We start from the raw sequence: 57,671 nt of genomic DNA, 5'->3' as shown, positions 1-57,671 counted from the left end.
CCCCGACGCGTATCGCGCTCGTGCAGCTCGTCGACTACGTGGAGGCCACCTTCCGCCCGCTGACCGCCGAGAAGGGCCTCGACCTGTCCGTGCGGGTCTCGCCCGAGCTGCCCGCCACCCTGCACACCGACGAGCAGCGCCTGCTGCAGGTGCTGCGCAATCTGCTGTCGAACGCCGTGAAGTTCACCGACTCCGGCTCGGTCGAGCTGGTGATCCGGCCCGCCGGTCCGGACGTCCCGCGGGGCATCCGGGAGCAGCTGCTGGAGGCCGGTTCGCTCAGCGACCCGGAGGCGGCGCTCATCGCGTTCTCGGTGACCGACACCGGCATCGGCATCGCGGCGAGCAAGATGCGGGTGATCTTCGAGGCGTTCAAGCAGGCGGACGGCACGACCAGCCGCAAGTACGGCGGTACGGGCCTCGGCCTGTCGATCTCGCGGGAGATCGCGCAACTGCTCGGCGGCGAGATTTACGCGCAGAGCGAGCCGGGGCGCGGCTCCACGTTCACGCTGTATCTGCCGCTGCACCCCAGCGAGCTGCCGCCGCAGGGCTATCAGCAGCCGTCGGCCGTTCTGGAGGCCGGTGACCTGGTCGTCCCGGACCCGCTGGCGGACGGGCTGTCCGAGCTGTCCGAGGTGGAGATCGAGATGCCCGCGGAGGTGAAGTCGTACCAGGAGACGCAGAACGGCGCGGCGGCCCTGTTCCGGCGCCGCAGGCGCGGCGTCGCCGACACCGCCCGCCACACCGCGCGCGAGCGGTGGCAGGAGGCGGGGCAGGAGCCGGCCGGGCAGCCGCTGCGCGTCCGTTTCGGCGGCGAGAAGGTGCTCATCGTCGACGACGACATCCGCAACGTGTTCGCGCTCACCAGCGTCCTGGAGCAGCACGGGCTGTCGGTGCTGTACGCGGAGAACGGCCGTGAGGGCATCGAGGTGCTGGAGCAGCACGACGACGTCGCGGTCGTGCTGATGGACATCATGATGCCCGAGATGGACGGCTACGCGACGACGTCGGCGATCCGCAGGATGCCGCAGTTCGCCGGGCTGCCGATCATCGCGCTGACCGCGAAGGCCATGAAGGGGGACCGGGAGAAGGCGATCGAGTCGGGCGCCTCCGACTATGTGACCAAGCCGGTCGACCCCGATCACCTGCTGACGGTGATGCACCAGTGGATGCGGGGGGAGTGACGGGAACGGCGGGTGTGCACCGGCAGTTGCCGGTCCGGTACGGCAGGAACCGTGTGGAAGTGCGGGGTTCGGGGAACCTTCTGTTCCCCGGCCGCGTTTGCGCTACGTGCACAGTGACATCGCGGTGACAGGGTGTGTCGGCGGTCGGGGTGCGGCTACGATGACCGGCACAAGGACGGGCGGCGCAAGGGAGTCGTCCCCAGGGGCGGCGCCCGGTGCCTCCCCAAGTCCTGCGGTCAGGGGAGGCCCCATGCCGGGGCGAGGAGGGCGGGCCATGGTGCAGAAGGCCAAGATCCTCCTGGTCGATGACCGGCCGGAGAATCTGCTGGCGCTGGAGGCCATCCTCTCTGCGCTCGATCAGACACTGGTGCGGGCATCGTCAGGGGAGGAAGCGCTCAAGGCACTGCTCACGGACGACTTCGCGGTCATCCTGCTGGACGTCCAGATGCCGGGCATGGACGGCTTCGAGACCGCCGCGCACATCAAGCGGCGGGAGCGGACCAGGGACATCCCGATCATCTTCCTCACGGCGATCAACCACGGCCCGCACCACACCTTCCGCGGGTATGCGGCGGGCGCGGTCGACTACATCTCCAAGCCGTTCGATCCGTGGGTGCTGCGCGCCAAGGTCTCGGTGTTCGTCGAGCTGTACATGAAGAACTGCCAGCTGCGCGAGCAGGCGTCGCTGCTGCGGCTCCAGTTGGAGGGCGGCGGCAGGGGCGGCGCGGTCGGCGGCAAGGAGTCGGCCGGGCTCCTCGCGGAGCTCTCCGCCCGGCTCGCGGCCGTGGAGGAGCAGGCCGAGGCCCTGTCGAAGCAGCTGGACGACGAGAGCGCGGACGCGGCCGCGGTGGCCACGGCGGCCCATCTGGAGCGCAAGCTCACCGGACTGCGACGCGCCCTGGACGCACTCGAACCTGGCACGGGAAGCCCCCACTCGCTGCCGTCGCAGAACTGACGCCCGCCTCACGTGCAGTTGTGCGTGACCGGGCGTCAGTTCCACGCCTCCGCACGAGTGACACGAACGGGTGAAGCTGTCGGCTCACGTGTCGGCCGTCGTCTCCACAGGTAACCTCGCACCCATGGCCTCACGTCCCTCCGCAGCCAAGAAGCAGCCAGCGAAGAAGGCGGCCGCTCCCGCGAAGGCGGCGGCGAAGAAGGCCGCCGCGAAGAAAGCCCCCGCCAAGAAGGCCCCGGCGAAAAAGGCGGCACCGGCGCCCAAACCGGCGCCGAACCCCACCGGCGGCGTCTACCGCGTCGTGCGCGCCCTCTGGCTGGGCATCGCGCACGCGATCGGCGCCGTGTTCCGCGGCATAGGGAACGGTGCCAAGAACCTCGACCCCGCCCACCGCAAGGACGGCATCGCCCTGCTGCTGCTCGCATTCGCGCTGATCGTCGCGGCGGGCACCTGGGCCGATCTGCGCGGCCCGGTCGGCGATCTCGTCGAGATCCTGGTGACCGGCGCCTTCGGACGGCTCGATCTGCTGGTGCCGATACTGCTCGCGGTCATGGCCGTCCGCTTCATCCGGCACCCCGAGAACACCGACGCTAACGGCCGTATCGTGATCGGCCTGTCCGCGCTCGTGATCGGCGTGCTCGGCCAGGTCCACATCGCGTGCGGCTCGCCCGCCCGCAGCGACGGCATGCAGGCGATAAGGGACGCCGGCGGTCTCATCGGCTGGGGCGCGGCCACCCCGCTGACCTACGCGATGGGCGAGGTCCTCGCCGTACCGCTGCTCGTGCTGCTCACGATCTTCGGGCTGCTCGTCGTCACCGCCACCCCCGTCAACGCGATCCCGCAGCGGCTGCGCGCCCTCGGCACCCGCCTCGGCGTCCTGCAAGCGCACGAGGAGGCCGTACTCCCCGGGGTCCCCGGTTCGGACGAGTTCTCCGAGGACGACGAGCGCTACGAGCAGCAGTGGCGTGAGGCGCTGCCCGCGCGCACACACAGGCGCGGGGGCGGCCCGCGGCCGTACGACCACGACGCCGCCGAACAGGACGCACTCTCGCGGCGCCGCGGCCGTCCGAGGCGCTCCGCAGTGCCGCAGCCCGACATGGAGCGCCGGATGGACGCCGTGGACGTCGCGGCGGCCGCGGCCGCCGCCCTCGACGGTGCCGTCCTGCACGGCATCCAGCCGTCCCCGATCGTCGCCGACCTCACCCAGGGCGTGCGCGTCGGCGACCGCGATGACACCGACACCGCCCCGACCCCCGTACCGGCCGCCCGCCCCGAACCGGCGCCCCCCGCGGTCCGCCCCCGGCAGGAGCGGCTCCCGGCGGACTCCGCGGTGCCCGACCTCACCAAGTCGGCCCCCGAGGAGCACCGCGAGCTGCCGCCGCGCGCCGAACAGCTCCAGCTGTCCGGCGACATCACCTACGGGCTGCCCTCCCTCGACCTCCTCACCCGCGGCGGCCCCGGCAAGGCGCGCAGCGCCGCCAACGACGCCATCGTCGACTCCCTGCGCAACGTCTTCGCCGAGTTCAAGGTCGACGCCGCCGTCACCGGCTTCACCCGCGGCCCCACGGTCACCCGCTACGAGGTCCAGCTCGGTCCCGCCGTGAAGGTCGAACGGATCACCGCGCTCACCAAGAACATCGCGTACGCCGTCGCCAGCCCCGACGTGCGGATCATCAGCCCGATCCCCGGCAAGTCCGCCGTCGGCATCGAGATCCCCAACACCGACCGGGAGATGGTCAACCTCGGCGACGTACTGCGCCTCGCGGAGTCCGCCGAGGACGACGACCCGATGCTCGTCGCCTTCGGCAAGGACGTCGAAGGCGGCTACGTCATGCACTCCCTGGCGAAGATGCCGCACCTGCTGGTCGCCGGCGCGACCGGCTCCGGCAAGTCGTCCTGCATCAACTGCCTGATCACCTCGGTCATGATGCGGGCCACCCCGGAGGACGTCCGCCTGGTCCTCGTCGACCCCAAGCGCGTCGAACTGACCGCCTACGAGGGCATCCCGCACCTCATCACGCCGATCATCACCAACCCCAAGCGGGCCGCCGAGGCGCTCCAGTGGGTCGTGCGCGAGATGGACCTGCGCTACGACGACCTGGCCGCGTTCGGGTTCCGGCACATCGACGACTTCAACCGGGCCGTCCGCGACGGCAAGGTGAAGCTGCCCGAAGGCAGCGAGCGCGAGCTCCAGCCCTACCCCTACCTCCTGGTGATCGTCGACGAGCTCGCCGACCTGATGATGGTCGCACCACGCGACGTCGAGGACGCGATCGTGCGTATCACCCAGCTCGCGCGCGCGGCGGGCATCCACCTGGTGCTCGCCACCCAGCGGCCCTCGGTCGACGTGGTCACCGGTCTGATCAAAGCCAATGTGCCCTCCAGGCTGGCGTTCGCGACCTCCTCGCTCGCCGACAGCCGCGTCATCCTCGACCAGGCCGGCGCCGAGAAGCTGATCGGCAAGGGCGACGGGCTGTTCCTGCCGATGGGCGCCAACAAGCCCACCCGTATGCAGGGCGCCTTCGTCACCGAGGAGGAGATCGCGGCCGTCGTGCGGCACTGCAAGGAGCAGATGACGCCCGTCTTCCGCGACGACGTCGTCGTGGGCACCAAACAGAAGAGGGAGATCGACGAGGAGATCGGCGACGACCTCGACCTGCTGTGCCAGGCGGCCGAACTCGTCGTCTCCACACAGTTCGGTTCGACCTCGATGCTCCAGCGCAAGCTGCGCGTCGGCTTCGCCAAGGCGGGCCGGCTCATGGACCTCATGGAGTCCCGCGGGGTCGTCGGGCCGAGCGAGGGTTCGAAGGCCCGTGACGTCCTGGTGAAACCGGACGAACTCGACGGCGTACTCGCCGTCATCCGTGGGGAGTCGTAGCGGCACGGGAGTACGGCCGTTCGGCGCAGCCGTCGTGACCCAGCCGTTAGAGATCGCCGAGCAACCGTTTCCCTTCGCCGCACGTCAAGTTGAGCGGGAGGACAGGTATGGGTCCCACCATGGGGTTCGTGCCTGACCGGCCGTCGGTGACGAGTCCATTCCGATGGCGTACAAAGTTCCGCCGACCGGTTGCCCCGCCCTTTTGCACCCCGCCTAAACTGAACCTCTTACACAGGTGGCTACACGCTCGAAAGGCGCCCCCGTGTCCATCGGCAACTCTTCTGAAGGCGAGCGTCCGTTCGACGACGCTCGCGAGGAAGCGACCACTTCCATCGGCCATGCCCTGCGGCAGGCGCGGATAGCTGCCGGGCTGACCGTCGACGACGTCAGTACCGCCACCCGGGTCCGCATCGCCATCGTGCACGCCATCGAGGCGGACGACTTCGCCCCCTGCGGCGGCGACGTGTACGCACGCGGCCACATCAGGACCCTGGCCAAGGCCGTGCATCTCGACCCGGCCCCGCTGCTCGCGCAGTACGACGCCGACCACGGCGGCCGTCCCGCGCCCACCCCCGCCGCGCCCCTGTTCGAGGCGGAACGTATCCGCCCCGAGCGGCGCGGACCCAACTGGACCGCGGCCATGGTCGCCGCGATCGTCGCGGTGGTCGGCTTCGTCGGCTTCACCGCCTTCCGCGGCGACGACTCCGGCGGCTCCAAGACCCAGGTCGCCGAAGGCGCCACCCCCACCACCAGCAAACCCGCCTCGCCCACCCCCACGGACACCAAACCCGCCGACCAGAAGCCCGAACCCTCCGACAGTGCCATCGCCGCCGCGCCCCAGGACAAGGTCACCGTCCAGGTCAGCGCCGTCGACGGACGCAGTTGGATCTCCGCCAAGGACCACAACGGCCGCATGCTCTTCGACGGGCTCCTCAAGAAGGGCGAGTCCAAGACCTTCCAGGACAGCTCGAAGATCAACCTGATTCTCGGCGACGCCGGAGCGATCCAGCTCTATGTGAACGGCAAGAAGATCGAGGACGACTTCCAGCCCGGCGCCGTGGAACGCCTCACGTACACGAAGGGCGACCCGGAGGTCGGCTGACCGTCCCGCGCACACCCGCGCGCCCGCACTACCGCGACACCGCACGCTCGCACTTCTCCGCCAAAGGGCCCCGAACGGGCCCCAACGGGTAAGCACACACGGGGTTGGTCCAGAAAGGGCCAACCCCGTCGACGTGGGGTGTCAGTCAGACAAAGTAGTCTTGAGCCCATGCCTGAACGCCGTACCGTCGCACTCGTCACTCTCGGCTGCGCCCGTAACGAGGTGGACTCGGAGGAGCTCGCAGGCCGTTTGGAGGCGGACGGCTGGCAGCTCGTCGAGGACGCCGCGGACGCCGAGGTCGCCGTGGTGAACACCTGCGGCTTCGTCGAAGCCGCCAAGAAGGACTCCGTCGACGCCCTCCTGGAGGCCAACGACCTCAAGGAGCACGGCAGAACCCAGGCCGTCGTCGCAGTGGGCTGCATGGCCGAGCGGTACGGCAAGGAACTCGCCGACGCCCTCCCCGAGGCCGACGGCGTGCTCGGCTTCGACGACTACGCCGACATCTCCGACCGCCTGAGGACCATCCTGGGCGGCGGCATCCACGCCTCCCACACCCCCCGCGACCGGCGCAAGCTGCTCCCCGTCAGCCCCGCCGAGCGACAGGAGTCCGCCACCGAGGTGGCCCTGCCCGGTCACGGAGCTCCGACGGACCTTCCGGCGGGCGTGGCGCCCGGGTCCGGCCCCCGGCCGCCCCTGCGCCGCCGTCTGGACGGCTCCCCGGTCGCCTCGGTGAAACTGGCCTCCGGCTGCGACCGACGGTGCTCCTTCTGCGCCATCCCGTCCTTCCGCGGCTCCTTCATCTCACGCCGCCCCGCCGATGTGCTGAACGAGACACGGTGGCTGGCCGGACAGGGCGTGAAGGAGATCATGCTGGTCTCCGAGAACAACACCTCCTACGGCAAGGACCTGGGCGACATCCGCCTGCTGGAGTCCCTGCTGCCCGACCTCGCCGGGATCGACGGCATCGAGCGCGTCCGCGTCAGCTACCTCCAGCCGGCCGAGATGCGCCCCGGCCTGATCGACGTGCTCACCTCGACACCGAAGATCGCGCCCTACTTCGATCTGTCCTTCCAGCACTCCGCCCCCGGCGTGCTGCGGGCGATGCGCCGCTTCGGCGACACCGACCGCTTCCTGGAACTCCTGGACACCATCCGCGCCAAGGCCCCCGACGCCGGTGTGCGCTCCAACTTCATCGTCGGCTTCCCCGGCGAGTCGGAGGCGGACCTGTCCGAGCTGGAGCGCTTCCTGGCCCACGCCCGCCTCGACGCCATCGGCGTCTTCGGCTACTCCGACGAGGAGGGCACCGAGGCGGCGACGTACGAGGACAAGCTCGACCAGGACCTCGTCGCCGAGCGGGTGGCCCGCGTCTCCCGGCTCGCCGACCGGCTGGTGGCCCAGCGGGCCGACGAGCGGCTCGGCGAGACCGTGCACGTGCTCGTCGAGTCCGTCGACGACGAGGAGGGCGTCCTGGGCCGCGCCGCGCACCAGGCACCCGAGACGGACGGCCAGGTGCTGCTCATGAGCGGCGCGGGCCTGACGGCGGGACGTATCGTCGAGGCGAAGGTGGTCGGTACGGAGGGTGTCGACCTCGTGGCCGAGCCCCTGCCGGGCGGGCCTGCGGCCAGTGAGGAGGCGGCCAGATGACCGGAGTCCCGGCATCCGCCGCGGGCGGCTCCCCGGGCTCGCGGAGCGCCGCGGGCGCCCCCCAGGGTGCTGCTTCCGGCGCTGCCGGGGAGGCGGAGGGCGGCAGGGCGCCGCGCGGCGGGAAGATCGCCGCGGCCGCCGTCAACCAGGCGAGCGTGTGGAACGTCGCCAACCTGCTGACCATGCTGCGGCTGGTCCTGGTGCCGGGCTTCGTCGCCCTGATGCTGGCGGACGGCGGCCACGACCCCGCGTGGCGCTCGTTCGCCTGGGCGGCCTTCGCCATCGCCATGATCACCGACCTGTTCGACGGCCATCTGGCGCGCACCTACAACCTCGTCACCGACTTCGGGAAGATCGCCGACCCCATCGCCGACAAGGCGATCATGGGAGCGGCGCTGATCTGTCTGTCCGCCCTGGGTGATCTGCCGTGGTGGGTGACCATCGTGATTCTCGGCCGGGAGGTCGGGATCACCCTGCTGCGATTTCTCGTCATCCGCTACGGCGTCATTCCGGCGAGCCGCGGCGGCAAGCTCAAGACCCTCACCCAGGGCATCGCCGTCGGCATGTATGTACTGGCGCTGACGGGATGGCTGGCGACCATGAGGTTCTGGGTGATGGGTGTCGCGGTCGTCCTGACCGTTCTGTCCGGGCTCGACTATGTGAGACAGGCCATTGTGCTCAGGCGCCGGGGAATCGCCGAGCGCGCGGCGGCGTTGGAGGAGACCGAAGGGTGAGTTCCGCGGCCACCGACGTGGTGCGACTACTGACGGTGAGGGGTGAGACGCTCGCCGTCGCCGAGTCGCTCACCGGCGGTCTGGTGGCGGCGGAGATCACCTCGGTCCCGGGGGCCTCCAAGGTCTTCCGGGGGTCGGTGACGGCCTACGCCACGGAGCTGAAGCATCTGCTGCTGGGGGTCGACGCCGATCTGCTGGCGGTCCACGGCGCGGTGGACCCGCAGGTCGCGGCCGGGATGGCAGGCGGAGTGCGCAAGGCGCTCGGCGCCGACTGGGGCATCGCGACCACCGGTGTCGCCGGTCCGGACCCGCAGGACGGACAGCCCGTGGGCACGGTTTTCATCGCCGTGGAAGGGCCGTCCGGTACCCTCCGGGGTTCCGCCCGTGGCGGAAAAGTGGAGGCCCTGCGGTTGAACGGCGACCGCGCGGACATTCGTATGGAGAGTGTACGGAGCGTACTCGCGCTGCTCCTGACGGAGATCGTGAGCGAACACACCGGGAATGAACGGGCACAGGATACGGAACGGAACGGGGGGTTTTGATGTTTGCAGCCCTGAGTGAACACGACATCGCTCCCCGCACGGCCGCGGCGCGAGGCGGTACGGTGGGGCGAGAAGGATGCGGCTACGCGGTCCGAGGAGGGAGCCACCGATGATTCTGCTCCGTCGCCTGCTGGGTGACGTGCTGCGTCGGCAGCGCCAGCGCCAGGGCCGTACTCTGCGCGAAGTCTCCTCGTCCGCCCGAGTCTCGCTCGGCTATCTCTCCGAGGTGGAGCGGGGGCAGAAGGAGGCTTCCTCCGAACTGCTCTCCGCCATCTGCGACGCGCTGGACGTACGGATGTCCGAGCTCATGCGGGAAGTGAGCGACGAGCTCGCCCTCGCGGAGCTGGCCCAGTCTGCAGCGGCCACCCCCAGCGAACATGTACCGACGCCGGTTCGCCCCATGCTGGGCTCCGTCTCGGTGGCTGGTGTGCCACCGGAACGGGTGACCATCAAGGCGCCCGCCGAAGCGGTGGACGTGGTCGCCGCCTGATATCCCGGGTGCCGGCGATCGGGGTCGGAGAACCGACCTGACCATGAACGTGTACATGTGTACATACAAAGCCCCGGCCGGGGCCGCTCCGGAGAAATCGGTCCGGAGGGGTGCGGTCGGGGTTCTCGCGTTCCTGGGGTGAGGTTCCCCGCCCCTCCGATGCCGGGCATGCCCGGTGTGTCTCCGTTTGCCGGGGAGCGGGGGTGCGGTCATGGTGGAGGGGCTCCGCGCGGCATGGTGTCCGCGGCGCGTCACGCCGAGTACGGGGCGTGCGGGGCGTACGGCGCGCCTGTGTGCCGTCGGTGCGCCCTCGCGGTGGGGCTCGGCGGCGTCGTAGCGTCCGGCTGGAGGTGGTGGCGTGGCGGCCAGGGTCGGGCGGGCGGTGCGTGGCGGGGCAGTGCTGGCGCTCGGGGCGGTCTGGTGGTGCGCGGCGCTGCGGGTCGTGTGCGCCCCGCACGCCGGGATCGTGGAGGGCGCGATCGTGGCCGGCGGCTGGGGGCTGAGTCTGCTGCCGGTGAACTGTGTGCCGAAAGGGTCCGCCGAGGGTGCCGTGGGGACGGGCCGCTGGCGGGCCGCCTGGCGGACGGCTCGCCCTACCAAGGCATCGCCACACCCCCGTTCGGGCGAAGGATCTGCCCCGTCGTGAACGACGACGCGTCCGAAGCCAGATACAGCACCGTGTGCGCCACCTCCTCCGGCTCGCCGACCCGCCCCAGCGGGGACAGCCGGGACATCCACCCCTCGGTCTGTGCCGTCGCCGCCGGGTCGTCGCGGTCGGTCATCGGAGTGCGGATCCAGCCCGGGGCGACCGCGTTGACGCGGATGCCGTGGCCGCCCACTTCGGTCGCCAGCGTCCTCGTCAGCTGGACCACGGCCGCCTTCGCCGCGCTGTAGCACAGCAGTCCCGGGCCGCCGGTGTCGACGGCTCCCGACGCCATGGTGACGATGCTGCCCCCGGTCCCTCCGGCGATCATCCGGCGGGCCCCCTCCTGGCAGGCGCGCAGCACGCCCTTGAAGTTGACGTCGAACACCCGGTCGAGGTCCTCGTCGCGGGTCTCCAGGACGGGACTGCGGTGCATGATCCCGGCGACCGCGGCCATCACGTCCAGCCGTTCGCAGGACGCGACGGCCTGCCCGAGCTGTTCGCGGTCGGTGACGTCGAGCGGGTGGGGATGCGCGGTGCCGCCGCGGTCCTTGATCAGGGCGGCGGTCTTGTGCAGGCCCGGTGCGTCGCGGTCGGCGCAGTGCACGGCCGCCCCGGCATCGGCCAGCAGAAGGGCGCTGGCACGGCCGATGCCGCTGGCGGCGCCGGTGACGAAGGCGGTGCGTCCGGTGAGGTCGTACGCCGTGACGGGCATGAGGGGACGGTACGAGGATTTCTGATGGACCGTCAATTGTCGGTTCGTCAATTGTCCGTGCGGGGGCGGGGGGTGCCGTGCGCCGTGCGGGGAGCGGCGCGGGGCCGGTCCGGGGCGGGGCCGGTCTGGCAGACCGGGCACCAGTAGGTGGGGCGTTCGCCGGAGCGGTCGCCCTGCTCGGCGGCGTGGACCGGGGTGCCGCAGCGCAGACAAGGCAGGGCCGCACGGCCGTAGACGAACAGGTCCTGGCCCCGGCGGCCCGTGGTGCTGCGCGCCGGGCGGTCGCGGTTGGCCTCCAGGAGCCGCCTGGCGAGGCCCGGCAGCTTCGCCGCCCGCTCGGCGGGCAGCGCGCCGACCGGGAGCCAGGGAGTGGCGCCGAGCAGGAAGCAGAGCTCGCTCTTGTACACATTGCCGATCCCCGCCAGGTTGCGCTGGTCGAGCAGTGCCTCGCCGAGCGGGCGGGTGGGGTCGCCGAGGAGGTTGGCGAGGGCGCGGTCCGGGTCCCAGTCGGGGCCCAGCAGATCGGGGCCGAGGTGGCCGACGGCCTGGCTCTCGTCGGCGGTGCGCAGCAGTTCCAGCACCGGGAGGCGGTAGCCGACGGCCGTGCGGTCGGCGGTGCCGAGGATCGCGCGGATCTGGTGGGCCGGACCGCCGGTCCAGCGCCGGCCGGTCGCGTACACCTTCCAGACGCCGTCCATCCGCAGATGCGAGTGCAGGGTGAGCCCGCCCTCGACCCGCGTGAGCAGGTGCTTGCCGCGCGGCACGACGTCCAGGACGGTGCGGCCGGTGAGATCGGCCGTGGCGAACCGGGGCACCCTGAGGTCGCTGCGGGTCAGCACCTTGCCCGCGAGCGCGTCGTGCAGCCGTCTCGCGGTCTGCCAGACGGAGTCACCTTCGGGCATGGCTCAAGGGTGGCACGGTCCGGGTGCCGAGGTCCCAGGTGCTGGTGTGTCCCGGGTGCCGGTGCGTGCGCCGGTCCGCCCGGCCTGGGGCGTGTCTGACAATTCCCGCCGGGCGCGCGGCGTCTGACACGGCACCTCGCCGCGTTGTCGGATCACCCGACTACATCCAGTACGCGGGCGATCCTCCGCCTTGCGATGCACCGCACCAGACGCCGCGCGCTGATCCGACGCGAATTGTCAGACACGCCCTGACCCGGTCATGCCCGCAGCCGCAGTCCGCGCGGGGTGGCGATGAAGCCCGCCCGCTCCAGCAGGGCCCCGATGGGCGAGGTCAGCGCGGAGGCGCCGTTGACACGCTCGACGGTGACCGTGCCCAGCGTGCCCGCGCGGGCGGCCGCCGCCAGGGCCTCCGCGGCCGACTGGAGACGTGTGTCGTCGAAGGGCGCGGTGTCGGGGGCCACCGGCCAGGCCAACAGGGTCTTGCCGCCGCGCTCCATGTAGAGCGTCAGCTCCCCGTCGGCGAGCACGACGAGCGAGCCCGCCTTGCGGCCCGGCTTGTGCCCGGCGCCGGTGGGCGGGTCCGGCCAGGGGAGAGCGGCGCCGTACGCGTTCGCCGGGTCCGCCGCCGCGAGCACGACGGCGGGCGCGGGCCCGGTGCCTGGGGTGGTGGTGCGGTGGGGGAGACCACGGTCGTACGAGGAGAACGCCTGGCCGCCGCCTCGGGTTCCCGGGGGCTGGGCGAGATCCCGGGGCGAGATGTACCCGTCCGGAGTGCTGCGGCGGCCACGCGGCCCCTGGGGACGAGGGATCCTGCCGCCGGGCGTGTGGCCGCCGGGAGCGTCGGTGCGGGCCGGGTCGGCCGGGTCGGCCGGGTTTCTGAGGCCTTCGAGGTCTTCAAGGCCGGGGAAGCCGCCGAAGTCACCGGACTCGCCGAAGTCACCCGGTCCGCCAGGGACTTCGAAGGGGCCGAGGGGTTCGAAGCCGTCCGGGTCCCAGGTGCCCGGCGCCCCGGGTCCGGCGCCGCGGCCCGTGGCGGGATCGGTGCCGTACGGCAGGTCCGGCAGCGCCGCCCCGCGCTCGCGCGCGTTGGCCACCGCACGCAGGCGGTCCACCGCGCCGTCCATGGCGAACTGGGCGGCGCCGAGGCCCTCCACGACATAGCCGCGCCGCGCCTGGCCGCTCTCCTCGAACGCCGACAGCACCCGGTACGTCGCCGAGAAGCCGCCCTCGACGCCCTCGGCGGCGACCGCTCCCCGGGTCACCACGCCGTGCCGGTCCAGGAGCGTGCGGGCCAGGGCGTGGGCGCGCACGGTGGGGTCCGGCTCATGGGCGGGGAGCAGCGACCAGCGGCCCGCCACCGTGGGGGGCCCGCTGCGGGACGCCGTGCGGGCGGCGGCCGTCAGGGAGCCGTAACGGCCGCGCGGGACCGCGCGCTTGGCGCGGTGTGCCGTGGAGCCCGCGGTGCGGCCCGAGCCGAGCAGGGCACGCATCGGGGCCAGGGTGTCGTTGGTCAGACGGCCGGACCACGCCAGCTCCCAGACGGCGTCGGCGAGTTGGGGATCCGTGGCATCGGGGTGGGTGGTGGCGCGGACCCGGTCGGCGATCTGACGGAAGAACAGGCCGTAACCCCCGGCGACGGCGTCCAGCACGGACTGGTGCAGCGGGGTGAGCTCCAGGGGGTGCGGGAGCGGCAGGAGCAGCGGCGCCGCGTCCGCCAGATACAGCGACACCCAGCCGTCCTTGCCGGGCAGCGAGCCCGCCCCGGCCCACACCACCTCGCCCGCGGCGGTGAGTTCGTCGAGCATCGACGCCGTGTACCCGGTCACCCGGGACGGCAGGACGAGCTTCTCCAGCGCCGAGGCGGGCACCGAGGCGCCCTGCAACTGCTCGATGCAGCGCACCAGTCCGTCGACCCCGCGCAGCGCGTGCCCCTTGCCGATGTGCTGCCACTGCGGCAGGAACTGGGCGAGCGCGGCCGGGGGCACCGGCTCCAGCTCGTGCCGCAGGGCGGCCAGCGAACGGCGGCGCAACCGGCGCAGCACCGCCGCGTCGCACCACTCCTGCCCGATGCCCGCCGGATGGAACTCCCCGAGTACGACACGGCCGTTCGCGGCGAGCCGCTTCAGCGCGCCCTCCGTGACCGCGACGCCCAGCCCGAACCGTGCCGCCGCCGCGGCCGACGTGAACGGGCCGTGCGTGCGGGCATGGCGGGCGAGAAGGTCGCCCAGCGGATCCTTGACGGGCTCCGTGAACGCCTCCGGGACACCCACCGGCAGCGCCGTGCCCAGCGCGTCGCGCAGCCGGCCCGCGTCCTCGATCGCCGCCCAGTGGTCGGCCCCGGCGATTCGGACCCGGATCGCCCGGCGGGCGGCGGCCAGCTCCCGGGGCCACTCGGGCTGCGCGCCCCGCTCGGTCAGCTCGGCCTCCGTGAGCGGTCCGAGCAGCCGCAGCAGGTCGGCGACGCCCTCGGCGTCCTTGACCCGGCGGTCCTCGGTGAGCCACTGCAGCTCCCGCTCCAGCTCGGTGAGGACCTCGGCGTCCAGCAGCTCGCGCAGCTCGGCCTGGCCCAGCAGTTCGGCCAGCAGCCGCGAGTCCAGGGACAGCGCGGCGGCGCGGCGCTCGGCGAGCGGCGAGTCACCCTCGTACAGGAACTGCGCCACGTACCCGAACAGCAGCGAGCGTGCGAACGGGGACGGCTCCGGCGTGGTCACCTCGACGAGGCGCACCTTGCGGGACTCCAGGTCGCCCATCAGCTCGACCAGGCCGGGCACGTCGAACACATCCTGGAGGCACTCGCGGACGGCCTCCAGGACGATCGGGAACGAGCCGAACTCGCTGGCCACCTGGAGCAGTTGCGCCGCGCGCTGGCGCTGCTGCCACAGCGGGGTGCGCTTGCCCGGGTTGCGGCGCGGCAGCAGCAGGGCGCGCGCCGCGCACTCGCGGAACCGCGACGCGAACAGCGCCGAGCCGCCCACCTGGTCGGTGACGATCTGGTCGACCTCGCCCTTGTCGAACACGACGTCCGCCGCGCCGACGGGCGCCTGGTCGGGGTCGGCGCCCGAGGCGAAGGGCGCCGCCTGCGCCGGGTCCTGGTCGAGCAGGTCCAGGCCCATCAGATCGGCGTCCGGCAGGCGCAGCACGATGCCGTCGTCGGCGTGCATGACCTGAGCGTCCATGCCGTACCGCTCGGAGAGGCGGGCGCCCAGCGCCAGGGCCCACGGGGCGTGCACCTGGGCGCCGAACGGCGAGTGCACCACCACCCGCCAGTCGCCCAGCTCGTCGCGGAAGCGCTCCACGACGATCGTCCGGTCGTCGGGGACATGACCGCATGCCTCGCGCTGCTCCGCCAGATACGCCAGCACATTGTCCGCGGCCCAGGCGTCCAGTCCCGCCGCCAGCAGCCGCAGCCGGGCGTCCTCGTCGGACAGCGAGCCGACCTCGCGCAGGAACGCGCCCACCGCGCGCCCCAGTTCGAGCGGGCGGCCGAGCTGGTCGCCCTTCCAGAACGGCAGCCTGCCGGGCACCCCCGGCGCCGGGGACACCAGGACACGGTCGCGCGTGATGTCCTCGATGCGCCAGCTGCTGGTGCCCAGCGTGAACACATCGCCGACCCGGGACTCGTAGACCATCTCCTCGTCGAGCTCACCGACCCGGCCGCCGCCCTTCTTCGGGTCGGCGCCCGCGAGGAACACGCCGAACAGCCCGCGGTCGGGGATGGTGCCGCCGGAGGTGACCGCCAGGCGCTGCGCACCCGGGCGCCCCGTGACCGTGCCGGTGACGCGGTCCCACACCACGCGCGGGCGCAGCTCCGCGAACGCGTCGGACGGATAGCGGCCCGCGAGCATGTCCAGGACGGCGGTGAACGCCGACTCGGGCAGCGACGCGAAGGGCGCGGCCCGGCGCACTGCGGCGAGCAGGTCGTCGACCTGCCAGGTGTCCATCGACGTCATCGCCACCACCTGCTGGGCGAGCACGTCCAGCGGGTTCGCCGGGACCCGCAGCGACTCGATATCACCCGTGCGCATCCGCTCGGTGACCACGGCGGACTGGACGAGGTCGCCCCGGTACTTCGGGAAGACCACCCCCGTGGACACCGCACCCACCTGGTGCCCCGCGCGGCCGACCCGCTGGAGGCCCGAGGCCACCGACGGAGGCGACTCGACCTGGACCACCAGGTCCACCGCGCCCATGTCGATACCCAGTTCGAGGCTGGAGGTGGCCACCACGGCGGGCAGCCGGCCCGCCTTGAGGTCCTCCTCGACCAGCGCGCGCTGTTCCTTGGACACCGAGCCGTGATGGGCGCGCGCGATGACCGGCGCCGCACCCAGGGCAGCGCCGGAGCCGCCCATCAGCTCGGCGGGCGCGTGGTGCTCGTCCAGGGGCTCGCCGGTCGCGCGCTCGTACGCGATCTCGTTCAGCCGGTTACACAGGCGCTCGGCAAGGCGGCGGGAGTTGGCGAACACGATCGTCGAGCGGTGCGCCTGCACCAGATCGGCGATGCGCTCCTCCACATGCGGCCAGATCGACGGCCGCTCGGCGCCCTCACCGCCCTCGGCCACCGGGGAGCCGCCCAGCTCGCCGAGGTCCTCCACCGGGACGACGACGGAGAGATCGAACTCCTTGCCGGACTCGGGCTGGACGATCTCCACCTTGCGGCGCGGCGAGAGGAAACGGGCCACCTCGTCCACCGGGCGGACGGTCGCGGACAGGCCGATCCGGCGGGCCGGCCTCGGCAGCAGCTCGTCCAGCCGCTCCAGGGTGAGCGCCAGATGCGCGCCGCGCTTGGTGCCCGCCACCGCGTGCACCTCGTCCAGGATCACCGTCTCCACGCCGGTCAGCGCGTCCCGAGTGGCCGACGTCAGCATCAGGAACAGCGACTCCGGGGTGGTGATCAGGATGTCCGGTGGACGGGTCGCCAGGGCGCGGCGCTCGGCGGGCGGGGTGTCGCCGGAGCGGATGCCGACCTTCACCTCGGGCTCGGGCAGCCCGAGACGCAGCGACTCGTGGCGGATGCCGGTCAGAGGGCTGCGCAGATTGCGCTCGACGTCGACTGCGAGGGCCTTCAGCGGGGACACGTAGAGCACGCGGCAGCGCTTGTGCGGATCGGCGGGCGGAGGCGTCGAGGCCAACTGGTCGAGGGCGGCGAGGAACGCGGCCAGCGTCTTGCCCGACCCCGTCGGAGCCACCACCAGCACGTCGGAGCCCGCGCCGATGGCCCGCCACGCGCCCGCCTGGGCCGCGGTGGGCGCGGAGAACGCCCCCGTGAACCAGCCGCGGGTCGCGGGGGAGAAGCCGTCGAGGGCCCGATGTGCGGAGTCGACCATGCGTCCATCCTGCACCCGCCCACTGACAATCGGCCTGACCTGCGCAAACGCCCCGAAGTGGGGCATCGGGCGGCGGTCCTCGTGGACAATGGGCCCATGGCGGGCCCGGCGAAAGAACTGGCGCGGCACTGGCAGTACGCCGAGTTGCCGGGTGTCGACCTGCTCAGGGCCCGGTACGTCCGCAAGACGTTCGTGCGGCACACCCACGAGAACTTCGTGATCGCCGCCATCTCCGACGGGCTCGAGGTCTTCCACCACCGCGGCGCTGAGCAGTACGCGGGTGCGGGCACACTGGCGCTGATCAACCCGGACACCCCGCACACCGGACGCGCGGGCGTCCCGGAGGGCTGGCGGTACGGGGCGCTCTACCCCTCTCCCGAACTGGTCGCCGCGATCGCGGCCGAGACCACCACGATCCGCGGCACACCGGGCTTCACCGGCCCCGTGCTCGACGACCCGTACGCCGCCGCCCTGGTCCACCGGGTGCTCCGCGCCGCCGACGAGGGCAACGCGCTGGCCGCCGACACCCTGCTCAGGGTCGCCGTGACCCGGCTGCTCAGGCTGAACGGCGGCCCGCTGCCCCGGCGCGAGACACGTACGGCCGGAGCACGGACGGCGGCACGCGCGCGTGCCGTGCTGGAGGAACGGATGGCCGAGCCGCCGACCCTGGAGCAACTGGCCGCCCAGTTCGGCACCAGCCCCTTCGCCCTGCTGAGGGCCTTCCGGGACGCCTACGGCATGCCGCCCCACGCCTGGCTGACGGACGCGCGCGTGCGCAGAGCACGGCGGCTGCTGGACGCGGGCGACACGCCCGCCGAGGCCGCCGTGGCCGTGGGGTTCACCGACCAGCCGCACCTGAACCGTCACTTCGCCCGCATCGTGGGCGTGCCCCCGGGCGCCTACCGGCGGGAGCGCAAGAACGTACAAGACGAGCGCGCAGGCTGCGCCTAACGTCCGACGCGTGGCAGAACAGACCGCTCTCGCAGACACAGGGACCGAACACGCCGGCGCGGGCAGACCGGACTCCGCCGTCGTCCGGGACGCCCTCGGGGTCGGTGTCGCCGTAGGACTGTCCGGCTTCGCCTTCGGGGTGACGTCGGCGGGCAGCGGGCTCACCCTGCTCCAGACCTGCGCACTCAGCCTCCTGGTGTTCACCGGCGCCTCCCAGTTCGCGCTGGTGGGTGCCCTCGCCGCCGGCGGCAACCCGTTCACGGCGGCCGCGGGCGCCTTCTTCCTGGGCGTGCGCAACGCGTTCTACGGGCTGCGACTGTCACAGCTGCTCGCCCTCCCGCGCGCGATACGGCCGTTCGCCGCCCAGTGGGTCATCGACGAGACGACGGCCGTCGCGCTCGCCCAGCGCACCCGGCGCGGTGTCCGCATCGGCTTCGCCGTCACCGGACTCAGCCTGTATCTGCTGTGGAACCTGACCACGCTGCTCGGCGCGCTGGGCGCGAAGGCGATCGGCGACACCGGCGCGTGGGGGCTCGACGCGGCCGGGCCCGCCGTGTTCCTCGCACTGCTGGCACCCATGCTGAGGACCACCACCGAGCGCGCTGTCGCCGGTCTCGCGGTGCTCCTCGGCCTCGGCCTGCTGCCGCTGCTGCCCGCCGGTGTCCCCGTCCTGGCGGCCGCGCTGGCGGCTCCGGCCGTCCTGTGCCTGGAAGGGCTCCGCGGCCGCCACAGCGGCCCGGGAGGGGCGTCCCCGGTGGAGCCCCGCGGCAGCGAGGACGGCGACGGCACCACACATGAGGACGGCTGCACCATGGACGAGGAGCGGCGTTGAACACCTGGATCGCGATCGGCGTCACCGCCCTCGGCTGCTATGTCGTCAAACTCGCCGGTCTCCTGGTGCCCGCGGGCGCCCTGGAGCGGCCGCTCGTCAAACGGCTGGCGGCGCTGCTGCCCGTCGCCCTCCTCGCCGCGCTCACGGCCCAGCAGACGTTCGCCGACGGCCACGCGCTCGTGCTCGACGCGCGGGTGGCCGGGCTCGGGGCGGCCGCGGTGGCGCTGGTGCTGCGCGCCCCGTTCCTGATCGTCGTCGCGTCGGCCGTCCTGGTGACGGCCGCGGTGCGTGCCCTGGGCGGCTGAACCGGCGGCGCCGGCCGGCTCAGCCGACGGGGCGGCCGTACGCCCTGAGGGTGCGCAGCGCCTCGATCGTCACCAGGGGACGCGCCTCCAGGGCGGGGGCCGGGGCCCACTGGCGCCGGCGGACGGGCCAGCCGCCGTCCTCCTGCTGATCCCTCGCGAGGAAGTCCAGGGAGCGGGTCATCTCGGCGTCGGTGAACCACGCGCGCGCGAGGGAGTCCGGGGTCCTGGCGAAGTCGTGCGGAAAGTGGTGCTCGCCGGGCGCGTAACCCGGCTGCACCGGGTACTCGTCGAGGTGCTCCGGGTCCAGGGCCGCGAGCCGCCGCTCGCGCACCAGACGGCCGAGGCGGTCGGCGGCCGCCTGCGCGCGCGGGCGGTCGGGCACCGCGTCCAGGAAGGCCACGGCGGCCTCGACCTCGTAGGGGTGGGACTCCGCCGGCGACTCGACGGCCTGCCAGCAGAAGTCGGTCGCCCTGAACAGCCAGGCGTGCCACACCTCGTTGCGGTGCAGCAGTCCCACCACCGGCCCGGTCGCGAGCAGTTCGCCGGGCGGGTCCGACAGGATCGGGACGAACGGCGCCGCAGGGTAGCCGCGCTGGCTGGGGTGGACCGCGGGCAGCGCCCCGTCCGGCGTGGACACGGCCGTCAGATAGCCGCACACGCGCTCCACCCGCCTGCCGCCGCAGCGCCCGATGGCGTCCAGGACACGCAGGGCGTGAGCGGTGTGCAGCGGCTGACTGACCGGGCCGCGCAGATCGGGTTCCAGCGCGTGTCCGTAGCCGCCGTCCTCGTTGCGGTAGGCGTCCAGCGCGCGTTCCACCGGGTCGGGGCCGCCGTCCAGGAAGAAATGGGCGAACAGGCGCTGTTCCAGCACGCGCGCGGTGAGCCACACGAACTGCTCGGCGCGCGACAGCGGCGAGCCGGCCGCCGTCGGCTGCGCGGCCGACGGCGGCCGGGCGGCAGCGGCCGGGAGCGTCTCGGGGGTCGGAGGCACTGCTGAGGATCCGGTTTCGGGCATGCGACCGACCGTAGGACGGAAGGCGGCTTCGGCGAAGACCGCCGCTCCGCGCCCCACCCGCAGGAGCGGGATACTGACCGCATGCGGTTGACGGTCTTCTGGCAGCGGATGGCGGAGCACTTCGGTGCGGGCTACGCCGACACCTTCGCGCGCGACCACGTGATGTCGGAGCTCGGCGGGCGCACGGTGCACGAGGCGCTGTCCGCGGGCTGGGAGGCGCAGGACGTGTGGCGGGTGGTCTGCGCCGTCATGAACGTTCCGCGGGAGCGGCGCTGAGCGGGCACAAGATCCGGCGGCCGGGACCGGATGTCGGCGCAGTGGGCGAGACTTGATACGTGGCACCCACTGAAGAGACCGGGCAGACCCCTCGACACGCACCCCAGAACGACACGACACCGGCCGCCCGGCCCCCGGGGGGTGCGGCGGCGGTGAGCGCGCGCATGCCGCGCTGGCTGCCCCGCGCCATGGTGCTCGCGCTGGCCCTCATCGCCACGTTCCAGCTGGGCAGTTGGGCCTTCCACCGGTTGACCGGCCTGCTGATCAACGTCCTCATCGCGTTCTTCCTTGCCCTCGCCATAGAACCCGCGGTCAGCAGGATGGCCGCGCGCGGCATGCGCCGGGGGCTCGCCACCTTCCTGGTCTTCCTCGGTCTGGTGATCGTGAGCGCCGGTTTCGTCGTGCTCCTCGGTTCGATGCTGGCCGGTCAGATCGTCAAACTGGTGGAGGGCTTCCCGGACTATCTGGACTCGGTGATCCACTGGGTCAACACCACCTTCCACACCGACCTCAGACGTGTGGACGTCCAGGAGGGACTGCTGCGCTCCGACTGGCTGAAGAAGTACGCGCAGAACAGCGCCGCCGGAGTCCTCGACGTGTCCGCCCAGGTGCTGGGCGGGCTGTTCCAGCTGCTGACGATCACGCTGTTCTCGTTCTACTTCGCCGCCGACGGGCCCCGGCTCCGCCGTGCCCTGTGCTCCGTGCTGCCGCCCGCCAGGCAGGCCGAGGTGCTGCGGGCGTGGGAGATAGCCGTGGCCAAGACCGGCGGCTATCTCTACTCGCGCGGTCTGATGGCCCTCGTCTCCGGCATCGCCCACTACATCCTGCTCCAGGCGCTGGACGTGCCGTACGCGCCCGTGCTCGGCGTCTGGGTCGGCCTGGTCTCGCAGTTCATCCCCACCATCGGCACCTATCTCGCGGGCGCCCTGCCCATGCTGATCGCGTTCACGGTGAACCCGTGGTACGCGGTGTGGGTCCTGGTCTTCGTCGTGGTCTACCAGCAGTTCGAGAACTATGTGCTGCAGCCCAAGCTGACCTCCAAGACCGTCGACATCCATCCCGCCGTCGCCTTCGGGTCGGTCGTCGCGGGCACCGCGCTGCTCGGCGCCGTCGGTGCGCTGATCGCCATTCCGGCGGTCGCCACGCTCCAGGCGTTCCTGGGGGCGTATGTGAAGCGCTACGACGTCACGGACGACCCCCGTGTCCACGGCCACCGCGAACGTGACCGCGGCCCGGGCCTGATCACCCGCGTACGGCGGCTGTGGGGACAGCGCCAGGAGTGAGCCGGGTGCCGTCAGCCGGGTTCCCCCGCATGGTGGAGCGGGTCCGCGGGCCGCCGGACGGCTCAGCGGGCTCGGAAGTGCCGTGTGGTGCGCTTGACACAAAAATCGAACATCCATTCTTATGGAACCACCGGCGAGGCCTGCGGAAGGTGCTCCGGCGGGTGTTTCACCCTGGTTCGGGTAGTTAAATACCCGAGTTGTCCACAGGCTGGACCGGCGTCGGGGCGCATTGTCAGTGGCAGGCGTTAGCGTCTTTGACGTGAAGCGATCGACTCAAGCAAACCGGGTGGAACCCATGGCAGGAACCGACCGCGAGAAGGCGCTGGACGCCGCGCTCGCACAGATTGAACGGCAGTTCGGCAAGGGCGCGGTCATGCGCATGGGCGAGCGGTCGAGAGAGCCCATCGAGGTCATCCCGACCGGGTCGACCGCGCTCGACGTCGCCCTCGGCGTCGGCGGTCTGCCACGTGGCCGTGTCGTGGAGATCTACGGCCCCGAGTCCTCCGGCAAGACGACCCTGACCCTGCACGCCGTGGCCAACGCCCAGAAGGCCGGCGGCCAGGTCGCCTTCATCGACGCGGAGCACGCCCTCGACCCCGAGTACGCCCGCAAGCTCGGCGTCGACATCGACAACCTGATCCTCTCCCAGCCGGACAACGGCGAGCAGGCCCTGGAGATCGTGGACATGCTGGTCCGCTCCGGCGCCCTCGACCTCATCGTCATCGACTCCGTCGCCGCGCTCGTCCCGCGCGCGGAGATCGAGGGCGAGATGGGCGACAGCCACGTGGGTCTCCAGGCCCGTCTGATGAGCCAGGCCCTGCGGAAGATCACCAGCGCGCTCAACCAGTCCAAGACCACGGCGATCTTCATCAACCAGCTCCGCGAGAAGATCGGCGTGATGTTCGGCTCCCCGGAGACCACGACCGGCGGCCGGGCGCTGAAGTTCTACGCCTCGGTGCGCATCGACATCCGCCGCATCGAGACCCTCAAGGACGGCACCGACGCGGTCGGCAACCGCACCCGGTGCAAGGTCGTCAAGAACAAGGTCGCGCCGCCCTTCAAGCAGGCCGAGTTCGACATTCTCTACGGCCAGGGCATCAGCCGTGAGGGCGGTCTGATCGACATGGGCGTGGAGCACGGCTTCGTCCGCAAGGCCGGCGCCTGGTACACGTACGAGGGCGACCAACTCGGCCAGGGCAAGGAGAACGCGCGCAACTTCCTGAAGGACAACCCCGACCTGGCGAACGAGATCGAGAAGAAGATCAAGGAGAAGCTGGGCGTCGGTGTGCGGCCCGAGGAGCCCGCCGCCGAGCCGGGCGCGGACGCCGCGGTCTCCACCCCCCCGGAGGCCGCGAAGCCTGCCGCCGCCCCGGCTGCCAAGGCCACCAAGGCCAAGTCCCCGGCCGCCAAGTAACCCGTGACACGACGAACCGAGTGGCCGGAGGAGCACACCCGCCCCGGCACCCCGCGCGGGCGGGACGGCGCGTACGGCAGGGACCGGGCGGGGGAGGACGACGACCCGTACGGGAGTGACGGCTCGTACGGGAGCGAGGAACCGGACACGGGCTCGCCCCGGAGCGACAGCACGCCCGGCGGCGGCAGCCGTCGTGGCACCGGGGACGCGCCGGGCGGCCGCGGCCGCCGCAGGCGCGGCTTCGGCGAGCTGTCCGGTGATGACGGGGCGGCTTCCTTCCCGGCGAGGGCCGAGAAGCAGGAGCAGCCTCCCGCGGACCCGGTCGAGCGGGCACGGGCGATCTGCCTGCGCCTGCTCACCGGGACCCCGCGGACCCGCAAGGAACTTTCCGACGCCCTGCGCAAGCGGGAGATCCCCGACGAGGCGGCCGAGGAGGTGCTGTCGCGGTTCGAGGAGGCCGGGCTGATCGACGACGGCGCGTTCGCCGGTGCCTGGGTGGAGTCCCGGCACCATGGGCGCGGTCTGGCCCGCCGGGCGCTCGCCAGGGAACTGCGCACCAAGGGCGTCGACGCGGCGCTGATCGACGAGGCCATGGGCCGGCTGGACTCCGACCAGGAGGAGGCGACGGCGCGCGAACTCGTCGCCCGCAGACTGCGCGCCACCCGTGGCCTCGACCGCGACAAGCGGATACGGCGACTCGCGGGCATGCTGGCCCGCAAGGGCTACTCCGAGGGCCTGGCCCTACGGGTGGTCCGGCAGGCGCTGGAGGAGGAGGGCGAGGACACCGAGTTCCTCGACGGTGAGGGCGACATGCAGGTCTGAGACCCGCCAAGCCTGAGGCCGCGCACGGGGCTTGGCGGCTGGTCAGAGGTCCCGAGGGCGGTACGGCTGTCCGCGGGCCCGTGTCACGGGATCCGCGTATTCGGCGCGCGGGATGTGCCGCGGCGTGCGGGATGTGCTGGCCGTGCGGGTTGGGAACGAATCCGGCCCGCCCCGATGTGGACTACGTCTCGTCGCCGATGAGGAGTTGGACTTCGCCTTCCGTAAGGCCTTCGACGCGGCCGGTGCCACAGGCGTGAAGATCGTGAGCGTCGACGGCACCGACCCGGCGCTGGCCGCAGTGAAGGACGGCCGCTTCTCCGCCGCAGTCTCCCACTCGGCCAACGACACGGGGGAAACCGGCCGTCGAGGGCACCGCCCATCGCCTTGCTCCGAGGCAAGAAAGGAGTCGATCGACAAGATCGTCGGCACACCGGTCCGCCTGGTCACCAAGGGCAGCCTGGCAACGCACGGACACGGGCACCCGTCTACTGCGCCACGGACTGACCCCCGCCCGGCGGTGGGACGACGGGGGCGGGGTCGGCCGACGCGGGAACGACCGGCAGCCCCGCCGCCCTCCACGCCTGGAACCCGCCGACCAGGTCGGTGGTCCGGTGCAGTCCGAGCCGGTGCAGGGAGTCGGCGGCGAGACTCGACGCGTAACCCTCGTTGCAGATCACGACGACCCGCACATCGTGCCCGGTGGCCTCGGGGACACGATGACTGCCCTGAGGATCGAGCCGCCACTCCAACTCGTTGCGCTCGATGACGAGGGCGCCCGGGATCACCCCGTCGCGCTCCCGCAGGGCCGCGTACCGGATGTCGACCAGCAGCGCGTCACCGGTCCGCGCCGCGCGATGGGCGTCCTCCGGTCCGATCCGCCGGTAGCCCTCACGCACCCGCTCCAGCAACTCCTCAATGCCGAGCTGCCGTTCGTCCGCGCTGCTCACTGCCAGTCCTCCGGTCGCTCGACGTGCTCCAGGCGCAGTGTGCCGCCGGTCCGGCTGTAGCGGCGGATCTGCGGCAGAGGCGGATAGTAGGCGTGCACGGAGATCGTGTGCCCGTCAGCGGACTCGTTCAGCACCTCGTGGACGTGGTGACGGCCGAACGCCCGGCCCTGACCGGCTGTCAGCCGCCGCTCCCGGTCCACTCCTTCGGTGAGTTCCAGCGTCCGCCAGCCGTCCGTGGGCAGTCGTACGGCGAGCGAGTTCTCCCGCAGTGCGCCGCGGGCGGTGACGAAGACGCCGACCGACTCGGCGTGGTCGTGCCAGCCGGTGCCCGTGCCGGGCGGCCAGCCGATCAGCCAGGCCTCGCTGCCCCGGGGTCCGGCCAGCCGTACCCAGGTGCGGCCCTCCGGGTCGAGCGGCAGCGACGCGATCAGCGCGTCGTCGTCGGCCGTACGCCGCGCGAAGTCGAGGAGTTCGTCCTGTGAGGGGCCGGTCCGGGCAGCGGAACCGGCGTCCGGCGCCGACGACGAGCCGGAACCGTACACAGGAGATCCGGAACCGAACCCAGGAGAACCGGATCCGGATGCAGGAGAACCGGATCCGGACAGAGATGAGGAGGAGACAGACACGTGCACCGTCCTGAAGAGAGTTCGCGTGAGAGCGCGCGGCGGCACGGCGGCGGCGCGCAGGTGAGAGGGGAGGCGAATTCAGCAGGACGGTCGACACACGCAGCCCGCATAGCGGACCAGGTCCATATGGACCCTCCGCCACAGGCGCACATCGGTGTCGGTCACGGATCGGAGTAGACCATGGGGACAATCGATGGTCAACTCGCTGTCACCATATGGACCGCACAGTGACCGGCGGCCCGCACCAGGGCGCGCCGCGGTGTTCCGAGCCCGGGTTCGGCGACTGCTACGGGGCCGAACCGGCCGCCGCCTCCGCCGCCGCCTCCTCCTTCTCGCGCGCCGCCTCTCCCAGCACCGCCTCCGCGGCCGCGTGCAGATCGGCGGGCCGCACTCCGTTCAGGGCGGTCACCAGGTGACCGTCGGGCCGTACGAGCAGGACGGTGTGGGCGGCCGCGCCGGGATAGTCCTCGGCGACCAGCAGTTCGGCGGGGTGCGGCAGCGCGGCCACGGCGGCGGCCAGCCGGGGCATGACGCCCGCCGTCACCCAGTGCCTGCGCTCCCACACGGCCGAGCCGGGCGCCACCAGCAGCACCAGCAGCGCACCCCGCCCCAGCCGGTCCCTCAGCCGTACGAGGGAGCCGTCGTCCGCCGTGACCGGTACGTCGGTGACCGGCGCGCCCGGCGGGGTGTCGACCGGCACCTCCGCCTCCAGATGTCGCGGCGCGAGCGGTGAACCGGCGTAGCCGCCCGGTGCGCCGAGCACGCCCTGCCCCAAGTGGCCGTCGGTGAGCAGCGCGTCGGTGCTGCGCGCCGAACCCGGGACGTACGCCCGCAGGCCCCCGCCGCCGCGCAGCAGCGGAAGCACCTGGTCGGCGGCGCGCAGCCGGGTGGAGACCACGGCGCGCCGCTCGGTCTGGTAGCTGTCGAGCAGCGCCTCGTGCGGGCCGTGGTGCCAGGCCGAGGCCAGCTTCCAGGCGAGGTTGTCGGCGTCCCTCAGCCCTTCGTCGAGCCCCTGGGTGCCGAGCGCGCCGAGCAGATGCGCGGCGTCCCCGGCGAGGAACACCCGCCCCGCGCGCCACCGGCGGGCGAGCCGGTGGTGCACCGTGTGGACCCCGGTGTCCAGGAGTTCGTACGGAGGTGTGGGGCCGCCGGTCCAGCCGGACAGGGTCTCCCGGATACGCGCCACCAGTACATCGGGTGTGACCAGTTCCTTGCCGGGCGGCAGCAGCCAGTCCAGCCGCCACACGCCGTGCGGGAGCGGGCGGGCGGTGATCTCCCCGGCGGAGGGTCCGGACGACCGCCACGGCGGGTTCCGGTGGATCAACGCCTGACCGGGCCACGGAAGTTCCGTACGCAGCGCGGCGACGGCGTGCCGCTCGACGGCCGTACGGCCCGGGAAGCGGATGTCCACGAGCTTGCGCACGGTCGAGCGCGGGCCGTCGCAGCCGACCAGATGGCTGCCCCGCCACCAGGTGCCCTCCGGACCGCGGGTGTGGGCCGTGACGCCCGAGCGCTCCTGTTCGACGTCGTCGAGGCGGCTGTGAATGATGATCTCGGCGAGCGGCTCGGCGGCGAGGGCCGTGCGCAGGGCACCGGTCAGCACGTGCTGCGCGATATGGAGCGGGGCGGGGTCGTCGTCGCCGAACGTGATCTCGCGCGTCACCTGCTTGCGCCGCAGCGAGCGCCATCCGGCCCAGTGCATTCCCGCCTCGCCGAGCCGGGCCCCGGTCAGCCGGGACATGAGTGCGGCGGTGTCCTCACGCAGCACCACGGTGCGCGCGAGGCGTGGTTCGTCTCTGCCCGGCCCCTCGTCGAGGACGACGGACGGCACCTCGTGGCGCGCCAGCGCCAGAGCGAGCGTGAGCCCGACGGGCCCCGCCCCGACGATGATCACCGGGTCCACGGCGTGCCGCCCCCTGCCCGCGGCGGAGTCCTGTGGGACAGGTGTGAACAGGAGGTTTGAGCAGGGTGCACGATCACAGAACGTATGCAACCCATTGCCGGTGACCGCGTCAAGCGATGAAGGGCAGTGGCGATCTTGCCACTGCCCCTCGCGCCCTTCCGGGCTGTTCGGCGGACGTGTGCCGTTTCGGCCTTTCCTGCCTGTTGTGCCGATGAACGGGTCGTCAGACCGCTCAGGCCGAACTGCTCGGACCGCTCCGGGCGCTGTGGCCGCTCAGACCGCTCTGGCCACTCAGACCGCCCTGACCGCAGCGGCCGCCGCCGCGGCGCTGACCTCGCCGGCGTTGAGCTCGTCCGCCTCCTCGGCGCCTATCACCGTCCCCGTTCCTCGCTTGCTCCGGCGCAGCCTGCCCTCCAGCCAGTGGGCGAAGCTGGTGAGCGCGAAGTTCACCACGATGTAGAGGGCACCCACGACGATGAAGCTGGGGACGACGTTGGCGTAGTTGGCCGCCAGGGTGCTGCGGGCGTTGAGCAGTTCCGTGTACCCGATCATTACACCGCCCAGGGCGGTGTCCTTCACGATGACCACGAGCTGGCTGACGATAGCGGGCAGCATGACCGCCACAGCCTGCGGGAGCAGGATGCTGACCATCGTCTGGCCCTTGCGCAGTCCGATAGCGTACGCCGCCTCCGTCTGCCCCCGGGGGAGCGCCAGGATGCCGGCCCGGACGATCTCGGCGAGCACCGAGGCGTTGTACAGCACCAGACCGGTGACCACCGCGTACAGGGGCCGCTCCTCGCTGCCGACGACCGTGGAACGCGAGTAGAGCTCGTTGGCGAACAGCATCAGCAGCAGCACCGGGATCGCCCGGAAGAACTCGACGACCCAGCCGGCCGGGACGCGTACCCAGCGGTGCTCGGAGAGCCTCGCGATGCCGAACACGGCGCCGAGCGGCAGCGCGATCACCATGGCGAGCGCCGCGGCCTTGAGGGTCTTTCCGAGGCCGGGCAGCAGATAGGTCGTCCAGGCGTCGGCGGTCGTGAACGGCTTCCACAGGGCCCACTTGAGCTGGCCCTTGTCGTCCATCGTCCCCCACACCCACCACAGGCAGCCGCCGAGCAGAGCGAAGAAGACCACCGCGAACAGGATGTTGCGCCGCCGGGCGCGGGGGCCGGGGGTGTCGTAGAGGACGGAGCTCATCGCTTCACCGCCAGTCGTTTGCCGAGCCAGCCGAGGAACAGGCCGGTGGGCAGGGTCAGGACGACGAACCCGAGGGCGAAGATCGCGCCGATGGCCACCGTCTGGGCCTCGTTCTCGATCATCTCCTTCATCAGGGCGGCGGCCTCGGCCACGCCGATGGCCGCGGCCACCGTGGTGTTCTTGGTCAGGGCGATCAGCACGTTGGCCAGCGGCCCTATCACCGCGCGGAAGGCCTGCGGCAGGACGATGAGCCGCAGCACCTGGAAGAAGTTCAGCCCGATCGCACGGGCCGCCTCGGCCTGCCCGACCGGCACGGTGTTGATGCCGGCCCGCAGCGCCTCGCAGACGAACGCCGCCGTGTAGGCGACGAGTCCGAGCACCGCCAGCCGGAAACCTTGGATGTCGAAGTCGGACGCGCCCATGGTCACACCGAAGATGTCGGCGAGTCCCAGCGAGGTGAAGACGATGATGACCGTCAGGGGGATGTTCCGGACGATGTTGACGTAGGCCGTGCCGAACCCACGCATCAGCGGGACCGGGCTGACCCGCATCGCGGCCAGCACCGTGCCCCAGACCAGGGAACCCAGGGCGGACAGGGCGGTGAGTTTCACCGTCATCCAGAACGCCCCTAGGACGTCATAACCTTGAAGAAAGTCGAACACGATCTCCCGCGCTTCCGCGTGTGCCGGGGGGTGGCGCGCCGGCGTGCGACACGGGTCGCGGCCGGCCGGCCGCGGCGCGCCACCCCGGGGGGTGTCCTACTTGACGATGTTGCCGATCTGCGGGGCCAGCTCGTTCTTGTAGTTGGCCGGGCCGAAGTTGGTGTCCACGGCCTTCTGCCAGGAGCCGTCCGACACCATCTTCTTCAGCGCGCTGTTGATCTTGTCGAGGGTCGTGGTGTCACCCTTCTTCACGCCGATGCCGTAGTTCTCGTTGCTCAGCTTCAGCCCCGCGAGCTTGAACTGGCCCTTGTACTTGTCCTGTGCCGCGAAGCCCGCGAGGATCGAGTCGTCGGTGGTCACCGCGTCGACGGCACCGCTCTGGAGGCCGGCGATGCACTCCGAGTAGCCGGAGAGCTTCCGCAGGTTGGCCTTCGGGGCGATGCTGTCCTTCACGTTCTGTGCCGAGGTCGAGCCGGTCACGGAGCACAGCTTCTTGCCGTTGAGGTCGGTGCCCTTGGCGATCGTGGAGTCCTGCTTGACCAGCAGGTCCTGGTGGGCCAGCAGATAGGGGCCGGCGAAGTCGACCTTCTGCTTGCGCTCGTCGGTGATCGAGTAGGTGGCCGCGATGAACTTCACGTCGCCGCGCTGGAGGGCGTTCTCACGGTCGGCGCTCTTGGTCTCCACCCACTCGATCTGGCTCGCCTTGTAACCGAGTTCCTTGGCCACGTACGTCGCCACGTCCACGTCGAAACCGGAGTAGGAGCCGTCCGGCTTCTTGAGGCCGAGACCGGGCTGGTCGAACTTGATACCGATCTTGATCTTGTTGCCGCCGCCGGAGGAGGAGTCACTGTCGTCGCCGGAGCCGCACGCGGTGGCCGTGACGGTGAGCGCGAGCACGAGGGCCGAGGCTGCGGTGACCTTGCGGAGCTTCATGAAGCACATCCTTCGTGTGATGAACGGTTACGGACCCGCACGCGCGCGTGGGGCAGGATCGGCCGGCAGGGCCGACGGCCGGCGACGGCCGGCGACGGCTGACGACGGTCGGCGCGCGATGCGGTGACAGGGGCGGGTCGCTTCGGCGACAGGGCGGGCCGCTTCGGCGACCGCCAGGGCGGTGGCAACGGCGGTACGGGACCGGACGTCAGTGATGCAGGATCTTCGACAGGAAGTCCTTGGCCCGGTCGCTGCGTGGATTGCTGAAGAACTGCTCGGGCGCGGCCTCCTCGACGATCCGGCCGTCCGCCATGAACACCACGCGGTTCGCGGCCGACCGCGCGAACCCCATCTCATGGGTGACGACGATCATCGTCATGCCGTCCCGGGCGAGCTGCTGCATGACCTCCAGAACCTCGTTGATCATCTCGGGGTCGAGCGCCGAGGTCGGCTCGTCGAAGAGCATGACCTTCGGGTCCATGGCCAGGGCCCGCGCGATGGCGACCCGCTGCTGCTGGCCGCCGGACAACTGCGCGGGGTACTTGTCGGCCTGGGTGCCGACGCCGACCCGGTCGAGCAGGGCCCGGGCCTTGTCCTCCGCGGCCCTCTTGTCGGCCTTGCGGACCTTGATCTGCCCCAGCATCACGTTCTCGAGCACTGTCTTGTGCGCGAACAGATTGAACGACTGGAAGACCATGCCGACGTCGGCCCGCAGCCGGGCCAGCGCACGGCCTTCCTGCGGCAGCGGCTTGCCGTCGATCGTGATCGTGCCCGAGTCGATCGTCTCCAGACGGTTGACGGTGCGGCACAGTGTCGACTTGCCGGACCCGGAGGGACCGATGACCACGACGACCTCACCGCGGGAGATCGTCAGATCGATGTCCTGGAGCACATGCAGCGCGCCGAAGTGCTTGTTGACGCTCTTCAGGACGACCAACTCGCCGGTCGCGACCGCGTCTTCCTTGGCAACCGATACTTCGGTCATGGCGTTCGGGCTCCGTCCTCATCGGTTGCGGAGGACAGTAGGTGAGCACAATGACCAGCGTCATTACATCTGAGGGAGATCTGAGCATCACAATGTGGCATCGCGTAAACACGCAGCGTGTCGGCCAGGGTGGCGCGTTTCGGCCGCGTAACGGAACTCGAACGCAGCCGGAACCCTCTTGACGCCGGACTCGTCCATCAGCGTGACTGCCATCGTGCATGCGCGGGTAGCAGCGTTCCAGTCACCGAAACCGTACGAACGATGAACCGGAGGGGGCCAGGATGAGACTGCTCCTCGTCGAGGACGACAACCATGTCGCCGCCGCCCTGTCCGCGGTCCTGAAGCGGCACGGTTTCGACGTCACCCATGCCCGCAGCGGCGACGAGGCGCTCCGGGCGCTCGTCCCGGAAGGCCCCGCCTACGGTGTCGTGCTCCTGGATCTCGGCCTGCCCGACCAGGACGGCTACGAGGTGTGCGGCAAGATTCGCAAGCGCACCAGTACCCCGGTCATCATGGTGACCGCCCGCTCCGATGTGCGCTCCCGCATCCACGGCCTCAACCTCGGCGCCGACGACTACGTGGTGAAGCCCTACGACACCGGGGAACTGCTCGCCCGGATCCACGCCGTCAGCCGGCGCACCGTCCCCGAGGACACGGCGGGCGGCGGCGAGAGCGCGCTGCGCCTCGGCCCGGTGCTCATCGAGCTGCCCAACCGGCAGGTCAGCGTGGACGGTTCGATCGTCCAGCTCACCCGCAAGGAGTTCGATCTCCTCGCGCTGCTCGCGCAACGTCCAGGCGTCGTCTTCCGCAGGGAGCAGATCATCAGCGAGGTGTGGCGGACCAGCTGGGAGGGCACCGGGCGCACCCTGGAGGTGCATGTGGCCTCCCTGCGCGCCAAGCTGCGCATGCCCGCGCTGATCGAGACCGTGCGTGGCGTCGGCTACCGGCTCGTCGCCCCGGCCGCATAGCGGGGACGGGTGCGCACTCGGCTCCTCCCGCTGCTCATCGTCCTGATGGCGGCCGTCCTGCTCGCGCTCGGCTTCCCGCTCGCCGTCAGCCTCGCCTCGGCGCAGCAACAGAAGGTGGTCGTCGACCGTATCGACGACACGGCGCGCTTCGCGGCGCTCGCCCAGTTCGTCACCGACGCCTGCGGGGCCGGCCGCACCTCCACGGACAGCCGCCTGGAGACCCTCAGCAGCGAGCTCGACAGCTATTACGGGGTCTACGACATCCGGGCCGGCGTGTTCTGCCGCACCGGCACGCCCATGGCCGAGGCGCCGTCGGCCTGGCCGCTGCCCGCCGAGGGCGAGGTGCGTGACGCGTTCGCGGAGGCGCTGCTCAGTCGCCGCAGCCACGATCCGCACCAGGTGTGGCCGTGGCAGCGCGCCCGTCTGGTCGTCGCCTCACCGGTCATCCGGGACGGCGACGTCGTCGCGGTGGTCGTCACCGACTCGCCCACCGGGCCGATGCGTTCGCGGATCCTGCACGGCTGGCTGCTCATCGGCGCCGGGGAGTCCGCCGCGATGCTCCTCGCGCTCGCGGCAGCGCTTCGGCTCACCGGCTGGGTGCTCAGGCCGGTGCGCATCCTCGACGTCCTCACCCACGACATCGCCACCGGCCGTCTGAAGTCCCGGGTCGCGGTGGCAAGCGGACCACCGGAACTCAGACGCCTGGCCCGGTCGTTCAACGAGATGGCGGACAACGTCGAGGACGTGCTGGAGCAGCAGCGCGCCTTCGTCGCCGACGCCTCGCACCAGCTGCGCAACCCGCTCGCCGCGCTGCTGCTGCGGATAGAACTGCTCGCCCTCGAACTGCCCGAGGGCAACGCGGAGATCGCCTCGGTGCGCACCGAGGGCAAGCGCCTCGCACAGGTCCTGGACGATCTGCTCGACCTGGCGCTGGCCGAGCACGCCGAGGCGGATCTGAGGGTGACCGACATCGGCGCGCTGACCGCGGAGCGCGTCGCGGCCTGGTCGCCGGTCGCCGACGCGAAGGGTGTACGGCTCGTGGGGGACTGCCCGCCCACCACGGCCTGGGCCGACCCCGTCACGCTGTCCAGCGCGCTGGACGCGGTGATCGACAACGCGGTCAAGTTCACGCCGGAGGACGGCCTCGTGGAGGTCGCCGTCGCCGCGGACGGCACGGCGTCGACCGTGGTGGTCACCGACACCGGGCCCGGCCTCACGGAGGAGGAACTCGCGCGCGTGGGCGACCGGTTCTGGCGCAGTGGCCGCCATCAGAACGTGAAGGGCTCCGGCCTCGGCCTGTCCATCTCCCGGACCCTGCTCACGGCGGGCGGGGGCGCGATCGTATACGAGCATCATGAGCCGCACGGGCTGAAAGTCACGGTGCGGCTGCCGCGGAACGGGGCGTGAGGACGGGCCCAGGGCGTGTCTGACACTTCGCGTCGGATCAGTGCGCGGCGTCAGGTGCCGGGGCCCTCCCACCCTTCGGACAGCCGGGGAGCATCGCAATGCGGTAGATCGGCCGCGTACTGGACGCACTCGGGCGATCCGACATCGCGGTGGTGGGGCCCCTCCCGCGCGAGCGAAGCCGAGCCTGGGGGAGCCGAGCCTGGGGGAGCCGAGCGTGGGGGAACTGCGTCAGGCGTCGCGCGTCCGGCGGGAACCGTCGGACACGCCCCTACGGCTTCACCGAGCGGTAGTAGCGTCGGGCGCCCTCGTGCAGGGCCAGCGGGTCGGTGTAGATCGCGGTGCGCAGATCGACCAGTTGGGCGGAGTGGACGAGCTTCCCGATGTCGTCGCGGCTCTCGATGACGGTGCGGGTCACCCACTGGGTGAGCCGGGGATCCATGTCGTCGCGTGTCATCAGCACATTGGAGACCGCGATGGTCGGGACGGTCCGGCCGTTCTGGATACGGGGATAGGCCGACTCCGGCATGTTGGTGGCGCGGTAGTAGCGGGTGGCGTCGCTCTCGGTGTGCAGCTTGGCGACCAGGTCGGCGCTGATCGGCAGGAACCTGAAGTCGAACTTCTTCGCCAGATCCTGGAGCCCCCCGGTCGGCAGGCCGCCCGACCAGAAGAATGCGTCGATCTTCCCCTGCCGCAGCCGGTCCGGCCCGGTGTCGATGCCGTCGGCCTCGGGCTCGATGTCCTTGGCGGGATCGACACCGGCCGCCTTGAGGACCCGGTTCGCGATCAGCCGTACACCCGAGTCCGTCGGCCCGATGGACACCCGTCTGCCGCTCAGGTCCGCGATCGAGCGGACGGACGAGCCGCGTGGCACGATCACCTGGACGTAGTCGTCGTAGAGACGGGCGACACCGCGCAGCCGGGAGGCGTCGGCCCCGTGCCCCAGCTGGTACGTCTCCACGGCGTCGGCCGCGGCGATGGTGAAGTCGGCGCTGCCCTTCGCCACACGGGCGACGTTCTCCTGCGAGCCCTCACTGGTCTTCAGCTTCACCGTCAGCCCCGGCATGTCCTTGCCGAGCCTGGTGCGCAGCAGTTTGCCGTACGCCTGGTAGACACCGCGCGGTGTGCCGGTGCTGATGGTGATCGTTCCGCTCGGCGGCCGCTCGCGCAGCGGCAGCAGCCACCACAGCAGCAGTCCGAGGACGACGAGGGCGGCGGCCGTGAGCCACAGGGCACGGCGTCGGCCGATACGGGGGAGGACCAGGGACATGCGCGCGATCCTGCCAGCCCGGCGGCGGTGGTGACCAGGGCGGGCCGGACGGGACGGGGGAGGGGAGGAAAAGCGGGGCGCCGGGGATGTGGGGGGAGGGGGAGAGATCCGGGTGCGGGGGGGATGTGTGCGGTCGGCCGGGTTGTCAGTGGTGGCCGATACAGTCGCTGCATGAGCTCATCGCCCGCCGGACTGGTCCGCGCCTTCCACCTGGCCTTCGGTCTCGACGCCCGGGAGACCCCCACCGAGGTCTCCCCCGGCCTCGCGGCGCACCGCGGCGAACTGCTCGCCGAGGAGGCCGCGGAGGTGGCCGAGGTGTCGGTCGGCGCTCCGCTCGACAGACTGGCCCACGAACTCGCCGACGTGGTCTATGTCGCGTACGGCACGGCCCTGGTGCACGGCATCGACCTCGACGCCGTGATCGCGGAGATCCACCGCTCCAACATGACCAAGCTGGGCCCCGACGGCCAGGTCGCCCGCCGCGAGGACGGCAAGGTCCTCAAGGGCGAGCACTACGAGGCGCCGGACGTGCGGGCGGTGCTGCGCGGCCAGGGGTGGATACCCGGCGACGCCTGAGACGTCCGGGCGTTCGCCGATCCATGAGATCCGCACCTGCGGGTGGTGACCTCCACAAGCGATGGCCGACGGTGCGTCACGTCGAGAAGGTCCGGCGCCGGGCCAGGCGCGTCGACAGCTCCGTGGCCGCCCGGTGTGCGGCGGCCGCGTGGTGGGCTGCGCCCCAGGCCAGGGCGACGCGTTCGGCCAGTGCGTAGGCGTCGGCAGCGGCCTGTTCCTCGCCGACGAGCCGGTACAGGTCGGCCAGGGCGTGGGCGAGAGGACGGGTGGCGTACGCGGCGCCCGCGGTGCCGGCGAACTGCTCCCGGACGGGCAGGATGTCCGTGATCAGCATGTCCGCCGTGTCGGGGTCGCGCTGAAGGACCGCGAGTTCGCAGCGGTAGTCGAGCTCCACGCCGTAGAGGTGGTCGGCCACCGGCCGCGGGGGAAAGGACACGGCCCGCGCCTCGTCCAGCCGGCCCAGGCGGGCCAGGACCAGAGCGTGCGCCACGGCGACGGGGGCGCCGACGGCCGCGTGCAGTTCGCGCACGCCCCGTTCGATCTCCGCCACCCGTCCTTGCATGAGCCGGATCGTCCACAGGCCCAGCGTGCGAGGTCCCGTGGCATGGTGCGTCCCGACCCGTTGGAACAAGCCGTCGGCCTGGGTGTACACGGCCTCCGCCTCGTCGAAGCGCCCCGCGACCGTGGCCAGCATGGCAGAGGTGGTGAGGTTGATGCCCTGCGCCCACAGCATCCGGTAGTGGTGCGCCAGTTGAAGGCCCTCGGCGGTGTGCCGGCGCACCGCTGCCGGATCGTTGCGCGTCGCGGCGGTCATGCTGTCGAGATGCTCGCACACCCAGCGGTAGGCGGGGAGGTCGTGCTGCCGGGCGAGCCGGCGCAGTTCGCCGACGAGCGGTGTACGGGCGCTGCCCTGCACCTCGTGCGGCAGCAGCCTGGCGGACGTCATCAGCGCCGAGGCCAGCAGACGCGGTTCGCCGTCGGCGCGCGCCAGTTCGAGCTGGGTGCGTGCCGCCTCCAGGGCGCGCGGCGCGTCCTCGGCGGCCACCGCGTCGACCAGGGCCTGGAGCACCCGTGCGCGCGTCGGACCGTCCAGCGTGTGGTCACGGGAGAGCCGCTCCAGGCGGGCGAGTGCCGCCCGGTCGTAGCGGCCCTCCAGGCGGCTGCGCCAGGGTGAGGGTTCGGTCCACGCGCCGTAGACGGCCGCGGCCAGGTCGTCCCGGCCTGCTCGTACGGCCAGGTCGATCGCCCGCTGCCGGGTGTGCCGGGCGGCGTCCGTGGCGCCGCAGCGCATCTGTGCCCCCAACAGGCGCACCAGCAGGGCGACCGTGCGGTCCGGGTCGGGGTCGGGCGTCGCCGCGGCGTGGGTGTCGAGCGCCTGCTGGATGAGGTCGACGGCCACATCGTGTGCGTACCGCCGCTCGGCCGTCTCGGCGGCGCGCAGTGCGTACTCCACGGTCGGCTCGGCGTTGGCCGTTCGGCCCGAGCTGGCGAAGTGGTGCGCCAGGGCGGCGAAGTCCTCGGGGCGGTGCCGGCGCAGTGCTCGGGCGATACGGTCGTGCAGGCGCGAACGGTGGATGCCGGACAGGTCGGTGTACACCGTGTCACGGACCAGCGCGTGCACGAAGCGGACGCGTCCGGGACCGGGTTCGCTCAGCAGGTCCGCTGCCACGGCGGCGTCGAGCCCGGCGAGCACGGAGTCTTCGTCCATGTCGGCCATGGCAGCCGCGTCCACCAGAAGCGCGACGTCGGCCTCCAGGCCTGCCACGGCCACGAGTTGTACGGCTGAGCGCGCGTCCGGCGGCAGCAACGCCAGCCGCCTGCGCAGCACGTCCCGGACGCCTTGGGGGACGTCCGACACGGCCACCAGGGCGCCCTCACTGGCCAGGAGACGGGCACTCTCCCAGACGTAGAAGGGGTTGCCGCCGGTCCGCTCGGCGAGCGCGGTGACCGTGGCCTTGTCCACGGGGGCGCCGCAGGCGGCGTCGACCACCGTGGCCACGTCCTGGGGGGACAGTCCGGCGAGCGCAACACGGTGCGGAACCAGGGGAGCGAGGTGGGCGAGGGTCTTGAGCAGGTGCTCTCCGACCTCCGACGGGCGGTAGCCGGCGACGGTGAGCAGCGGTACGCCGGTGATACCGGCTGTTGCTTCGAGCAGGGCGAGGGTCTGGCCGTCGGCGCGGTGCAGATCTTCGAGAAGGACGGCGAGCGGCTGCCGGGCGGCTGCGTCACGCAGCCAGCCGGCCAGGGCGCGGTGCAGACGGAACCGCCCTGCGCTCACCTCGTCGCGGGTCGCGGCGGCCGTGCCGTCCGAGTCGTGCAGGAGGGCCGACAGGTGCCGGTGATCCGCCGGGGGTATGGCACGGGCGAGTGCGCCGAGCGCCTCCGACCAGGCCCAGGCCGGTGGAGCCCCCTCGTACTCCGGGCAACGGCCGATGACCACCGTCCAGCCCTCGCGCCGCAGGCCGTCGGCGAGTTGTGCCAGGAGGGCGGACTTGCCCGCGCCGGCCTCCCCGCTGACCAGCGCCACGGCTCCCCCGCGGAGTGCCGCCCGGGCGGCGGCGTCCAGGACGCGCAGTTCCTCGCGTCGGCCGACGAAGAGGCCCTGCCCGCCACCTTTGCCACCGCCACCGCCACCGTCACCGCCATCGTCGTCGTCGCCGTGTCCGCCGTCGTGTTCACCGGCAGGAGCGACGGTCGGCGGCAGCGGCGGAGAGGGTGGAGGTGGTAGGGGTCGTACGGCGGTGTGCAGTACCTCGAGCCGCTGCGCGAGGACCGCATGTTCCAGTTCTCCCAGGGCCGGTGAGGGATCGCAGCCGAGTTCGTCGCGCAGTACGGCCTTGGCACGACGCAGCGCGGACAGGGCGTCGCTCTGCCGGCCGGCGGCCCAGTGGGCGAGGGCGAGCAGACGCCACCCCTCCTCCCGCAACGGGCTGTCCCTCACCAGGGCTTCGCCGGCCGCGGCCGCCTCGGCAGTGTGCCCGGTGCGTAGATCGGCCGCGACGGCCAGTTCGCGGGCCTCGGCGAACAGCGAGTCCAAGCGTGCCGCTTCGGGCTCGGCCCAGGTCTCGTCCGCGTACTCGAGGAAAGCGGGTCCCCGCCACCAGCGCAGCGCCTCGCCCAGCAACTCCCTTGCCTGCGCCGCCGGTGCGGTACGCGCGCGGCTCACCCAGAGCTCGAAGCGCCAGGCGTCCACCGCGTCGGGAGGCAGCCGCAGGGCGTAGCCCGGAGGCGTGGTGACCAGGACGCCGGCGGGAGTACGGGGAGGCCGCCGCGGTTCGAGCAGGCGGCGCAGATTCGACACGTAGGCGTGCAGCGAGACGGTTGCCTTGGCCGGTGGTGCCCCCCGCCAGAGCTCGTCCGTCATGCGGTCGACGGACACCACCCGATTGCGGGCCGCGGTCAACAGCGCGAGGACGGCCCGCTGCCGCGGGGCTCCCAGCCCGACCGCTCGGCCCCCGACATCGGCTTCCAAGGGGCCCAGTACGCGAATGTGCACCACACGGCCGGAATCTACCCGAGCGCCCCGCGCACCCCCTCAACGGAGGATAAACGCCCTGGCCAGAAGGCAGGTAGGGGGGCCGGCAGAGGCCTACGCGGACACCCCGCCAGAGGGCCACGCGGACACCCGTGAGGGGCCGCGCACGGGGACCGGCCGGGTGATGCCAAGTGACGCGCCAAGTCGTCGCCAAGCGGGCCGCGACACGGTGGGTGCCCGTCGCCTTTGTCGGATTCCGAGCATTGGAGCAAACGAGCGTGACCCCCCGCAGTATGCAGTCCCGCAGTGAACCATCCCGCAGTGAACCATCCCGCAGTGAACCGTCCTGCGGTATGCCGTCCGGACCGTCCTCCGACGAGCGGCCTCACACCCACGAGATGGTCGTGGTCCACCGCGTCTTCCGCCGTGAGTCGGCGCTGCTTCCCCGTCTGGTGCGTGCCGTACCCGACGGGGCCACGGCACGCGCGGCGCAGGTGTCGGCACACCTGGACGACTACCTGATGGGCCTGCACCATCACCACGCCCTCGAGGACGAACTGATCTGGCCGCTGCTGCGCGCTCGGGCGGCCGTCGATGATGCCGACGCCGACGACCTGGTCGCCCGGATGGAACGGCAGCACGAACGCATCGACCGGAGCCTCGCGGTGGTTGCTCAGTGGGGGCCGTTGTGGGGCCGATCGGCCGACAGCGTGGCCGCGCAGGAGCTCTCGCTTGCGCTGGACGAACATCGGTCCGTGCTGCTCGAGCACCTCGACGACGAGGAACGGCTGGTCCTTCCCCTGGTCGCCGACCACCTGACCGTCGCCGAGTGGGACCTCGTGGGCCGCCGTGGGCTGGAGACCCTGCCGAAGAACAAGGTCATGCTCGCCCTCGGCGCCATCCTCGAAGACGCCACCGAACAGGAGAGGGCCTACTTCCTCGGCAAGGCCCCGCTGATCGGACGTCTGCTGTGGAAGGCCCTGGGACGACGGCAGTACGCGGCGGCCTGCCGCGCCGTGCGAGCCCCGCTGACCGAGGAGGCGGGACGGTGACCGTACTCGACTCCGCTCCGCGCGAGGTCCTGGACGCCTATCGCACCTGCGAGTTCGTCACGCTGGGCCGGGACGGAACGCCGCTCGCCTGGCCGACGGCGGTGTCGCGGCGCGCGGACGGGACCCTTCTGCTCACCACATCCCTCGCGTTCGCGCAGAAGGCCCTGAACGTGCGCCGGGACGGCCGCGTCGCCCTGCTCTTCTCCGACCCCACCGGCAGCGGTCTCACCGACCCCCCGCACATCTTCGTCGGCGGCCGGGCCGAGAGCCCGGACGACATCATGACGGGCCCTCAAGGCGCCGAGGACTACTGGCGGATGCTCTTCGAACGGCAGCCGCACAGCCGCTCGTACCTCATGCGCCCGATGAGGCGGCTGATGGACTGGTACTACCTGCGGCTCCTGATCACCGTCACGGCCGAACAGGTGATGGTGCGGCCCGCCGCACCGCCCCCAGCGCCGCAGACGGTCGCGACTCCGGACGCAGGTACGGCGTTGCCCGGAGCCGCACAACTCGCCCCCTACCCCACAGCGGTACTGGCTGCTCGTGACGCCTCGGGAGCGCCTGTGACGGCGCGGGTGAGGCCGGTGCCGACGGACGCCGGTTTCGCGGTGCGAGTGCCGGACGACTGCGCCGCCACACCGGGCCCGGCCTCGTTGCTCGTCCACCGGCACGACGAACGCCTCAACCACATGAGGAACGCGCTCGTCCGAGGCCGCCTGACGGAGACCGGAAACGGATTGGTCCTGGAGCCCGCCATGGTGGTGGAGCCGATGGGTTCGGGACGACCCGGCGACGCACTGCGGGTGCTGCGCCGCACGCAGCAGTCCACCGACCGGTACCTGGAACGCCGCGGTCTGCAACGGCCCCGGGTGCAGTGGGACCGGTTCCGCACCCTCGCCGAGCTCGCACGGCAGCGACGGCGGACCTGATGAGTACGGTGATCGCCCTCGTCGTTGTGGCGGTCGTGACCGTCGCGGTCAGGCACCTCCGCCGGCCCCCGTACGCCGAAGCCGACGAGTCCCGGACGCGGCACCTGTCCCGTTCCCCGCACCATTGATCCCGTACCGCTGCCCAGTCAGAGACCGGCACGGGTGAACGTCACATGCGTGACTCCGCTGGGCGAGGAGACGGCCTCGACCTCGTAGTCCTTCTCGATGCCCTCCAGCCCGTCCCAGAGGCGTACGCCTCGGCCCAGCAGGATGGGGACCACCACGATGTGCATGTGGTCGATGAGCCCGGCGGCGAGGAACTCGCGGACCGTGGTGGGCCCGCCGCCGATGCGTACGTCCTGGCCGTCCGCCGCCTCGCGAGCCGTCTCGAGCGCCTCGGCGGGCGAAGCGTCGAGGAAGTGGAACGTCGTGCCGCCCTCCATCTCGATCGACGGGCGTGGGCGATGGGTGAGGACGAAGGCCGGCGTGTGGAACGGCGGGTTCGGCCCCCACCACCCCTTCCACTCCGGGTCCTCGTGCCATCCGGGCGGGCCGAACTTCCCGGCGCCCATGATCTCGGCGCCGATCCCGGGCGTGAACTGCTGTGCGAAGGCATCGTCGGAGCCGCTGGTCCCGCCGGGCCGACCGGACATCCTGTGCCAGAACCGGGTGGTGAACATCCACTCGTGCAGCCTGTGGTCGGCATGGCCGAACGGTGCGTCATGGCTCAGGCCCTCACCGGTGGCGAAGCCGTCGAGCGAGAGGGAGAAGTTGTGGACGCGGGCAAGTGACATGGCTGGCGACTCCTTGCACTCTGCTGGTTACGACACACTTTGCTGGTCACGACTGATGAAACAGGCTTGAGGCTCGCGTGGGCCGCTGGGCGCGCCACGGGCCGCTCGCGGCTTCCGGCGGGCTCGTCTCGCAGGATCCGTCAGGCACCGGCTCGTCGCTCCCCTCGCCGACAGCTTTCCCGGGGCTGCCGGGCCGCGCCGCGGACTTGTCGCGAACTTGTCGCGCCTAAGACCGCCGAGGCCCAGGAGCAGGGGATCATGCCGGACGGTCACGGGGTGGAAGGGGCTCTTCGCCTACGGCCTACCCTTGACTCATGACCATCAGCAGCGACCGGAGCCCGGCAGTGGACCTTCCTTCATCTAAAACCTATGAAATCCGCACCTACGGGTGTCAGATGAACGTCCACGATTCCGAGCGTCTGTCCGGGCTGCTCGAAGAGGCCGGATATGTGCGCGCCCCCGAAGGCGCCGACGGCGACGCGGATGTCGTCGTCTTCAACACCTGCGCGGTGCGGGAGAACGCCGACAACAGGCTCTACGGCAACCTCGGCCGGCTCGCGCCCCAGAAGGCGGCGCGGCCCGGTATGCAGATCGCGGTCGGCGGCTGCCTGGCGCAGAAGGACCGCGACACGATCGTGAAGAAGGCGCCCTGGGTGGACGTCGTCTTCGGTACGCACAACATCGGCAAGCTGCCCGTCCTGCTGGAGCGCGCCCGTGTCCAGCAGGAGGCGCAGGTCGAGATCGCCGAGTCCCTGGAGGCATTCCCCTCCACGCTGCCCACCCGGCGCGAGAGCGCCTACGCGGCCTGGGTGTCGATCTCCGTCGGCTGCAACAACACCTGCACCTTCTGCATCGTCCCCGCCCTGCGCGGCAAGGAGAAGGACCGCCGCACCGGCGACATCCTCGCCGAGATCGAGGCACTGGTCGCCGAGGGCGTCAGCGAGATCACCCTGCTCGGCCAGAACGTCAACGCCTACGGCTCCGACATCGGCGACCGCGAGGCGTTCAGCAAGCTGCTGCGGGCCTGCGGCAGCATCGACGGCCTGGAGCGGGTCCGCTTCACCTCCCCGCACCCCCGCGACTTCACCGACGACGTCATCGCCGCCATGGCCGAGACGCCCAACGTCATGCCGCAGCTCCACATGCCGCTCCAGTCCGGCTCCGACACCGTGCTGAAGGCGATGCGCCGTTCCTACCGCCAGGAGCGCTACCTCGGGATCATCGAGAAGGTCCGCGCCGCCATCCCGCACGCCGCGATCACCACCGACATCATCGTGGGCTTCCCCGGCGAGACCGAGGAGGACTTCGAGCGGACCATGCACGTGGTGCGCGAGGCCCGCTTCACCCAGGCGTTCACCTTCCAGTACTCCAAGCGGCCCGGCACCCCCGCCGCCACCATGGAGGACCAGATCCCCAAGGAGGTCGTCCAGGCGCGCTACGAGCGTCTGGTCGCCCTCCAGGAGGAGATCTCCTGGGAGGAGAACAAGAAGCAGGTCGGTCGCACCCTGGAGCTCATGGTCGCCGAGGGCGAGGGCCGCAAGGACGGCGCCACCCATCGGCTGTCGGGCCGCGCCCCCGACAACCGGCTCGTGCACTTCACCAAGCCCGACCGGGAGGTCCGCCCCGGCGACGTGGTCACCGTCGAGATCACCTACGCCGCCCCGCACCACCTTCTCGCGGAGGGCCCCGTCCTCGACGTGCGCCCCACGCGCGCGGGTGACGCCTGGGAGAAGCGCAACGCCGCCGAGACGGCCAAGCCGGTCGGTGTCATGCTCGGCCTCCCGACCATCGGCGCACCCGAGCCGCTCCCGGTCGCCTCGGGCAGCGCCTGCGGCCGCGGCTGAACCGCGCCGGGGGGAAGGGGCCGGCAGGAGGGATCGGCAGGAGGGATCGGCGGAGGCCTCGGCAGCCGGGTCACCGGTCCGTGGGCGGCCGTGCGGGGCCGTGCTGAGCTGTGCGCAGTAGTGACGCCTCGCTGCCTTACGGCGTTACCCTGCCGATCATGCTTGTCGCCGCCGCAGTCTGCCCCTGCCCGCCGCTGCTCGTGCCCGAGGTCGCCGCGGGGGCCGCGCCCGAGCTGGACGCCGCGCGCGACGCCTGCGCCGACGTGCTGGGCGTGCTCGCCGCGGCCCGGCCGGACCGGCTCGTGGTCGTCGGGCCCGCCGACCGGAGCGGGCAACGGCCGCACCCGCAGGGCGCCCGGGGTTCGTTGCGCGGATTCGGCGTCGACCTCGACGTACGGCTGGGGCCAGGCGAGGCGGCCCCGGGCGGACCCGATCTCCCCGCTTCCCTCACCGTCGCCGCGTGGCTGCTGGAGCGCACCGGATGGTCCGACGCCCCGATCGAGGGACTGGGCGTGGGGGAGACCCTCGCGCCCGAACGGTGCGTCGCGGCAGGACGCCGGATCGGCGCCGCGGCCGGACGGGTCGCCCTTCTCGTGATGGGCGACGGAAGCGCCTGCCGGACGCTCAAGGCGCCCGGCTACCTGGACGAGCGGGCGGCGCCCTTCGACGCCGCGGTCGCGCGGGCGCTGGGGGCCGCCGACGTGACCGCCCTGACGGCCCTGGACGCCCCGCTGGCGCACGAACTGAAGGCCTCCGGGCGGGCGCCCTGGCAGGTCCTCGCGGGCGCGGCCGAGGGCGCGGAACTCACCGGCTCGCTCCTGTACGAGGACGCGCCGTACGGGGTGGGATACCTGGTCGCGGTCTGGTCCTGACGCGTGCCCGGAGCCGTTCCGGCCGTTCCACCCGTCCGCCCAGCCGTCCGTTCCGGCCGTTCCACCCGTCCGCCCAGCCGTCCGTTCCGGCCGTTCCACCCGTCCGGTGAGCCGTTCTGCCCGCCGGGCCGTCCGTGAGCGGCGGGGCGGGTCAGGAGGCCGCCGAGGGGCCCTCCGGCCCGCTGCCCGCCGAACTGCCGCTGCTCCCGCTGTCGCCCTTGTGCGCGAGCCGGTCCATGGCGTCCTTGGCCTTGCCGGTACCGGAGTGGATCTTGTCGCTGTACTTGTGCCGGGTCTTCTCGTCGACCATCTTCGCGGCTCTGTCGAGCCCGTGCCCGACCGTGCCCCCGTGGCGCTGTGCGAGCCCCGACACCTTGTCCCTGGCCGGACCGAGCTTGCCTTTCAGACTCTCCAGGAGACCCATGGTCCACCTTCCCTCACAGGCCGTCGGCCGACTGCGCCACGTCGGGGCACCTCGGCTCACGTCAGCCCACACCGGATTCACACGCCCGAACAAAAGCGCCCATATCGACTTCATACGTTACGGGAGCGGGTGAACTCCCGCGTCGCCCGAAGGGCTGAGCACATAACCCGTTCGAGGAGGGGGCGGCAGGTTTGGGAGACTGGGAAAGTGAGCAGCGCAGCCCCCGCCCCCCGAGTCATCGCCGTCGTCGGCCCCACCGCCGCAGGAAAGTCGGATCTGGGCGTCTTCCTCGCCCAGCGCCTCGGCGGAGAGGTCGTCAACGCCGACTCCATGCAGCTCTACCAGGGGATGGACATCGGGACCGCGAAGCTGACACCCGAGGAACGCGGCGGCATCCCGCACCACCTCCTCGGCATCTGGGACGTGACCGTCACGGCCTCCGTCGCCGAGTACCAGCGCCTCGCGCGCACACGCATCGACGCGCTCCTCGCCGACGGCCGCTGGCCGATCCTCGTCGGCGGCTCCGGTCTCTACGTCCGCGGCGCCGTCGACAATCTCGAGTTCCCCGGCACCGACCCCGAGGTACGGGCCCGGCTGGAGGAGGAGCTCCAACTGCGCGGCTCCGGCGCCCTGCACGCGCGCCTGGCCACCGCCGACCCCGAGGCCGCGCGCGCCATCCTGCCGAGCAACGGGCGCCGTATCGTCCGCGCCCTCGAGGTGATCGAGATCACCGGCAAGCCCTTCACCGCCAACCTTCCCGGCCACGACTCCGTGTACGACACCCTCCAGATCGGCGTCGACGTGGCGCGCCCCGAACTGGACGACCGCATCGCGCGCAGGGTGGACCACATGTGGGACGCCGGTCTCGTCGACGAGGTGCGCTCGCTGGAGGCGCGCGGCCTGCGCCAGGGGCGCACGGCGTCGCGGGCGCTCGGCTACCAGCAGGTGCTCGCCGCGCTCGCCGGTGAATGCACCGACGACGAGGCGCGCGCCGAGACCGTGCGTGCGACCAAGCGCTTCGCGCGCCGCCAGGATTCATGGTTCAGGCGCGACCCGCGGGTGCACTGGTTGAGTGGGGCCGCAGTCGACCGGAAGGAACTTCCGCACCTTGCGCTGGCGTTGGTCGAACGACCGGTTACAGCCTGATCACGTGATGGCATCGGGATGCTCCGGCCGTCATCCCGGCCTCCGGCACCGTGCCATCATCGACCTTCGATCGACCAAGTTGAGTCCTAGTTGGGAGGGCGCGTGGCGATGGAGGCCGGCCCTCGCGACACCGCACGAAGCACCGAGCACGTCACCACCGACCCCGGTGGTCCGGGGCCGGACGAGGACCGTCTGAGCTCCGACGGACCCGACGAGACCGAGGGTGGCGTGACCGCCGACGGCCCAGGTCCCGACGAGATGTTCCCCGGGCCGGAGGTCGAGGTCGAGCTGCGCCCGCAGCGTCGGCTGCGTCTGTGGCAGCTCGCGCCCATCGTGGCCCTGGCCGCGGTCGGCTCACTGATGTTCGCGTTCCCGCTGGCCTTCGACTTCGGTGACAGCGGCGCCGTGATCGCCATGCTGGGCTTGCTGATCTGCTCGTGCGCGGCCGGCTGGGGGATGACGGCCGCGCTCCGGGTCGGCCACACCTGGCCCGGCCTCCCGCCCCGCGGCTCCGGCCGCCGCCCCGACTGGCGGGTCGTGCTCGGGTACGTCCTGGTGGTGGCCGTGGTCGTCGTCCTCGCCGTGTGGCGTGTGGCCCGACTGCGCTGAGGACCACCACGCGCGCGGGGTGCCGGAAACAGCGACCCTCACGCGCGGGGCACCTCCGGGGACAACCGTCTCGCGCGTGAGGCGCCGAACAAGCGATCAGCCGCGCGGACGGCACGCCACGACGCTCGGTCACCCGCGCGTCGCGCCCCCCGGCGTCGCACCACCCGCGCGCATCGCGCGGACCAGTACCGCGGAGAGCCGGTGGTGGAGGCCCGCCCGCTGCCTCCCCACAGGGCACAGGCTTCGCGTCGGCGGGGGCCGGGCCCGCGCACGCTCGTACCCAGCCGACGCGGCGACACGCACCCCGTACGATCGAGGAATGAGCACGCGTATCGCCTTCCTCAAGGGGCACGGCACCGAGAACGACTTCGTGATCGTCCCGGACCCCGAGAACGCCATCGGCCTGTCCCCGGCCGCCGTGGCCGCCCTGTGCGACCGGCGCGCCGGTATCGGCGGGGACGGTGTGCTGCATGTCGTGCGGTCCGCGGCGCATCCGGAGGCGGCGGCCATGGCGGCCGAGGCCGAGTGGTTCATGGACTACCGCAACGGCGACGGCTCGATCGCGGAGATGTGCGGCAACGGCGTCCGGGTGTTCGCGCGCTACCTCCAGCACGCGGGGTACGTCGCGGAGGGCGACCTCGCCGTCGCCACGCGCGGGGGTGTGAAGACCGTGCACATCGCCAAGGACGGCGACATCACCGTCGGCATGGGCAGGGCACGGCTGCCCGAAGGGGACGTCACGGTGAGCGTCGGCGGGCGCAGCTGGCCCGCGCGGAACGTCAACATGGGCAACCCGCACGCCGTGGCTTTCGTGGACGACCTCGCGCACGCCGGTGACCTGCTCTCCCCGCCGCCGGTCAGCCCGGCCGCCGGCTACCCGGACGGGCTGAACGTCGAGTTCGTCGTCGACCGGGGTCCCCGGCACGTCGCCCTGCGCGTGCACGAGCGCGGCGCCGGTGAGACCCGCTCGTGCGGTACGGGTGCCTGCGCCGTCGCCGTGGCCACCGCCCGCCGGGACGGCGCCGACCCGGCCGAGACCGGCACCCCGGTGACGTACACCGTGGATGTGCCCGGCGGACGGCTGGTGATCACCGAGCGGCCCGACGGCGAGATCGAGATGACCGGGCCCGCCGTACTCGTCGCCGAGGGCGTGATCGAGCCCGAGTGGCTTGAGTACGCCGCCCGTTGACGATCCGGCACGCCGACGGGCCGGATTTTCCGGCGCCGCGCGGACCACATCACGTACGGCGGCCACAGCGCCGGGAGCGTCCGTCGACACGACGCCACGCCTGATCGCAGCTCTGGCGAACGGCAACCCTAAACCTCAAAAGTGTCGCTCATCCGGGTGATCCGTTTCACGCTCGGCGGGAGGCGGTCATTCGGACGTGCCCGGCTCGGTAGCATCAAGCACCGGCCCGGACGGGGGATCCGTCGCCATCCCTGAGCCGAGTCCGCCATGGGGCGCCCCGTCCGCCGGTCCACGCAGCCGGAGGTGCCCATGAGTACGGAGGCCACGAATCCCGCGAGCCCAGGCCCTGTGACGGTCACAGCCGCCGCAGAGCTGCCCGCGACGCCACGCAGGAGGACCCGTCCCAGGATCGACCTGCGCCGGCTGGGCCGGGCCGCGATGATCGGCACCACCGCCCGCGACCGGCTGCCGGACGCCATCGGTCACGTCGCCGACGCCCACCGCGCCCACTACCCGGACGCCGACCTGGAGCCGCTGCGCCGCGCCTATGTACTGGCCGAGTCCTCGCACCGCGGCCAGATGCGCAAGAGCGGCGAGCCGTACATCACCCACCCGCTCGCGGTCACCCTGATCCTCGCCGAACTCGGCGCCGAGACCACGACCTTGACGGCCTCTCTGCTCCACGACACCGTCGAGGACACGGACGTGACGCTCGGTCAGGTGGGGGAGCAGTTCGGCGAGGAGGTCCGCTACCTCGTCGACGGCGTCACCAAGCTGGAGAAGGTGGACTACGGTGCCGCCGCCGAGCCCGAGACCTTCCGCAAGATGCTCGTCGCCACGGGCAACGACGTCCGCGTGATGTCGATCAAACTCGCCGACCGGCTGCACAATATGCGCACCCTGGGCGTGATGCGCCCCGAGAAACAGGCCCGCATCGCCAAGGTCACCCGGGACGTCCTCATCCCGCTCGCCGAACGCCTCGGCGTCCAGGCGCTCAAGACCGAGCTTGAGGACCTGGTCTTCGCGATCCTCCATCCCGAGGAGCACAAGCGCACCCGCGAGATGATCGCCGGCAACGCCGCCCGCGCCGGCGACCCGCTCGCCGAGACCACCGAAGAGGTCCGCGCGGTCCTGCGCGACGCCGGTATCCCCGCCGAAGTCCTCGTCCGCCCACGGCACTTCGTCTCCGTGCACCGCGTGGCACGCAAACGCGGGCAGCTGCGCGGTGCCGACTTCGGCCGTCTGCTGGTCCTGGTCAACGAGGACGCCGACTGCTACGCCGTCCTGGGCGAACTGCACACCTGCCTGACCCCCGTCGTCTCGGAGTTCAAGGACTTCATCGCCGTACCCAAGTTCAACCTGTACCAGTCCCTGCACACCGCGGTCGCCCGCGCGGACGGCCAGGTCGTCGAAGTCCTCATCCGCACCCACCAGATGCACCGGGTCGCCGAGGCCGGGGTCGTCGCCCTCGGCAACCCCTACGCCCCGCACCCCGAGGAGCACCCCGCACCGGCCGATCCACCGACCGCTTCCGCCGACGGCACGACCGCTTCCGCCGACCGCACGGACGCCTCCGCGGACCGTCCGGCGCCCGACGGCGAGCGTGCCGACCCGACCCGCCCCGGCTGGCTCTCCCGCCTCCTGGAGTGGCAGCGTGGCGCGCCCGACCCCGACACCTTCTGGTCCACGCTCCGCGAGGATCTTGCCCAGGACCGCGAGATCGCCGTCTTCCGGCCCGACGGCGGCACACTGATCCTCCCGGAGGGCGCCACCTGCGTGGACGCCGCCTACGCCCAGTACGGCGAGGACGCGCACGCCTGCATCGGCGCGAGCGTCAACGGCCGCCTGGCGACCCTCAGCACCGTCCTGCGCGACGGTGACGCCGTGCAGCTGCTCATGGGCCAGGACCCGGCGTCCGAGCCGTCCCGGGAGTGGCTGGAGCACGCGCACACCCCGGCCGCCCGCATCGCCATCCAGCGCTGGCTCGCGACCCATCCGGCGGACGGCGAGGGAGGAGCCGGGGAGGCCCGGGAAGTCCAGAAACACCCTGGGCGCGGCCGAGCCAGGAGGCGGGGCGGGCGTTCCGTGCCGGTCACGGGCCTCACCGCCGGTACCGACCCGTCCGCCCCTGGCCCCGCCACGGCCGACCGTTCCACGACGACCGCCGACACCACTACGACAGCCGGCCCCGCCACGAACGCCGGCTCCGCCACGACCGCCAGCGCCGCCGCGGACAGAGCGGGTGCGACCGTACGGCTCGCCGGCTGCTGTACGCCCGTACCGCCCGACGAGGTCACCGGGTTCACCGTCCGCGGGGGAGTGGTGACCGTGCACCGCGTGGAATGCCCCGTGGTGACGCGGATGAAGGGCGCGGGGCGCGCGGAGGTCGGCGTCCACTGGGGAGACACCACCGAGTGCCGGGTCACACTGATTGCCGAATCGTTCGGCCGCCCCGGTCTGCTGGCCGACCTGACCGAGGTGATCGCCCTGGAAGGCGTCGCGATCGTCTCCGCGACCGTCGGGCCGCCCAACCAGCAGCAGGTGCGCCACACCTACACCCTCCAACTGCCCGACGCGGCCCACCTCCCGGCCCTGATGCGCGCCATGCGCAATGTGCCCGGCGTGTACGACGTGAGCCGCGCCCGCCCGCAGACCGCGGGTGCCTGAACCAGCCGCACACTGCGGGCGCCTGAGTCAGCCGAACATCGCGGGCGCCTGAGTCAGCCGCACACTGCGGGCGCCTGAGCCGGCCGCACACCTTCCACCGACCGCATTCCTCCAACCCACCGCATTCCTCCCAACCCTCACCACCTGTCTGCGAACCCCCGCGAACCCCCTTTAGAGTGCGCCGGTCGCGCGCCGTCGCCGCGCTGCACGCGCGCGCTGGTAGCCGTGGTGCATGCCGCAGACCCTCTGGTCCCGTTTTCCCCGGGTACCCCGAGTTCTCCGCCGGATCCGAGCCGCGCTGCTCGCCCCGGCCCTGTCCGTCCTCCTCGTCGCCGCGAGTGCGCCGCCGGTTCCGCTGGGCGTCGGGGACCGGCTCTTCCCGTCGCTGGGCAACCCCGGGTACGACGTGGCGTCGTACGACCTCTCCTTCACGTACTCCGGCAGCAACAGCAAGCCGCTCCGGGCGGTCACGACGATCGACGCGTGGACGACGGAGCCGCTCGACCGCGTCAACCTGGACTTCGCGCACGGTGAGGTGACGTCCGTCGTCGTCGACGGCAGGCCCGCCCGGTTCGTGAGCGCCGGTGACGACCTGGTCGTCACGCCCGCGCAGCCGTTGCCGCAGGGCAGCTGGACGAGGATCACCGTGCGGCACACCAGCGATCCCGTGCCCGTAGAGGACCGGGACGGCGGCTGGGTCCGCACCGCGGACGGCCTCGCCATGGCGAACCAGGCGGACGCCGCCCACCTGGTGTTCCCGTGCGACGACCACCCCTCCGACAAGGCGATGTTCACCATCCACGTGACCGCGCCCGACGGCTACACCGCTGTGGCCAACGGTCTCCTGGCCGACGAGATCCGGACCGGCGGGGCGACGCCGACGACGACATGGACGTACCGGACCCGGCACCCGATGGCCACCGAGCTGGCGCAGGTCTCTGTCGGACGCTCGGCGGTGGTGCGCCGCACCGGCCCCCACGGCCTGCCCGTCCGCGACGTCGTACCGGCCGCCGACCGCAAGGCGCTCGAACCGTGGCTCGCGAAGACCCCGGGACAGATCGCCTGGCTGGAGAGCAAGGTGGGACCGTATCCGTTCGAGACGTACGGTCTGCTCATGGCGCGGGCGGCGACCGGGTTCGAGCTCGAGACGCAGACGCTCTCCCTCTTCGAGGAGGACCTGTTCACCGAGCCCGCCTACCCCGCGTGGTACATCGAGTCGATCATGGTGCATGAGCTGTCCCACCAGTGGTTCGGCGACAGCGTCAGCCCGCGAACCTGGTCCGACGTCTGGCTGAACGAGGGACACGCCACCTGGTACGAGGAGCTCTACGCCGAGGAGAAGGCGCACAAGCCCATGGTGACCCGTATGAAGGCCGCCTACGCCCTCTCCGACGGCTGGCGCAAGGCCGGCGGGCCCCCGGCCGCGCCCAGGCCGCCCGCGCCCGGACAGAAGATCGGGATCTTCCGGGCCAATGTCTACGACGGTGCCGCCCTCGTCCTCTACGCCCTGCGTGGGACGATCGGCGAGGCGGCGTTCGAGCGTCTGGAACGGCTCTGGGTGCGCGGGCACGCGGACGGCACGGCGACGACGGCCGACTTCGAGCGTCTGGCCTCGGCCGTCGCCGGACGTGACCTGAGCGCCTTCTTCACGGCGTGGCTGTACGGCGCGAAGACCCCGCCGATGCCCGGCCACCCGGACTGGACGTCCTCGGCCGCGCCCGCGCGCGCGGAGGCGAGGAAACCGGCCAGGGGTTAACGCCGTGACGGAACGTGCCGACCCGTGCGACCATCGTCGGGTCGGCGCGCGCAGCGGGGCGGGTGCGGGAATCTTCCCGGCCGCCCGTGCGTTGTAATGAGTGACGGTCCGGCTTCGCCTCGAGCCGTCATCGCATACGGATTCCCACGACGTAAGGACCCAATGACCTCCTCTTCTTCCCCTTCCCAGGACAACAGGCGCTTCGCGCACTCCTCCCCCGAAGCTCTTCGGGCCGATGCCCTGATGGAAGAGGACGTCGCCTGGAGCCACGAGATCGACGGAGAGCGGGACGGCGACCAGTTCGACCGCTCCGAGCGCGCGGCCCTGCGCCGCGTCGTGGGCCTTTCCACCGAGCTCGAGGACGTCACCGAGGTCGAGTACCGCCAGCTCCGCCTGGAGCGGGTCGTCCTCGTCGGCGTCTGGACCTCGGGAACCGTGCAGGACGCCGAGAACTCCCTCGCCGAGCTCGCCGCCCTCGCGGAGACCGCGGGCGCGCTCGTGCTCGACGGTGTCATCCAGCGCCGCGACAAGCCCGACGCGGCGACCTACATCGGCTCCGGTAAGGCCGAGGAACTGCGCGACGTCGTCATCGAGACGGGCGCGGACACCGTCGTCTGCGACGGCGAACTCAGCCCCGGCCAGCTGATCCACCTCGAGGACGTCGTCAAGGTCAAGGTCATCGACCGTACGGCCCTGATCCTGGACATTTTCGCCCAGCACGCCAAGTCCCGTGAGGGCAAGGCGCAGGTCTCGCTCGCGCAGATGCAATACATGCTGCCGAGGCTGCGAGGCTGGGGTCAGTCGCTGTCCCGGCAGATGGGCGGCGGCAAGGGCGGCGGCCTCGCCACCCGTGGTCCCGGTGAGACGAAGATCGAGACGGACCGGCGACGGATCCGCGAGAAGATGGCGAAGATGCGCCGGGAGATCGCGGAGATGAAGACCGGCCGCGAGATCAAGCGCCAGGAGCGCAGGCGCCACAAGGTGCCGTCCGTCGCCATCGCGGGCTACACCAACGCGGGCAAGTCCTCGCTGCTCAACCGGCTCACCGGCGCGGGCGTGCTGGTCGAGAACGCCCTGTTCGCGACCCTGGACCCGACCGTGCGCCGGGCGGAGACCCCGAGCGGACGGCTCTACACACTGGCGGACACCGTCGGCTTCGTACGCCATCTGCCGCACCACCTGGTCGAGGCCTTCCGCTCCACCATGGAGGAGGTCGGCGACGCCGATCTCATCCTGCATGTGGTGGACGGCTCGCACCCGGTGCCGGAGGAGCAGCTGGCCGCCGTGCGCGAGGTGATCCGGGACGTCGGCGCCACCGATGTGCCCGAGATCGTCGTGATCAACAAGGCGGACGCGGCCGACCCGCTGGTGCTCCAGCGGCTGCTGCGGGTGGAGAAGCGCTCCATCGCGGTCTCGGCCCGTACCGGCCGGGGCATCGACAAGCTCGTCGCGCTGATCGACGACGTGCTGCCGCGGCCGTCCGTCGAGATCGAGGCGCTGGTGCCGTACACGCACGGCAAGCTGGTCGCGCGCGCCCACACCGAGGGCGAGGTGATCTCCGAGGAGCACACCGCGGAGGGCACCCTGCTCAAGGTCCGGGTGCACGAGGAACTGGCCGCCGACCTCGCGCCGTACACCCCGGCCCCGGCCGCCTGACGCACACCGGGCACGGCCTCGGACAGCCCGGACAGCCCGGACAGTCCGAAGGGCCCGCCCCTATGGCAGGGGCGGGCCCTTCGCCGTGCTCGGCGGGCGCGGACCGGTCAGCGCCCGCCGCGGTTCTGGCTCATGTTCTCTTGCGCCGCCTACCGGTTCGCGAACTTCTTGCTCACCGACTGGTACACACCCTTCGCCACATCACCCAGCCGCGGCCCCGCCAGCCAGCCCGAACTCACCGGGCCGATCGAGGTGTTGGACACCAGCACCGGCCTGCCGTCCGAGCCGGTCTCCGTCCATCCGCCGCCGGACGAACCGCCGGTCATGGTGCAGCCGATGCGGTACATGGTCGGGTCGGTGTCGTTGAGCGAGAGCCGTCCCGGCTTGTCCTGGCACTGGTACAGCTTCTGGCCGTCGAACGGAGCCGCCGCCGGATAGCCGGTCGCGGTGATGCTCGACACCTTCGGCACCGCCGGTGCGTCGAAGTTCACCTTCAGGGCCGAACCGACCGTCTCTTCCAGCGACTTGCCGCTGCCGCCCTGCTCCGGCGTCACATGGATGACCGAGTAGTCGTACGGGGCGCCGTCGCCGCCCGTCTCGCCGCCCTGCTCGATCCACTGCTGGGAGGTCTGCGCCCAGTCGGCCCACCAGACGCCGTACGGGGCGACCTCCGCCTTGGCGGCGCCCTGCAGCTGCTGCTCCGTCCTGCCGGAGTTGTTGTACGACGGCACGAAGGCGATGTTGCGGTACCAGCCGCCCTTCTTGCCGGCGTGCACACAATGGCCCGCGGTCCAGATGAGGTTGGACCTGCCCGGGTGGGCCGGGTCCTCCACGACGGTGGCCGAGCAGACCATCGTGCCCTCGGGGGCGTCGAAGAACACCTTGCCCGCGGTGGCGGCGTTGGCGTGGTAGGCGGGCGCCACGGCCTTGGCGCTGACCGGCGCGGGCGTCGGGTCGGTGACGCCCTGGTCACCGGATATGTCGTTGGCGACGGCCTTGTCGGGGTCGTTGGCCTCGCGCATCCGGTTCGGGTCCCACAGGCCCTTGATGATCGGGTTGATGAAATCGTTGGCCTCGCGCAGCCAGTCGTCCTTGTTCCAGTTCCTCCAGGCGCCGCCCTTCCATTTGTCGATGTCGATCCCGTGCTCCTTGAGCTTGTTCTTGATGTCGTCCGGGATCTTGATCTTGCCGTCGCCGAGGCCGTCGTCCGCGGACGCGGTGGCGGAGGGCTGACCGTCCGCCTTTGTGCCGCCCGACTGGCACGCGGTCGCGGTGAGCGCCAGCGCGGAGGCCAGCGCGACGGCCGCCAGCACGGGCGGCGTACGGCGTGCGTTCCGTCCCCGGTGAGCGGTGGAGGACGGCCGTATGGTTCGCATGGTGGTGACTCCCCCTGGAGTGAAGGAACTGAGCGCCGGGACCGCGATCTCCGCGCGAACTCAAGGAAGTTCATGGCGGTCTCACGGATATTTGGGAACGGCAACACACACTATGCGCTTGCTGTGGGCGACTTCCCACGGAACGGCAACGGTTCGGCTACAGCCGTCTGACCTGGCAAACGAGCCGGGGTGTGGTGAGTTGACGTCCGGTCGGGCCGCTCCGGCCGCACACGCCGTACCGGTGCGCCGCCCATCGGCCGGTCGGTGTGCAGGCGGGGTGACCAGCTCTGCTCGAACGCGCCTGGTGAAGAATTTCGCGGATACCCGTAACCTCCCCGCATCTTTGGCAGTTGCGCATTACGGGGGGCCTGCTGTCTGTGACCGGTCCCGTGGTGGCAACGACGGTGACAGGGGCTGGGGTTGGGGCGGTGGGAGCGGTGACGGCGCGGGACACACCGGGTGAACGGGGCGCTCATGAGGAGAGCCCGCGACGGCACCCCGCGCGCGAGTCCACGGCGCGCACCTACGCGCGTGCCCTGCCCGTCGTGCCGGTGCGGGCGCGCGGGCTCACCGTCGAGGGCTCCGACGGCCACCGCTACCTCGACTGCCTCTCCGGAGACGGCACGCTCGCCCTGGGCCACAACCACCCCGTCGTCCTGGCCGCGATCCGCGAGGTCCTCGACTCCGGCGCACCCCTGCACGGGCTCGATCTGGCCACTCCCGTGCAGGAGACGTTCACCGCCGAACTGGTCCGCACCCTGCCGCCCCCTCTCGCGGGCCACGCGCGCGTGCGGTTCTGCTGCCCTGGCGGCACGGAAGCGGTCGAGGCCGCTCTCCGCCTCGTCCGGGCCGCCACCGGGCGAACCGGAATCCTGACGGCTTCCCCGGGTGCGTACGGCTCCGGGACCGCGGCCGACCGGACCGATCCCGCCGCCGGGACCGGCCCCGCGGCCGACCGTGCGGCTCCCGACGCCGATCCGGCCGTACGAGCGCTCGACGCGCCCGAGCCCGGCACACCCCTGCCTGCCGGTGTGATCGTCGAACCTGTCCAGGCCGAGGACGTCAGCCCCGCGCCCGACGCATGGCTGCGCCGTCTGCGGGAGCTGGCCTCCGCCCGTTCCGTCCCGCTCGTCGTCGACGAGACCGAGACAGGAGTCGGACGCACGGGTGCCTTCTGGGCGGTCGAGCACAGCGGTGTGATCCCCGATGTGATGGTGCTGTCCAAGGTCATCGGTGGCAGCCTCCCGCTCGCAGCAGTCGTCCACCACGAGGCCCTGGACGTCTCGGCACCCGGTACCGAGACCGGCGGCTTCCGCGGCAACCAGCTCGCCATGGCGGCGGGCGCGGCGACCCTGGCGTACGTCCGCGAGAACCGGCTCGCCGAACGGGCTGCGGTCGTCGGCGCCCGGATACTGCGCCAACTGCGGGATTCGGTGGGGGACTTCGACTGGGTGGGCGGCGTACGTGGGCGCGGTCTGATGATCGGGACGGACCTCGTGACCCCGGACCCCGACCCGGGCGTCCCCGGTGCCCCGGCCCCTGACCTGGCCGCCGCCGTCCAGCGCGCATGCCTGCGGCGCGGGCTGATCGTCGGCATCGGCGGCCGCCACGGGAACGTCGTACGGCTCCTGCCCCCGCTGACGATCAGCGACGAGCAGACCGCGGCCGTGCTCGACCGGCTGACCGACGCGGTGGCGGCCGTGGCGCGGGAAGGCACGACCGTGGCACGGGAAGGCACGCCGCCGCACCCGCCGCGGACGGCCGGACACGGCCCCTGAGCCTGTCCCCGCACCTGTTCCCTGCCCTGCCGCTTGCGCTCTGCCCGGGCGACCGATCCCACGACATGCTGCCGGTCCCGCCCCGGGCGCCACCTCACCCTCACCCCCACCCCTCCCGAGAGGAGCACGCCGTGCCGTCCACCCACACCGGTGCCGCCGCCGGTCCGGACCCGGCAGCCCCTGCCGCGCGACCCCATGGCTCCACCGTCCCGGGCTGGGACAGTGAGGACACCCTGGAGCTGCGCCTGCCCGGCGTGCTCCCCACGCCGGGCACCTCCGCCCCCTTCACCACTCCTGTCCGCCCCGGGCGCCGGGGGCTTGATCACCCGATTGTCAGTGCCGGGTCGTAGGGTGGTCGCGCTATGACGAAGCCCTCACTCCCCGAACTCCTGCATGCCGCCGTCACAGCCGTCGGCGGTGCGGAGCGCCCCGGCCAGGTGACCATGGCCGAAGCCGTCGCTGAGGCCATCGACGACGGCTCCCATCTGCTGGTCCAGGCCGGCACCGGCACCGGCAAGTCGCTCGGGTATCTGGTGCCCGCGCTGGCGCACGGGGAGCGCGTCGTCGTTGCGACCGCCACCCTCGCCCTTCAGCGCCAGCTCGTGGAGCGCGATCTCCC

At 71.9% G+C, this 57,671-nt stretch carries 47 protein-coding genes (2 of these 47 cut by a window edge); 30 read left to right on the top strand and 17 right to left on the bottom strand.

The window, feature by feature from the left end; all coding sequences use genetic code 11:
- The 8 genes from ACSYGN_RS10700 to ACSYGN_RS10665 form a co-directional block, all read left to right on the top strand.
- Positions 1–1,181 carry the end of a HAMP domain-containing protein gene (locus ACSYGN_RS10700; RefSeq protein WP_460403367.1) on the top strand. The gene continues 4,156 nt to the left of window position 1, outside the view, so the window shows 1,181 of its 5,337 coding nt (coding positions 4,157–5,337); its start codon lies beyond the left edge, outside the window; the stop codon is at positions 1,179–1,181.
- A gap of 274 nt (positions 1,182–1,455) precedes the next feature.
- Entirely contained in the window at positions 1,456–2,136 is a 681-nt protein-coding gene (locus ACSYGN_RS10695) for a response regulator (RefSeq protein ID WP_460394264.1), read from the top strand.
- A gap of 124 nt (positions 2,137–2,260) precedes the next feature.
- Positions 2,261–5,014, top strand: a complete 2,754-nt coding sequence (locus tag ACSYGN_RS10690; RefSeq protein WP_460394262.1) for a DNA translocase FtsK — start codon at positions 2,261–2,263, stop codon at positions 5,012–5,014.
- A gap of 262 nt (positions 5,015–5,276) precedes the next feature.
- Positions 5,277–6,116, top strand: coding sequence for a helix-turn-helix domain-containing protein (locus ACSYGN_RS10685; protein ID WP_460394260.1), 840 nt, complete (start codon positions 5,277–5,279; stop codon positions 6,114–6,116).
- Positions 6,117–6,284: 168 nt separating this feature from the next.
- Positions 6,285–7,760 carry a 30S ribosomal protein S12 methylthiotransferase RimO gene (gene rimO, locus ACSYGN_RS10680; protein ID WP_460394258.1) on the top strand — a complete coding sequence of 492 codons (1,476 nt, stop codon included), beginning with the start codon at positions 6,285–6,287 and terminating at the stop codon, positions 7,758–7,760.
- The gene (pgsA, locus tag ACSYGN_RS10675; protein ID WP_460394256.1) at positions 7,757–8,494 is read left to right on the top strand and encodes a CDP-diacylglycerol--glycerol-3-phosphate 3-phosphatidyltransferase; all 738 of its coding nucleotides are present in this window, start codon (positions 7,757–7,759) and stop codon (positions 8,492–8,494) included. The genes rimO and pgsA overlap by 4 nt, the downstream gene beginning before the upstream one ends.
- Positions 8,491–9,036, top strand: coding sequence for a CinA family protein (locus tag ACSYGN_RS10670; RefSeq protein WP_460394254.1), 546 nt, complete (start codon positions 8,491–8,493; stop codon positions 9,034–9,036). Before pgsA ends, ACSYGN_RS10670 begins: the two co-directional genes overlap by 4 nt.
- A 109-nt stretch (positions 9,037–9,145) precedes the next feature.
- On the top strand, positions 9,146–9,526 hold the full coding sequence (locus ACSYGN_RS10665; RefSeq protein ID WP_460394252.1) for a helix-turn-helix domain-containing protein: 381 nt from the start codon (positions 9,146–9,148) through the stop codon (positions 9,524–9,526).
- 593 nt (positions 9,527–10,119) lie between these two features.
- Here the strand turns inward: ACSYGN_RS10665 and ACSYGN_RS10660 are convergent.
- The 3 genes from ACSYGN_RS10660 to ACSYGN_RS10650 all read right to left on the bottom strand — a co-directional run bounded on the left by ACSYGN_RS10660 (position 10,120) and on the right by ACSYGN_RS10650 (position 17,110).
- Positions 10,120–10,884, bottom strand: a complete 765-nt coding sequence (locus ACSYGN_RS10660; protein ID WP_460394250.1) for an SDR family NAD(P)-dependent oxidoreductase — start codon at positions 10,882–10,884, stop codon at positions 10,120–10,122.
- A gap of 47 nt (positions 10,885–10,931) precedes the next feature.
- Positions 10,932–11,786 (bottom strand): Fpg/Nei family DNA glycosylase, encoded by an 855-nt coding sequence (locus ACSYGN_RS10655; protein WP_460394248.1) that lies wholly within the window; start codon positions 11,784–11,786, stop codon positions 10,932–10,934.
- A gap of 257 nt (positions 11,787–12,043) precedes the next feature.
- Positions 12,044–17,110 (bottom strand): ATP-dependent helicase, encoded by a 5,067-nt coding sequence (locus ACSYGN_RS10650; RefSeq protein ID WP_460394246.1) that lies wholly within the window; start codon positions 17,108–17,110, stop codon positions 12,044–12,046.
- Positions 17,111–17,206: 96 nt separating this feature from the next.
- Between ACSYGN_RS10650 and ACSYGN_RS10645 the strand changes: the two genes are divergently transcribed.
- From ACSYGN_RS10645 to ACSYGN_RS10635, 3 genes are read left to right on the top strand one after another with little or no spacing between them, the layout of a single operon-like run.
- Positions 17,207–18,061, top strand: coding sequence for an AraC family transcriptional regulator (locus tag ACSYGN_RS10645; protein ID WP_460394244.1), 855 nt, complete (start codon positions 17,207–17,209; stop codon positions 18,059–18,061).
- Positions 18,062–18,071: 10 nt separating this feature from the next.
- Positions 18,072–18,893 (top strand): AzlC family ABC transporter permease, encoded by an 822-nt coding sequence (locus ACSYGN_RS10640; RefSeq protein WP_460394242.1) that lies wholly within the window; start codon positions 18,072–18,074, stop codon positions 18,891–18,893.
- Entirely contained in the window at positions 18,890–19,198 is a 309-nt protein-coding gene (locus ACSYGN_RS10635; protein WP_460394240.1) for an AzlD domain-containing protein, read from the top strand. Before ACSYGN_RS10640 ends, ACSYGN_RS10635 begins: the two co-directional genes overlap by 4 nt.
- 19 nt (positions 19,199–19,217) lie before the next feature.
- Here the strand turns inward: ACSYGN_RS10635 and ACSYGN_RS10630 are convergent, their stop codons facing one another.
- Positions 19,218–20,213 (bottom strand): prenyltransferase/squalene oxidase repeat-containing protein, encoded by a 996-nt coding sequence (locus ACSYGN_RS10630; RefSeq protein WP_460394238.1) that lies wholly within the window; start codon positions 20,211–20,213, stop codon positions 19,218–19,220.
- Between the two features lie 81 nt (positions 20,214–20,294).
- Between ACSYGN_RS10630 and ACSYGN_RS10625 the strand changes: the two genes are divergently transcribed.
- From ACSYGN_RS10625 to recX, 4 genes are all read left to right on the top strand, one after another.
- Entirely contained in the window at positions 20,295–20,489 is a 195-nt protein-coding gene (locus ACSYGN_RS10625; protein ID WP_460394236.1) for a DUF3046 domain-containing protein, read from the top strand.
- Positions 20,490–20,548: 59 nt separating this feature from the next.
- Positions 20,549–21,772 carry an AI-2E family transporter gene (locus tag ACSYGN_RS10620; protein WP_460394234.1) on the top strand — a complete coding sequence of 408 codons (1,224 nt, stop codon included), beginning with the start codon at positions 20,549–20,551 and terminating at the stop codon, positions 21,770–21,772.
- A 295-nt stretch (positions 21,773–22,067) separates the two neighbouring features.
- Positions 22,068–23,186, top strand: coding sequence for a recombinase RecA (recA, locus tag ACSYGN_RS10615; protein ID WP_460394232.1), 1,119 nt, complete (start codon positions 22,068–22,070; stop codon positions 23,184–23,186).
- 3 nt (positions 23,187–23,189) lie between these two features.
- Complete coding sequence (recX, locus tag ACSYGN_RS10610; protein ID WP_460394230.1) at positions 23,190–24,008, top strand: recombination regulator RecX; 819 nt, start codon at positions 23,190–23,192, stop codon at positions 24,006–24,008.
- 485 nt (positions 24,009–24,493) lie between these two features.
- On the opposite strand, the gene ACSYGN_RS10605 is transcribed toward recX, so the two are convergent.
- The 8 genes from ACSYGN_RS10605 to ACSYGN_RS10570 form a co-directional block, all read right to left on the bottom strand.
- Positions 24,494–24,955 (bottom strand): rhodanese-like domain-containing protein, encoded by a 462-nt coding sequence (locus tag ACSYGN_RS10605; protein ID WP_460394228.1) that lies wholly within the window; start codon positions 24,953–24,955, stop codon positions 24,494–24,496.
- A complete protein-coding gene (locus ACSYGN_RS10600; protein WP_460394226.1) occupies positions 24,952–25,497 on the bottom strand; it encodes a cupin domain-containing protein in 546 nt (181 codons plus the stop codon). The genes ACSYGN_RS10605 and ACSYGN_RS10600 overlap by 4 nt, the downstream gene beginning before the upstream one ends.
- Positions 25,498–25,659: 162 nt before the next feature.
- A complete protein-coding gene (locus tag ACSYGN_RS10595; RefSeq protein ID WP_309544753.1) occupies positions 25,660–25,731 on the bottom strand; it encodes a putative leader peptide in 72 nt (23 codons plus the stop codon).
- A 136-nt stretch (positions 25,732–25,867) separates the two neighbouring features.
- Positions 25,868–27,484 (bottom strand): FAD-dependent monooxygenase, encoded by a 1,617-nt coding sequence (locus tag ACSYGN_RS10590; RefSeq protein WP_460394224.1) that lies wholly within the window; start codon positions 27,482–27,484, stop codon positions 25,868–25,870.
- Between the two features lie 291 nt (positions 27,485–27,775).
- Complete coding sequence (locus ACSYGN_RS10585) at positions 27,776–28,684, bottom strand: amino acid ABC transporter permease (protein WP_460394222.1); 909 nt, start codon at positions 28,682–28,684, stop codon at positions 27,776–27,778.
- Positions 28,681–29,346, bottom strand: a complete 666-nt coding sequence (locus ACSYGN_RS10580; RefSeq protein WP_460394220.1) for an amino acid ABC transporter permease — start codon at positions 29,344–29,346, stop codon at positions 28,681–28,683. The genes ACSYGN_RS10585 and ACSYGN_RS10580 overlap by 4 nt, the downstream gene beginning before the upstream one ends.
- A gap of 96 nt (positions 29,347–29,442) precedes the next feature.
- Complete coding sequence (locus ACSYGN_RS10575; RefSeq protein WP_460394218.1) at positions 29,443–30,279, bottom strand: glutamate ABC transporter substrate-binding protein; 837 nt, start codon at positions 30,277–30,279, stop codon at positions 29,443–29,445.
- Positions 30,280–30,487: 208 nt separating this feature from the next.
- Complete coding sequence (locus ACSYGN_RS10570) at positions 30,488–31,264, bottom strand: amino acid ABC transporter ATP-binding protein (protein WP_460394216.1); 777 nt, start codon at positions 31,262–31,264, stop codon at positions 30,488–30,490.
- Positions 31,265–31,545: 281 nt separating this feature from the next.
- Here ACSYGN_RS10570 and ACSYGN_RS10565 point away from each other — a divergent pair, with 281 nt between their 5' ends.
- Positions 31,546–32,232, top strand: coding sequence for a response regulator transcription factor (locus ACSYGN_RS10565; protein ID WP_460394214.1), 687 nt, complete (start codon positions 31,546–31,548; stop codon positions 32,230–32,232).
- Positions 32,233–32,241: 9 nt separating this feature from the next.
- Positions 32,242–33,639 carry a sensor histidine kinase gene (locus tag ACSYGN_RS10560; protein ID WP_460394212.1) on the top strand — a complete coding sequence of 466 codons (1,398 nt, stop codon included), beginning with the start codon at positions 32,242–32,244 and terminating at the stop codon, positions 33,637–33,639.
- A gap of 268 nt (positions 33,640–33,907) precedes the next feature.
- Here the strand turns inward: ACSYGN_RS10560 and ACSYGN_RS10555 are convergent, their stop codons facing one another.
- Entirely contained in the window at positions 33,908–34,906 is a 999-nt protein-coding gene (locus ACSYGN_RS10555) for a TAXI family TRAP transporter solute-binding subunit (protein ID WP_460394210.1), read from the bottom strand.
- Between the two features lie 171 nt (positions 34,907–35,077).
- Between ACSYGN_RS10555 and ACSYGN_RS10550 the strand changes: the two genes are divergently transcribed.
- Positions 35,078–35,482: a pyrophosphohydrolase domain-containing protein gene (locus ACSYGN_RS10550; protein WP_460394208.1), complete on the top strand. Its 405-nt coding sequence runs from the start codon at positions 35,078–35,080 to the stop codon at positions 35,480–35,482.
- A 76-nt stretch (positions 35,483–35,558) separates the two neighbouring features.
- On the opposite strand, the gene ACSYGN_RS10545 is transcribed toward ACSYGN_RS10550, so the two are convergent.
- Positions 35,559–38,981 carry a BTAD domain-containing putative transcriptional regulator gene (locus tag ACSYGN_RS10545; RefSeq protein WP_460394206.1) on the bottom strand — a complete coding sequence of 1,141 codons (3,423 nt, stop codon included), beginning with the start codon at positions 38,979–38,981 and terminating at the stop codon, positions 35,559–35,561.
- A gap of 329 nt (positions 38,982–39,310) precedes the next feature.
- On the opposite strand from ACSYGN_RS10545, the gene ACSYGN_RS10540 reads away from it, so the two are divergent.
- Complete coding sequence (locus ACSYGN_RS10540; protein WP_460394204.1) at positions 39,311–40,009, top strand: hemerythrin domain-containing protein; 699 nt, start codon at positions 39,311–39,313, stop codon at positions 40,007–40,009.
- Positions 40,006–40,941, top strand: a complete 936-nt coding sequence (locus tag ACSYGN_RS10535; RefSeq protein WP_460394202.1) for a pyridoxamine 5'-phosphate oxidase family protein — start codon at positions 40,006–40,008, stop codon at positions 40,939–40,941. The genes ACSYGN_RS10540 and ACSYGN_RS10535 overlap by 4 nt, the downstream gene beginning before the upstream one ends.
- A gap of 146 nt (positions 40,942–41,087) precedes the next feature.
- Here the strand turns inward: ACSYGN_RS10535 and ACSYGN_RS10530 are convergent, their stop codons facing one another.
- On the bottom strand, positions 41,088–41,735 hold the full coding sequence (locus ACSYGN_RS10530; protein WP_460394200.1) for a dihydrofolate reductase family protein: 648 nt from the start codon (positions 41,733–41,735) through the stop codon (positions 41,088–41,090).
- A 314-nt stretch (positions 41,736–42,049) separates the two neighbouring features.
- Here ACSYGN_RS10530 and miaB point away from each other — a divergent pair, with 314 nt between their 5' ends.
- Both miaB and ACSYGN_RS10520 read left to right on the top strand, forming a co-directional pair.
- Positions 42,050–43,579, top strand: coding sequence for a tRNA (N6-isopentenyl adenosine(37)-C2)-methylthiotransferase MiaB (miaB, locus tag ACSYGN_RS10525; protein WP_460394198.1), 1,530 nt, complete (start codon positions 42,050–42,052; stop codon positions 43,577–43,579).
- Positions 43,580–43,737: 158 nt separating this feature from the next.
- Positions 43,738–44,451 carry a class III extradiol dioxygenase subunit B-like domain-containing protein gene (locus ACSYGN_RS10520; RefSeq protein ID WP_460394196.1) on the top strand — a complete coding sequence of 238 codons (714 nt, stop codon included), beginning with the start codon at positions 43,738–43,740 and terminating at the stop codon, positions 44,449–44,451.
- A gap of 151 nt (positions 44,452–44,602) precedes the next feature.
- Here the strand turns inward: ACSYGN_RS10520 and ACSYGN_RS10515 are convergent, their stop codons facing one another.
- Positions 44,603–44,875, bottom strand: a complete 273-nt coding sequence (locus tag ACSYGN_RS10515) for an antitoxin (protein ID WP_460394194.1) — start codon at positions 44,873–44,875, stop codon at positions 44,603–44,605.
- A gap of 207 nt (positions 44,876–45,082) precedes the next feature.
- Between ACSYGN_RS10515 and miaA the strand changes: the two genes are divergently transcribed.
- The 6 genes from miaA (at position 45,083) to hflX (ending at position 53,898) form a co-directional block, all read left to right on the top strand.
- Positions 45,083–46,021, top strand: coding sequence for a tRNA (adenosine(37)-N6)-dimethylallyltransferase MiaA (miaA, locus tag ACSYGN_RS10510; protein WP_460394192.1), 939 nt, complete (start codon positions 45,083–45,085; stop codon positions 46,019–46,021).
- A 108-nt stretch (positions 46,022–46,129) separates the two neighbouring features.
- Positions 46,130–46,630 (top strand): hypothetical protein, encoded by a 501-nt coding sequence (locus ACSYGN_RS10505; protein ID WP_460403365.1) that lies wholly within the window; start codon positions 46,130–46,132, stop codon positions 46,628–46,630.
- A 319-nt stretch (positions 46,631–46,949) separates the two neighbouring features.
- Positions 46,950–47,819, top strand: coding sequence for a diaminopimelate epimerase (gene dapF, locus ACSYGN_RS10500; protein WP_460394190.1), 870 nt, complete (start codon positions 46,950–46,952; stop codon positions 47,817–47,819).
- Positions 47,820–48,128: 309 nt separating this feature from the next.
- On the top strand, positions 48,129–50,486 hold the full coding sequence (locus ACSYGN_RS10495) for a RelA/SpoT family protein (RefSeq protein ID WP_460394188.1): 2,358 nt from the start codon (positions 48,129–48,131) through the stop codon (positions 50,484–50,486).
- A 232-nt stretch (positions 50,487–50,718) separates the two neighbouring features.
- A complete protein-coding gene (locus ACSYGN_RS10490; protein WP_460394186.1) occupies positions 50,719–52,242 on the top strand; it encodes a M1 family metallopeptidase in 1,524 nt (507 codons plus the stop codon).
- 162 nt (positions 52,243–52,404) lie between these two features.
- Complete coding sequence (gene hflX, locus ACSYGN_RS10485; RefSeq protein ID WP_460394184.1) at positions 52,405–53,898, top strand: GTPase HflX; 1,494 nt, start codon at positions 52,405–52,407, stop codon at positions 53,896–53,898.
- Between the two features lie 149 nt (positions 53,899–54,047).
- Here hflX and ACSYGN_RS10480 read toward each other — a convergent pair whose 3' ends face one another.
- On the bottom strand, positions 54,048–55,274 hold the full coding sequence (locus ACSYGN_RS10480; protein WP_460394182.1) for a trypsin-like serine peptidase: 1,227 nt from the start codon (positions 55,272–55,274) through the stop codon (positions 54,048–54,050).
- Positions 55,275–55,711: 437 nt separating this feature from the next.
- Between ACSYGN_RS10480 and ACSYGN_RS10475 the strand changes: the two genes are divergently transcribed.
- Positions 55,712–57,052, top strand: a complete 1,341-nt coding sequence (locus tag ACSYGN_RS10475; protein ID WP_460394180.1) for an aminotransferase class III-fold pyridoxal phosphate-dependent enzyme — start codon at positions 55,712–55,714, stop codon at positions 57,050–57,052.
- Positions 57,053–57,414: 362 nt separating this feature from the next.
- Positions 57,415–57,671 carry the 5' portion of an ATP-dependent DNA helicase gene (locus ACSYGN_RS10470; RefSeq protein ID WP_460394178.1) on the top strand. It continues 1,738 nt past the right edge of the window, so 257 of the gene's 1,995 nt are visible here — the first part of the coding sequence; the start codon lies at positions 57,415–57,417; its stop codon lies beyond the right edge, outside the window.

Source organism: Streptomyces sp. YIM S03343, from assembly GCF_054729195.1.
The sequence above is the reverse complement of the archived record's forward strand: the minus strand, read 5'-3'. Positions and strand labels throughout refer to the sequence as shown.

Bases quoted from the DNA above. Each gene is read 5' to 3' on its own strand.
- ACSYGN_RS10585 (WP_460394222.1), bottom strand. From the start codon at position 28,684: ATGAGCTCCGTCCTCTACGACACCCCCGGCCCCCGCGCCCGGCGGCGC.
- hflX (WP_460394184.1), top strand. From the start codon at position 52,405: ATGACCTCCTCTTCTTCCCCTTCCCAGGACAACAGGCGCTTCGCGCAC.
- ACSYGN_RS10555 (WP_460394210.1), bottom strand. From the start codon at position 34,906: ATGTCCCTGGTCCTCCCCCGTATCGGCCGACGCCGTGCCCTGTGGCTC.
- ACSYGN_RS10550 (WP_460394208.1), top strand. From the start codon at position 35,078: ATGAGCTCATCGCCCGCCGGACTGGTCCGCGCCTTCCACCTGGCCTTC.
- ACSYGN_RS10540 (WP_460394204.1), top strand. From the start codon at position 39,311: ATGCCGTCCGGACCGTCCTCCGACGAGCGGCCTCACACCCACGAGATG.
- ACSYGN_RS10645 (WP_460394244.1), top strand. From the start codon at position 17,207: ATGGCGGGCCCGGCGAAAGAACTGGCGCGGCACTGGCAGTACGCCGAG.
- ACSYGN_RS10480 (WP_460394182.1), bottom strand. From the start codon at position 55,274: ATGCGAACCATACGGCCGTCCTCCACCGCTCACCGGGGACGGAACGCA.
- ACSYGN_RS10570 (WP_460394216.1), bottom strand. From the start codon at position 31,264: ATGACCGAAGTATCGGTTGCCAAGGAAGACGCGGTCGCGACCGGCGAG.
- dapF (WP_460394190.1), top strand. From the start codon at position 46,950: ATGAGCACGCGTATCGCCTTCCTCAAGGGGCACGGCACCGAGAACGAC.
- ACSYGN_RS10690 (WP_460394262.1), top strand. From the start codon at position 2,261: ATGGCCTCACGTCCCTCCGCAGCCAAGAAGCAGCCAGCGAAGAAGGCG.
- ACSYGN_RS10565 (WP_460394214.1), top strand. From the start codon at position 31,546: ATGAGACTGCTCCTCGTCGAGGACGACAACCATGTCGCCGCCGCCCTG.
- miaB (WP_460394198.1), top strand. From the start codon at position 42,050: ATGACCATCAGCAGCGACCGGAGCCCGGCAGTGGACCTTCCTTCATCT.
- ACSYGN_RS10520 (WP_460394196.1), top strand. From the start codon at position 43,738: ATGCTTGTCGCCGCCGCAGTCTGCCCCTGCCCGCCGCTGCTCGTGCCC.
- ACSYGN_RS10530 (WP_460394200.1), bottom strand. From the start codon at position 41,735: ATGTCACTTGCCCGCGTCCACAACTTCTCCCTCTCGCTCGACGGCTTC.
- ACSYGN_RS10665 (WP_460394252.1), top strand. From the start codon at position 9,146: ATGATTCTGCTCCGTCGCCTGCTGGGTGACGTGCTGCGTCGGCAGCGC.
- ACSYGN_RS10695 (WP_460394264.1), top strand. From the start codon at position 1,456: ATGGTGCAGAAGGCCAAGATCCTCCTGGTCGATGACCGGCCGGAGAAT.
- ACSYGN_RS10625 (WP_460394236.1), top strand. From the start codon at position 20,295: ATGCGGTTGACGGTCTTCTGGCAGCGGATGGCGGAGCACTTCGGTGCG.
- ACSYGN_RS10505 (WP_460403365.1), top strand. From the start codon at position 46,130: ATGGAGGCCGGCCCTCGCGACACCGCACGAAGCACCGAGCACGTCACC.
- ACSYGN_RS10495 (WP_460394188.1), top strand. From the start codon at position 48,129: ATGAGTACGGAGGCCACGAATCCCGCGAGCCCAGGCCCTGTGACGGTC.
- ACSYGN_RS10575 (WP_460394218.1), bottom strand. From the start codon at position 30,279: ATGAAGCTCCGCAAGGTCACCGCAGCCTCGGCCCTCGTGCTCGCGCTC.
- ACSYGN_RS10660 (WP_460394250.1), bottom strand. From the start codon at position 10,884: ATGCCCGTCACGGCGTACGACCTCACCGGACGCACCGCCTTCGTCACC.
- ACSYGN_RS10490 (WP_460394186.1), top strand. From the start codon at position 50,719: ATGCCGCAGACCCTCTGGTCCCGTTTTCCCCGGGTACCCCGAGTTCTC.
- rimO (WP_460394258.1), top strand. From the start codon at position 6,285: ATGCCTGAACGCCGTACCGTCGCACTCGTCACTCTCGGCTGCGCCCGT.
- recA (WP_460394232.1), top strand. From the start codon at position 22,068: ATGGCAGGAACCGACCGCGAGAAGGCGCTGGACGCCGCGCTCGCACAG.
- ACSYGN_RS10655 (WP_460394248.1), bottom strand. From the start codon at position 11,786: ATGCCCGAAGGTGACTCCGTCTGGCAGACCGCGAGACGGCTGCACGAC.
- ACSYGN_RS10630 (WP_460394238.1), bottom strand. From the start codon at position 20,213: ATGCCCGAAACCGGATCCTCAGCAGTGCCTCCGACCCCCGAGACGCTC.
- pgsA (WP_460394256.1), top strand. From the start codon at position 7,757: ATGACCGGAGTCCCGGCATCCGCCGCGGGCGGCTCCCCGGGCTCGCGG.
- ACSYGN_RS10650 (WP_460394246.1), bottom strand. From the start codon at position 17,110: ATGGTCGACTCCGCACATCGGGCCCTCGACGGCTTCTCCCCCGCGACC.
- ACSYGN_RS10515 (WP_460394194.1), bottom strand. From the start codon at position 44,875: ATGGGTCTCCTGGAGAGTCTGAAAGGCAAGCTCGGTCCGGCCAGGGAC.